General features: G+C 60.8%; 48 protein-coding genes (1 of these 48 running past the window's edge). 25 read left to right on the top strand and 23 right to left on the bottom strand.

Translation table 11 applies throughout. The features are described 5' to 3' along the window. From B058_RS18195 to msrP, 3 genes are all read right to left on the bottom strand, one after another. Window positions 1-221, bottom strand: a 221-nt coding sequence (locus B058_RS18195; RefSeq protein ID WP_211208703.1) for a hypothetical protein, incomplete at its 3' end; no start/stop codon positions are given. Between the two features lie 145 nt (window positions 222-366). Then, entirely contained in the window at window positions 367-984 is a 618-nt protein-coding gene (locus B058_RS0113600) for a protein-methionine-sulfoxide reductase heme-binding subunit MsrQ (protein WP_018509041.1), read from the bottom strand. Beyond that, window positions 984-1,922: a protein-methionine-sulfoxide reductase catalytic subunit MsrP gene (gene msrP, locus B058_RS0113605; RefSeq protein ID WP_018509042.1), complete on the bottom strand. Its 939-nt coding sequence runs from the start codon at window positions 1,920-1,922 to the stop codon at window positions 984-986. Before msrP ends, B058_RS0113600 begins: the two co-directional genes overlap by 1 nt. Window positions 1,923-2,255: 333 nt before the next feature. On the opposite strand from msrP, the gene B058_RS0113610 reads away from it, so the two are divergent. Continuing rightward, window positions 2,256-2,522 carry a hypothetical protein gene (locus B058_RS0113610; RefSeq protein WP_018509043.1) on the top strand — a complete coding sequence of 89 codons (267 nt, stop codon included), beginning with the start codon at window positions 2,256-2,258 and terminating at the stop codon, window positions 2,520-2,522. A 191-nt stretch (window positions 2,523-2,713) separates the two neighbouring features. After that, window positions 2,714-3,094, top strand: coding sequence for a thioredoxin (gene trxA, locus B058_RS0113615; protein WP_018509044.1), 381 nt, complete (start codon window positions 2,714-2,716; stop codon window positions 3,092-3,094). Here trxA and hda read toward each other — a convergent pair. Beyond that, window positions 3,085-3,732 (bottom strand): DnaA regulatory inactivator Hda, encoded by a 648-nt coding sequence (gene hda, locus B058_RS0113620; RefSeq protein WP_018509045.1) that lies wholly within the window; start codon window positions 3,730-3,732, stop codon window positions 3,085-3,087. The genes trxA and hda overlap by 10 nt on opposite strands. 123 nt (window positions 3,733-3,855) lie before the next feature. Between hda and nadA the strand changes: the two genes are divergently transcribed. Further along, on the top strand, window positions 3,856-4,920 hold the full coding sequence (gene nadA, locus B058_RS0113625; RefSeq protein WP_018509046.1) for a quinolinate synthase NadA: 1,065 nt from the start codon (window positions 3,856-3,858) through the stop codon (window positions 4,918-4,920). Window positions 4,921-4,929: 9 nt separating this feature from the next. Next, on the top strand, window positions 4,930-5,865 hold the full coding sequence (locus tag B058_RS0113630; protein ID WP_018509047.1) for a DUF808 domain-containing protein: 936 nt from the start codon (window positions 4,930-4,932) through the stop codon (window positions 5,863-5,865). A gap of 10 nt (window positions 5,866-5,875) precedes the next feature. Here the strand turns inward: B058_RS0113630 and B058_RS0113635 are convergent, their stop codons facing one another. Both B058_RS0113635 and B058_RS0113640 read right to left on the bottom strand, forming a co-directional pair. Beyond that, the gene (locus tag B058_RS0113635) at window positions 5,876-6,727 is read right to left on the bottom strand and encodes a PhnD/SsuA/transferrin family substrate-binding protein (RefSeq protein ID WP_018509048.1); all 852 of its coding nucleotides are present in this window, start codon (window positions 6,725-6,727) and stop codon (window positions 5,876-5,878) included. Then, a complete protein-coding gene (locus B058_RS0113640; protein ID WP_018509049.1) occupies window positions 6,724-8,016 on the bottom strand; it encodes a sensor domain-containing diguanylate cyclase in 1,293 nt (430 codons plus the stop codon). The genes B058_RS0113635 and B058_RS0113640 overlap by 4 nt, the downstream gene beginning before the upstream one ends. Before the next feature lie 210 nt (window positions 8,017-8,226). On the opposite strand from B058_RS0113640, the gene B058_RS0113645 reads away from it, so the two are divergent. From B058_RS0113645 to B058_RS0113655, 3 genes are all read left to right on the top strand, one after another. After that, window positions 8,227-11,997, top strand: coding sequence for a DUF3683 domain-containing protein (locus tag B058_RS0113645; RefSeq protein ID WP_018509050.1), 3,771 nt, complete (start codon window positions 8,227-8,229; stop codon window positions 11,995-11,997). Between the two features lie 130 nt (window positions 11,998-12,127). Continuing rightward, complete coding sequence (locus B058_RS0113650) at window positions 12,128-13,162, top strand: PEP-CTERM sorting domain-containing protein (protein ID WP_018509051.1); 1,035 nt, start codon at window positions 12,128-12,130, stop codon at window positions 13,160-13,162. Between the two features lie 66 nt (window positions 13,163-13,228). Next, entirely contained in the window at window positions 13,229-13,636 is a 408-nt protein-coding gene (locus tag B058_RS0113655) for an HIT family protein (RefSeq protein ID WP_018509052.1), read from the top strand. A gap of 95 nt (window positions 13,637-13,731) precedes the next feature. On the opposite strand, the gene phoR is transcribed toward B058_RS0113655, so the two are convergent. Together phoR and phoB are read right to left on the bottom strand one after the other, a co-directional pair. Beyond that, entirely contained in the window at window positions 13,732-15,084 is a 1,353-nt protein-coding gene (phoR, locus tag B058_RS0113660; RefSeq protein ID WP_026240930.1) for a phosphate regulon sensor histidine kinase PhoR, read from the bottom strand. Window positions 15,085-15,115: 31 nt separating this feature from the next. Next, entirely contained in the window at window positions 15,116-15,808 is a 693-nt protein-coding gene (gene phoB, locus B058_RS0113665; RefSeq protein WP_018509054.1) for a phosphate regulon transcriptional regulator PhoB, read from the bottom strand. A 140-nt stretch (window positions 15,809-15,948) separates the two neighbouring features. Here phoB and ubiE point away from each other — a divergent pair, with 140 nt between their 5' ends. The 5 genes from ubiE to B058_RS17020 all read left to right on the top strand — a co-directional run bounded on the left by ubiE (window position 15,949) and on the right by B058_RS17020 (window position 21,301). Then, a complete protein-coding gene (ubiE, locus tag B058_RS0113670; RefSeq protein ID WP_018509055.1) occupies window positions 15,949-16,683 on the top strand; it encodes a bifunctional demethylmenaquinone methyltransferase/2-methoxy-6-polyprenyl-1,4-benzoquinol methylase UbiE in 735 nt (244 codons plus the stop codon). Further along, window positions 16,680-17,258, top strand: coding sequence for a ubiquinone biosynthesis accessory factor UbiJ (locus tag B058_RS0113675; protein WP_018509056.1), 579 nt, complete (start codon window positions 16,680-16,682; stop codon window positions 17,256-17,258). The genes ubiE and B058_RS0113675 overlap by 4 nt, the downstream gene beginning before the upstream one ends. Next, window positions 17,255-18,781, top strand: coding sequence for a ubiquinone biosynthesis regulatory protein kinase UbiB (gene ubiB, locus B058_RS0113680; protein ID WP_018509057.1), 1,527 nt, complete (start codon window positions 17,255-17,257; stop codon window positions 18,779-18,781). The genes B058_RS0113675 and ubiB overlap by 4 nt, the downstream gene beginning before the upstream one ends. A gap of 9 nt (window positions 18,782-18,790) precedes the next feature. Next, window positions 18,791-20,233 carry a high affinity choline transporter 1 gene (locus tag B058_RS0113685; RefSeq protein ID WP_018509058.1) on the top strand — a complete coding sequence of 481 codons (1,443 nt, stop codon included), beginning with the start codon at window positions 18,791-18,793 and terminating at the stop codon, window positions 20,231-20,233. Between the two features lie 264 nt (window positions 20,234-20,497). Next, window positions 20,498-21,301, top strand: coding sequence for a PEP-CTERM sorting domain-containing protein (locus tag B058_RS17020; RefSeq protein WP_026240931.1), 804 nt, complete (start codon window positions 20,498-20,500; stop codon window positions 21,299-21,301). Window positions 21,302-21,378: 77 nt separating this feature from the next. Here the strand turns inward: B058_RS17020 and cysC are convergent, their stop codons facing one another. From cysC to B058_RS0113740, 10 genes are all read right to left on the bottom strand, one after another. Further along, window positions 21,379-23,007, bottom strand: coding sequence for an adenylyl-sulfate kinase (gene cysC / locus B058_RS0113695; RefSeq protein WP_018509060.1), 1,629 nt, complete (start codon window positions 23,005-23,007; stop codon window positions 21,379-21,381). Between the two features lie 3 nt (window positions 23,008-23,010). After that, window positions 23,011-23,973 carry an acetyltransferase gene (locus B058_RS0113700; protein WP_018509061.1) on the bottom strand — a complete coding sequence of 321 codons (963 nt, stop codon included), beginning with the start codon at window positions 23,971-23,973 and terminating at the stop codon, window positions 23,011-23,013. Further along, entirely contained in the window at window positions 23,960-26,257 is a 2,298-nt protein-coding gene (locus B058_RS0113705) for a VanZ family protein (protein WP_026240933.1), read from the bottom strand. Before B058_RS0113705 ends, B058_RS0113700 begins: the two co-directional genes overlap by 14 nt. Further along, window positions 26,254-27,504: a right-handed parallel beta-helix repeat-containing protein gene (locus B058_RS0113710; protein WP_018509063.1), complete on the bottom strand. Its 1,251-nt coding sequence runs from the start codon at window positions 27,502-27,504 to the stop codon at window positions 26,254-26,256. Before B058_RS0113710 ends, B058_RS0113705 begins: the two co-directional genes overlap by 4 nt. Then, window positions 27,505-28,056: a shikimate kinase gene (locus B058_RS0113715; RefSeq protein WP_026240934.1), complete on the bottom strand. Its 552-nt coding sequence runs from the start codon at window positions 28,054-28,056 to the stop codon at window positions 27,505-27,507. Between the two features lie 115 nt (window positions 28,057-28,171). Next, window positions 28,172-30,355 (bottom strand): type IV pilus secretin PilQ, encoded by a 2,184-nt coding sequence (locus B058_RS0113720; protein ID WP_018509065.1) that lies wholly within the window; start codon window positions 30,353-30,355, stop codon window positions 28,172-28,174. Between the two features lie 30 nt (window positions 30,356-30,385). After that, window positions 30,386-30,883 carry a pilus assembly protein PilP gene (locus B058_RS0113725; RefSeq protein ID WP_018509066.1) on the bottom strand — a complete coding sequence of 166 codons (498 nt, stop codon included), beginning with the start codon at window positions 30,881-30,883 and terminating at the stop codon, window positions 30,386-30,388. Then, a complete protein-coding gene (locus tag B058_RS0113730) occupies window positions 30,880-31,500 on the bottom strand; it encodes a type IV pilus inner membrane component PilO (RefSeq protein ID WP_018509067.1) in 621 nt (206 codons plus the stop codon). The genes B058_RS0113725 and B058_RS0113730 overlap by 4 nt, the downstream gene beginning before the upstream one ends. Continuing rightward, window positions 31,497-32,075, bottom strand: coding sequence for a PilN domain-containing protein (locus B058_RS0113735; protein WP_018509068.1), 579 nt, complete (start codon window positions 32,073-32,075; stop codon window positions 31,497-31,499). The genes B058_RS0113730 and B058_RS0113735 overlap by 4 nt, the downstream gene beginning before the upstream one ends. Then, window positions 32,072-33,160, bottom strand: coding sequence for a pilus assembly protein PilM (locus B058_RS0113740; RefSeq protein ID WP_018509069.1), 1,089 nt, complete (start codon window positions 33,158-33,160; stop codon window positions 32,072-32,074). Before B058_RS0113740 ends, B058_RS0113735 begins: the two co-directional genes overlap by 4 nt. 353 nt (window positions 33,161-33,513) lie before the next feature. Here B058_RS0113740 and B058_RS0113745 point away from each other — a divergent pair, with 353 nt between their 5' ends. From B058_RS0113745 to prsT (B058_RS0113775), 7 genes are all read left to right on the top strand, one after another. Then, a complete protein-coding gene (locus B058_RS0113745; protein WP_018509070.1) occupies window positions 33,514-35,892 on the top strand; it encodes a penicillin-binding protein 1A in 2,379 nt (792 codons plus the stop codon). After that, window positions 35,889-36,464: a hypothetical protein gene (locus B058_RS0113750; RefSeq protein ID WP_018509071.1), complete on the top strand. Its 576-nt coding sequence runs from the start codon at window positions 35,889-35,891 to the stop codon at window positions 36,462-36,464. Before B058_RS0113745 ends, B058_RS0113750 begins: the two co-directional genes overlap by 4 nt. A gap of 73 nt (window positions 36,465-36,537) precedes the next feature. Further along, window positions 36,538-37,932, top strand: coding sequence for a TIGR03013 family XrtA/PEP-CTERM system glycosyltransferase (locus tag B058_RS0113755; protein WP_018509072.1), 1,395 nt, complete (start codon window positions 36,538-36,540; stop codon window positions 37,930-37,932). Window positions 37,933-37,954: 22 nt separating this feature from the next. After that, entirely contained in the window at window positions 37,955-40,039 is a 2,085-nt protein-coding gene (prsK, locus tag B058_RS0113760; RefSeq protein WP_018509073.1) for an XrtA/PEP-CTERM system histidine kinase PrsK, read from the top strand. After that, on the top strand, window positions 40,036-41,388 hold the full coding sequence (gene prsR / locus B058_RS0113765; RefSeq protein ID WP_018509074.1) for a PEP-CTERM-box response regulator transcription factor: 1,353 nt from the start codon (window positions 40,036-40,038) through the stop codon (window positions 41,386-41,388). Before prsK ends, prsR begins: the two co-directional genes overlap by 4 nt. Window positions 41,389-41,434: 46 nt before the next feature. Beyond that, window positions 41,435-44,215, top strand: coding sequence for an XrtA/PEP-CTERM system TPR-repeat protein PrsT (prsT, locus tag B058_RS0113770; protein ID WP_026240936.1), 2,781 nt, complete (start codon window positions 41,435-41,437; stop codon window positions 44,213-44,215). A gap of 7 nt (window positions 44,216-44,222) precedes the next feature. After that, on the top strand, window positions 44,223-47,030 hold the full coding sequence (prsT, locus tag B058_RS0113775; RefSeq protein WP_018509076.1) for an XrtA/PEP-CTERM system TPR-repeat protein PrsT: 2,808 nt from the start codon (window positions 44,223-44,225) through the stop codon (window positions 47,028-47,030). Between the two features lie 457 nt (window positions 47,031-47,487). Here the strand turns inward: prsT (B058_RS0113775) and pepA are convergent, their stop codons facing one another. The 5 genes from pepA to yihA all read right to left on the bottom strand — a co-directional run bounded on the left by pepA (window position 47,488) and on the right by yihA (window position 52,152). Continuing rightward, window positions 47,488-48,315, bottom strand: coding sequence for a flocculation-associated PEP-CTERM protein PepA (gene pepA, locus B058_RS0113780; protein WP_018509077.1), 828 nt, complete (start codon window positions 48,313-48,315; stop codon window positions 47,488-47,490). Window positions 48,316-48,590: 275 nt separating this feature from the next. Then, window positions 48,591-49,472, bottom strand: coding sequence for a ThiF family adenylyltransferase (locus B058_RS0113785; protein ID WP_026240937.1), 882 nt, complete (start codon window positions 49,470-49,472; stop codon window positions 48,591-48,593). After that, entirely contained in the window at window positions 49,469-50,239 is a 771-nt protein-coding gene (locus tag B058_RS0113790) for an N-acyl amino acid synthase FeeM domain-containing protein (protein ID WP_245539315.1), read from the bottom strand. Before B058_RS0113790 ends, B058_RS0113785 begins: the two co-directional genes overlap by 4 nt. An 83-nt stretch (window positions 50,240-50,322) precedes the next feature. Next, on the bottom strand, window positions 50,323-51,327 hold the full coding sequence (gene hemB, locus B058_RS0113795) for a porphobilinogen synthase (protein WP_281166687.1): 1,005 nt from the start codon (window positions 51,325-51,327) through the stop codon (window positions 50,323-50,325). A 138-nt stretch (window positions 51,328-51,465) separates the two neighbouring features. Then, window positions 51,466-52,152, bottom strand: coding sequence for a ribosome biogenesis GTP-binding protein YihA/YsxC (gene yihA / locus B058_RS0113800; RefSeq protein ID WP_018509081.1), 687 nt, complete (start codon window positions 52,150-52,152; stop codon window positions 51,466-51,468). Between the two features lie 57 nt (window positions 52,153-52,209). Between yihA and B058_RS0113805 the strand changes: the two genes are divergently transcribed. From B058_RS0113805 to accB, 6 genes are all read left to right on the top strand, one after another. Beyond that, window positions 52,210-52,836, top strand: coding sequence for a c-type cytochrome (locus B058_RS0113805; protein ID WP_018509082.1), 627 nt, complete (start codon window positions 52,210-52,212; stop codon window positions 52,834-52,836). A gap of 141 nt (window positions 52,837-52,977) precedes the next feature. After that, the gene (locus B058_RS0113810; protein WP_026240939.1) at window positions 52,978-54,990 is read left to right on the top strand and encodes a cytochrome c biogenesis protein ResB; all 2,013 of its coding nucleotides are present in this window, start codon (window positions 52,978-52,980) and stop codon (window positions 54,988-54,990) included. A 16-nt stretch (window positions 54,991-55,006) separates the two neighbouring features. Beyond that, window positions 55,007-56,146, top strand: a complete 1,140-nt coding sequence (ccsB, locus tag B058_RS0113815; protein ID WP_018509084.1) for a c-type cytochrome biogenesis protein CcsB — start codon at window positions 55,007-55,009, stop codon at window positions 56,144-56,146. Between the two features lie 113 nt (window positions 56,147-56,259). Continuing rightward, window positions 56,260-56,787, top strand: a complete 528-nt coding sequence (locus tag B058_RS0113820; RefSeq protein WP_018509085.1) for a TlpA family protein disulfide reductase — start codon at window positions 56,260-56,262, stop codon at window positions 56,785-56,787. A gap of 58 nt (window positions 56,788-56,845) precedes the next feature. Next, on the top strand, window positions 56,846-57,376 hold the full coding sequence (aroQ, locus tag B058_RS17025) for a type II 3-dehydroquinate dehydratase (RefSeq protein WP_018509086.1): 531 nt from the start codon (window positions 56,846-56,848) through the stop codon (window positions 57,374-57,376). After that, window positions 57,345-57,671, top strand: partial view of an acetyl-CoA carboxylase biotin carboxyl carrier protein gene (gene accB, locus B058_RS0113830; protein ID WP_018509087.1) — the 5' portion only. It continues 120 nt past the right edge of the window; 327 of the gene's 447 nt are visible here — the first part of the coding sequence; it begins with the start codon at window positions 57,345-57,347; the stop codon falls past the right edge of the window. Before aroQ ends, accB begins: the two co-directional genes overlap by 32 nt.

Below are 57,671 nucleotides of genomic sequence, written 5' to 3' on the forward strand. Positions count from 1 at the left end.
GCCAAAAAGGCAGCACCGGCTAAAAAAGTCGCCGCCAAAAAACCGGCAGCCAAGCCCGTAGCCAAGAAAGCCGCCGCCAAGCCGGCAGCCAAAAAATCTGCTGCCAAACCGGCAGCCAAAAAAGCGGCACCGGCCAAGAAGCCTGTAGCGAAGAAAGCGGCACCTGCCGCCAAACCCGCGCCGGCTCCTGCGCCTGCCCCCGCACCGGCGGTACCGGTCATCAAGCCTTTCGGGCTCTAACAGGTCGGGCACTGCCCAATCTGAAACGGGGGCGTGTCCCCCGTTTTTTTATTTGAATGCCGCGCGAGTCCGCCCTTGGTTCATGTACGGCCCCTGCCGGCGACTTCTCGCGTCAGGCCTCGTGTCTCATCTAGCCAATACCAGCCGGTTCCGCACTGCATGCAGCGCATTCTGGCCCCATGGCAAGCGCATGGCCAGCAACAGGATCAGCGCCGTACCGAATATCAGGGGTTGCGTCAGGTCTTTCTTCACCAGCCACAGGTAGTGGATCACTCCCAGCGAAGCGATCAGATAGACCAGGCGGTGCAACTGCTGCCAGCGGCGGCCCAGACGACGCATCATGGCGTGGGTCGAGGTGGCGGCGAGCGGGATGAGCAGCGCGCAGGCGGCAAAGCCGACCGTAATGAAGGGGCGTTTGACGATATCCTTTGCGATACCCGCCAGATCGAAGAACTGATCCAGCCATAGATAAGTCATGAAATGCAGCATGGCATAAAAAAAGGCGAACAAGCCCAGCATGCGACGATAGCGGATGAGGTCGGCCCGTCCGGTCAGCCGCCGCAAAGGGGTGACAGACAGCGTCGCCAGCAGCCCGACCAGCGTCCAGGTACCGGTTGAATGAGTGATGAACTCGATCGGATTCGCCCCCAGTTCGTCAGTGAAACCGAGCACGAACAACCGCGCCAGAGGCAGCAGGCAGACGGCAAACAGCCAAAACTTCGGATTGCGCAGGATCGCGCCCATCAGAATAACCTCTGCAGATCCATGCCGCGATACAGTTGCGCAACCTGGGCACCGTAGCCATTGAACATCAGCGTGTCGCGTTTCAGGAATTCGCCGATACGGCGCTCCTTTGCCTGGCTCCAGCGGGGATGGTCGACCTGCGGATTCACATTGGAATAAAAGCCATACTCCTGCGGCGCCGCGCGCATCCATGCCGTCAGCGGCTGTTTCTCGACGAAACGGATCCTGACGATGGACTTGGCGCTCTTGAACCCGTACTTCCACGGCACCACCAGCCGGATCGGCGCACCATTCTGATTGGGCAGCACTTCGCCATAGAGCCCGACAGCCAGTATCGCCAGCGGGTGCATCGCCTCATCCAGCCGCAAGCCTTCGACATACGGCCAGTCCAGCACACCCGAACGCTGCCCCGGCATCTGCCTGGGGTCGTTCAGGCTGACGAATTCGACGTATTTTGCCTTGCCGGTCGGCGCAGCACGGCGAATGAGCTCGCTCAAGGGAAACCCCACCCATGGGATCACCATCGACCACCCCTCCACACAACGCATCCGGTAGATGCGCTCCTCCAATGGCGCCAGTTTCAACAGCGAATCGATGTCGTAAACGCCCGGTTTGCCCACCTCGCCCTCGACCGTCACCGTCCACGGACGCGTTATCAGGCTGCCGGCATTGTCGGCCGGGTCGCTCTTGCCGGTGCCGAATTCATAGAAGTTGTTGTAGGTCGTGACCGCCTTGTAAGGGGTTTTCTCGTCGCCCAGCGTGTAGGCGCTGCTCCGCACACCCGCCAGTCTGGTGCCGGCCTGTACATCGGGGGCGACTCCCAGGGTGGCACTCGCTGCCAACACACCCATGCCCAGCATGAAGCGGCGGCGTTCCCGGTATATTTCGGGCGGCGTGATTTCGGACGGAAGAATATCGCAGGATGGGCGCAGGGGCATGACGGGGTCCTATCAATATAAAAGGGAGCTACTCTGACAGTCGGAACAGGCCGGGCATCCTTACAGTCCATTGCACGGTTGACTCCGTCATGCCGCGTTTGTTTCGCATGGCCCACCCATTCCCGAAAGCCACTGCTCCCTTCCTCCAAGGCACGCCTGGAATGACGAATCGCGTACCGCGCTGACGAAGCTTCGTCAGCGCGGTACCGCCCAGGCTTCATCAAGCCGTCAAACCCCCTTGGTTTAATGCGGTTTCCAGCGCCATCAGACAACACGGGAGATTGGCATGAACCCTGCTGAAGTCCTTGTACAGGAAAGACAGGAGAGATAGAAATGATTGAACTGGAACCCGGCAACGCGCTGGACATCGCCTTGAAGGAAGATGCGCATGGCCGTGACCGTGTCGTCGTGACCCTGGAGGCGCACGGGTGCGAACTCAACCTCACCCCGCATCAAGCCCGGGTGCTGGCCACCGAACTGATCATGGCAGTGAACCGCGCGGAAGTGCGCGGCAATCTGAAGCATAGCCAGAACATGGTGCGGAGCTCGCAGCCCGCCGAGCATAAGCGCAGCCTGTTCAACCAGGCTTTTGCCAAATAGATTCAGGCCAGTCGGCTTCGACTGGACCGGGGCAGAGGGTTGATCAGCCCACCGCCCGATAAGCCGCCTCCGCATTGTCGGAGGTCCACCATCCGTGATAGGGTGGCACTAGGCGCGAAGGTTCGTCCTCGCGCCTTTTTATTTCCAGACCCCTGTCGGGTGTCTTCAATTACAACATTGCGGGAATCAGCATGGCCGTCATCGAACTCACCCAGGACAACTTCGAATCCACCATCAACGGCAATGACGTCGTCGTCGTCGACTTCTGGGCCCCCTGGTGCGGCCCCTGCCGTGGATTTGCCCCGATTTTCGAAGCCGCGTCCGACAAGCACGCCAATATCGTGTTCGCCAAGGTCAATACCGAGGTCGAGCAAGAGCTGGCCGGCTACTTCCAGATCCGCTCCATCCCCACGCTGATGGTGTTTCGCGAGCAGGTCATTCTCTATTCCGAAGCCGGCTCACTGCCCGCCAACGCGCTGGACTCGCTGATCGAACAAGTAATGGGACTGGATATGGCGCAGGTTCACAAGGACATCGCCGAGCAACAAGCACAGAACCAGAGTCAGGCCTGATTCAAAAGCAACTGCCGCAGCAGCGGCAGCGTGATCGGGCGACGCGCCTCAAGGCTGAACCGGTCGAGCGCCTCCAGCATCCGCAGCAGACTCTGCATATCCCGAGCGGTGTGATTCAACAGATAGTCGGCCACTTGGGGTTCGAGCCGAAACCCCAAGGTTTCGGCATGCTGGCTCAAGGCGGCGCGTTTTTCGGCATCGTCCAGGCCATGCAACTGGAATACCAGGCCCCAACCCAGACGAGTCTGTAGTTCCGGCATCACCGGCAGTTCGGCCGGCGCCACATTTCCCGCCGCCAGCCACAGACCGCCCGCTTCACGAACGCGGTTGAACGCGGCGAATCCGGCATGCTGCTGCGCATCGTTCCAGCCCTCCACCTGATCCGCGATCACGGCCTGCGCAGCCTGCTGCCCGCTGAACTCCACCGTCATCCCGTGTGCCCGGCAGGCATGCGCCCAGGCTGCCAGCAGATAGCTCTTGCCGCTGCCTGGCGCGCCCCATATATAGACCATGCGTTCGGCCGCAGTCCCCTCCAGCATGATCTGCAATTGCGCCATCAGCTCGACGTTGCGCCCCACCACGAAACGGGCGAGTTCGGGTTGGGCGGGCGGCCGGATATCCAGGAGCAGTTGCTGCATGGGACGCAAGGATAAGGCATAAGCCCCGGCCTGCTCCAGAAAAACCCGGAGGCTGCCATGTGAAAACGCCGCGCGCGCGCGGCTATACTTGACGCTTCCACTCCTGATGTCCGAGTCGCCCCGATGAGTTCCGTTTTCCCTGTCCCGGTCAAACCCGTGATCCAGCCCCCGCCCATGGTGGAAGAAATCCTTGGCACCGAGGAACGCGACACGCTTAAATCCCGCATCAAGACGCTGATGAAGCAGCAGGATGCGGTGCTGGTCGCACACTACTACACCTCGGCCGACCTGCAGGATCTGGCCGAGGAAACCGGGGGCTGCGTGTCCGACTCGCTGGAAATGGCGCGCTTCGGCCACGCCCATCCGGCAAAAACGCTGATCGTCGCCGGGGTCAAGTTCATGGGCGAAACCGCCAAGATCCTCAACCCGGAAAAGCGCGTCATCATGCCTGACCTGGGGGCCGACTGTTCGCTCGACCTCGCCTGCCCGGCAGACGAATTCGCCGCTTTTTGCGACGCCCATCCCGACCGGATATCGGTCGTCTACGCTAACACCAGCGCAGCCGTGAAAGCGCGCGCCGACTGGGTCGTCACGTCCGGCATCGCTGCCAAGATCGTCAAATACCTGCATCAGCAGGGCCACAAGCTGTTGTGGGCGCCGGACCGCCACCTGGGCGACTACGTGCGGCGTATCAGCGGCGCCGACATGCTGCTGTGGCAGGGCTCGTGCGTCGTGCACGAGGCGTTCAAGGCCGAAGCGTTGAAGCAGTTGCGGGCGGCGCACCCCGACGCCGCGGTGCTGGTGCACCCCGAGTCGCCCGAATCCGTGATTGCGCTGGCCGACGTGGTCGGTTCGACCACCCAGCTGATCGAGGCGGTGCGCACCCTGCCCAACCCGGAATTCATCGTCGCCACCGACAACGGCATCTTCCACAAGATGCACGCCGCCGCCCCGGGCAAGGTCCTCCTGGAAGCGCCGACCGCCGGGGAAGGCGCGACCTGCACCTCGTGTGCGCACTGCCCCTGGATGGCGATGAACGGCCTGCGGAAACTCGCCGACGTCCTGGAAACAGGCGGCAACGAAATCCATATCGAGGAATCCATCCGCGCCCGCGCCCGGCAGTCGATCCAGAAAATGCTGGATTTTGCCGCGGCCGAAAAGGCCGGAACCATCCAGTTGGGCGACTGAGGCGCCCTCATGGCTGGAACCAGTCTGCTTGCCCTCATCGACGACATCGCCACGCTACTTGACGATGTGGCGCTGCTGACCAAGGTCGCCGCCAAGAAAACCACCGGCGTGCTCGGCGACGACTTGGCACTGAATGCGGAGCAGGTATCCGGGGTACGCGCCGAACGCGAGCTTCCGGTCGTGTGGGCAGTATTCAGGGGTTCGCTCAGAAACAAGCTCATCCTGGTGCCGGCAGCGCTCGCCATCAGCGCCCTGGCGCCGTGGGCCATCACCCCGCTCCTGATGCTGGGCGGGGCCTTTCTATGCTACGAAGGCTTCGAGAAGCTGGCGCACAAATTCCTGCACAGCCGCGGCGAGGACGACACGCACAAAACCGAACTCGCACAGGCGCTGGCCAATCCGGCCGTCGACCTGGCCGAGTTCGAGCGCGACAAGATCAAAGGTGCCATACGGACCGATTTCATCCTGTCTGCCGAAATCATCGTCATCACTCTGGGCACCGTGGCCGCCGCGTCGTTCGGCACCCAGGTTGCCGTGCTTGCCGGCATCGCCATCCTGATGACCATCGGGGTATACGGGTTGGTGGCCGGCATCGTCAAGCTCGACGATGCCGGGCTCTACCTCAGCCGACGAAGCGGCAATGGCCTCGCCGGCATGCAGCGCAGCATCGGACGCGGCATTCTGCGCGTCGCACCCTATCTGATGAAAAGTCTTTCCGTGCTCGGTACGGCGGCGATGTTCCTCGTCGGCGGCGGCATCCTGATCCACGGCCTGCCAGGCACGCACGGCCTCATGCCCGCCGTCGCCCAGGCTGCGCACGCCGTACCGGCCTTCGGAAGCGGATTGGCTGCAATTACACCGCTGCTGGTCAATGCGCTGGCCGGTATCGTGGCCGGAGGGATGGTCCTGAGTGGCTTGACGGTTGCCCGGCGCCTGTTCCGGTAACCCGCCCTGCCTATTGATAGGGCTGGATCAGCTTGCGCACCGGATCGTAAGCCTGGTCGTCGACGACAGCGAAGCCATCGTAGACACTGTCGAATGCTTCCAGCGTGGCGCTCCCATCGGGAGAGGTCTTTTTAAGTGCCAACAAGGCATCTCGCAGCTTGTTGCGCACGGCCACAGGCATGCCCGGGTGTACGGCAAAAATATAGGACGGCAGGGGAGGTGTCCTGCCGATCACGACGATGCCCTTGTTCTTGAAATCGTCGGCGACGGAGTCTTTCAGGATGCCGCCGTCAAAATCCCCGGCCAGTACGGCCTTGGCGATATTGTCGTAATGCCTGAGATAGGCGAAGTGCGAGAAGTCCGTCAGTTTCACACCCATCGACTCGACTGACGCCCTTTGCAACAAGGCCTTCTCATCGCCAAAGGCAAAGCGCTTGCCCTTGAGTTCGGCTGGAACGTGGAGGCCTGACCCGGCTTTCACTCCGATGACCAGGGAAAAATACGGGCGCCCCTGGTTGGTGGGCGTAACCAGCGGGACCACTCCGTATTTCTTGCGCGCCTCGATGTAGGCTACCGGCGTGAGATAGGCGATCTGCGTCTGACCCGTGCCCAGGTCTTCCACGGCAGATCCCAGGTTGGGCGATGGCCGGAAGCGGATATTGAGATCGGTGCTTAGTGCTAGATAGTTTGTCAGCGCGCTCATGCGCTTGATCATCTCGACCGGAATGTCCATGGCCACCGAGCCCATGGTTACCTGGCCGCCCGGCGTATGCTGTTTCGGCGCAGCCCAGGCAAAGGGAAGCATCGCACCTATCAGAAGCGTGACCAGTACGGCCTGCGCAGCGACCTGTTTTGGTTTCATGCTGATTCTTTTCCGTGTAAAGGTGGTGCGTCGGCATCGCGATACACGCTGTAGCAGTCCCGTCCGCTGTGCTTCGCCTGGTAAAGGGCCTTGTCGGCCGCATAGTAGAGGGCTTGCGGCGTTTTCATGGAATCGTCGCATTGGGCAATCCCGACGCTCAGGCTGATGCTCAGCCGCTTGTCTTCGTAGTGAAAGCAGTGCGCACGGACACCTGCCAGCAGAATCTCGACGAACATTCCAGCCTGCTCCGCGTTGGTGTGATACAAAACGATGCCGAACTCGTCTCCTCCGAGGCGCGCGGGCAGATCGGACTTACGGACGTGCAAACGCATGAGGGTGCCGATTTCGCGGAGGACCTCATCTCCGGCGCCGTGGCCATGGCTGTCGTTGATCAGCTTGAAATGATCGATGTCGAACAACACCAGGGCGATGTCTTCCGCATAACGTTCGGATTGATGGAACATCCGCGACAGGGTTTCATCGAACTTGCGGCGATTCGGCAATTCGGTCAGCCAGTCGGTCGTGGCCATGGCGCTGAGCAAGTCGAGCGCATGCTCGAGCTCGCGGGTGCGCCCGCCCAACTGGATGTTCTTGTCCCGCAGCTCCTGGTTCGCAAAATCGATCTTGCTTTGCAACTTGTCGTGGTAACTGGCAAGGGACGTGTTCAAAGTATTGAACACCAACACCAGCCGGCCGATCTCGTCGCCGCTTTTGACCTCCAAGTAACGGGCGACGTACGAATCGCCTTTTTCCGTCGCCTCTTCCATGGCCGTCGTCAGCTTGCGGATCGGAGAAACAATGCCGCGTGCGGTAAACAAATAAACGATCAGCCCGAGTATCGCGCCAAAAACGGCTTGTTCGACAAACACACGCCAATAGAGCGCAGCCAGCGCTCGTTCCAGTGCATCGGTCGAAATATTGACAGTCACGGCGCCAATGGTCTGGCCGTTGAATACGACAGGGGCTTCGAAACGCTGGTGGGTCCGAGCATCGTCTACCTCGGACTGGGCCATGATGCGCCCATCCCGGTTGCGGATGATGACGCGGATCACATTGTCTTGCCGGGCAACGTTGGCGGCGAGCATTTCCAGATTGCCATAATCGTACCCGGCTATCAGGGAGGCGGCCCCGGAGGCGGTGGCATTGGCGACGCTTTGACCCGCCTTGCCGATCAGTTCGCTGAGCGAAGTGCGTTCGCTCTGGACGCGAATCACGCCGATGACGGCCGACGTGACCAGTACGCCAACCATGACATAGCCCATGAGCTTGATGCCCAAACCAAACTGCAAGTCAATCTCCTCTATGAGGCCAGGCGACCGAATCTTTTTTCCTTATTCGGTAATCGGCTTGCCCAACGAAAGATGAAGTCCCCGATGTAGGTAAGGATGACGCGGCCCGCCCGCCCCCGGTCTGCCCGAACCCATCCATATCCCGTAAAATACCGGCTTTGAAGCAGATCGATTCGGCTCCGCCCCGGCGATGCCCGAGTCCAATCCAGCATGACCGCACGCCTGCGCGAAATCCCCTACAACTACACCTCGTTTTCAGACCGCGAAATCGTCATCCGCCTGCTCGGCACCGAAGCATGGGGCGTACTCAACACGCTGCGTGGCGAACGCAAGACAGGGCGTTCGGCCCGCATGTTGTTCGAGGTGCTGGGCGATATCTGGGTGGTTCGGCGCAATCCCTATCTGGAAGACGACCTGCTCGACAACCCCAAGCGGCGGCAGATGCTGATCGACGCATTGCGCCATCGCCTGCACGAAATCGAAGTGCGGCGTCAGGGCAACGAGCTGGTGGGACAACTGCTGGCGGCGGCGGAGCGCGCGGTGCGCGAATTCGAGGCCTGGTTCGCCGACACGGCCAGTCTGCGCGCGCGTATCCAGCGCCGTCTGGCCGGCGTGACCCGGCGCGACAACATCGCGTTCGATGGCCTGGCACGCGTCTCGCATGTCACCGACGCGACCGACTGGCGCGTGGAATACCCTTTCGTAGTGTTGACGCCGGACACCGAAGCCGAGATGGCCGGCCTCGTGGCCGGGCTGATCGAGCTGGGCTTGACCATCATTCCGCGCGGCGGCGGCACCGGCTACACCGGCGGCGCGGTGCCGCTCACCGAACACGCCGCGGTCGTCAATACCGAAAAGCTCGAAACGATGAGCGTGGTGGAACTGCAGCATCTGCCCAGCTGCGAATTCGAAGTGCCCACCATTCATTGCGGCGCCGGCGTCGTGACCAAGCGGGTGATGGAAGCGGCCGACGCCGCCGGCCTGGTGTTCGCGGTCGACCCCACGTCGGCCGATGCCTCGACCATTGGCGGCAACGTGTCGATGAACGCGGGTGGCAAGAAGGCCGTGCTGTGGGGGACCGCGCTGGACAATCTGGTGTCGTGGAAGATGGTCACGCCCGACGCAAGCTGGATCGAGGTGAGCCGGCTTAACCACAACCTCGGCAAGATCCACGACGCGCCCTCGGCAACCTTCGAGATCCGCCATTTCGCCGCCGATGGCAAGACGCCGAAAGGCTCACCGGAGATCCTCACCATCCCCGGCAGCCGCTTCCGCAAGACCGGGCTGGGCAAGGACGTCACCGACAAATTCCTCGCCGGCCTGCCCGGCATCCAGAAGGAAGGCTGCGACGGCCTCATCACCTCGGCACGCTTCATCCTGCACCGGCTGCCCGCGCACACCCGCACCGTGTGCCTGGAGTTCTTCGGCACGGCACGCGACGCCACCCCGGCAATCGTCGAAATCAAGGATTACTGCGATGGCCATCCGGATATCCTGCTTGCCGGGCTGGAACACCTCGACGCGCGCTACGTGAAAGCGGTCGGCTACGCGACCAAGGCGCCTCGCGCCACGCGGCCTAACATGGTGCTGCTGATCGACGTGGTGTCGGACAACGAAGTCGCGGTCGGCGAAGCCGCCTCGAAAATCGTCCAGCTCGCCAATGCGCGCGGCGGCGAAGGCTTCATCGCGGTGTCCGCGGAAACACGCAAGAAATTCTGGCTCGACCGCGCCCGCACCGCAGCCATCGCGGCGCATACCAACGCATTCAAGATCAACGAGGACGTGGTGATCCCGCTCCCCCGTCTGGGCGACTACACCGACGGCATCGAACACATCAACATTGAGCTGTCGATCGCCAACAAACTGAAGCTGCTCGACGCCTTGTCCGAGTTCTTCGCGGCGCCACTGCCACTGCTGGAGGACGACGATACCGTCGCCGATCCGGTGCAGGTGGAAGAAAAACAGGTCCAGGCACGCAATCTCATCGCTGCCGTGCATGCCCGCTGGGCAGGCTATCTGGCCGATCTCGATGCGCCGCACGAGAGCGGCACCGTGTTCACCGCCCTGCGCGACAAGCATATTCGCGTGTCATGGAAGCGCGAGGTGAAGCGCGAACTGCATCAGCTCTTCATCGGCCGCGAATACACCAAGGTGCTCGAATCCTGCGACCGCATCCACAAGGCAGTATTGAAAAGCCGCGTGTTCGTGGCATTGCACATGCACGCCGGCGACGGCAACGTGCACACCAACATCCCGGTCAACTCCGACGATTACGCCATGCTGCAGGCGGCCAACGCCGCAGTGGCACGCATCATGGCGCTGGCGACCGATCTCGGCGGGGTGATTTCCGGCGAACACGGTATCGGGTTGACCAAGCTGGAGTTTCTCGACGCTGCGACCATCGCGACCTTTGCCGAATACAAGAAGAAAGTCGATCCCGAGCACCATTTCAATAAAGGCAAGCTGCTGCCCGGCGCAGATCTGCGCAATGCCTACACGCCTTCATTCAGCCTGCTGGAAGCCGAATCGATCATTCTCGAAGCCTCCGAGACCGGAGCCATCGCCGACTCGATCAAGGATTGCCTGCGCTGCGGCAAGTGCAAGCCCGTGTGCAACACCCATATCCCGCGCGCCAATCTTCTGTACAGCCCGCGCAACAAGATCCTCGCCACCTCGTTGCTGATCGAGGCCTTCCTGTACGAGGAACAGACCCGGCGCGGCGTATCCCTGAAGCACTTCGACGAATTTGGCGACGTCGCCGACCACTGCACCATCTGCCACAAGTGCAAGAATCCCTGTCCGGTCGACATCGACTTCGGTGACGTATCGATCGCCATGCGCAACATGCTGCGCAAGCAGGGCAAGAAGAAATTCAATCCCGGCACCTGGGCGTCGATGGCCTTCCTCAACGCGACGGATCCCGCCACCATCAAGGCGCTGAGAAAGCCGCTGATCGAATGGGGCTACGCCAGCCAGCGCCTGGGCAACCAGCTGTTCAAGCGCATGGGCCTGATCCAGGCGCAGACCCAACATCCGCCCGCCACGCTGGGCCGGCCGAAGCTCGTCGCGCAGGTGATCCATCTGGTCAACAAGCCGATGCCGGGCGGGCTGCCGAAGAAGACTTCGCGCGCGCTGCTGGGCCTGGAAGACCCGTCCATCGTCCCCATCCTGCGCAATCCGGCCAAGCTGTCCGACGATTCCGACGCAGTCTTCTATTTTCCCGGCTGCGGTTCGGAACGCCTGTTCTCGCAGGTGGGGCTCGCTACCCAGGCCATGTTGTTCGAGCTCGGCGCCCAGACCGTGCTGCCGCCCGGCTACCTGTGCTGCGGCTATCCGCAGACCGCGGGCGGCCAGGCCGACAAGGGCGAAGCGATCACCGCGGCCAACCGCGTGCTGTTCCACCGCGTCGCCAACACGCTCAATTACCTCGACATCAAGACCGTGCTCGTGTCGTGCGGCACCTGCATGGACCAGCTCCTGAAATACGAATTCGAGAAGATCTTCCCCGGCTGCCGGCTGCTCGACATCCACGAATACCTGATGGAAAAAGGCGTCAAGCTCGACAACGTAAGCGGCGAGAAATACCTCTTCCACGACCCCTGCCACACGCCGATGAAAACCCACGCGCCGATGAAAGTCGCCAACGCGCTATTGGGCGGCGGCGTGCACCTGTCCGATCGCTGCTGCGGCGAATCCGGCACGCTCGCCGTCAGCCGGCCGGACATCTCCACCCAGATCCGCTTCCGCAAGGAAGAGGAAATCCGCGCCGGGGTCGCCGCACTGGCCACCGGCAACCAGCCGGTCAAGCTCCTGACCAGCTGCCCGTCGTGCCTACAAGGACTGGCACGCTACAGCGACGACACGAATACCGAGCCGGATTACATCGTGATCGAACTGGCGAAAAAACTACTGGGCGAGAACTGGATGACGAACTACCTCACCCGCGTCGGGAATGGGGGGATCGAGCGCGTGCTGTTGTAAACCTCCAGTTCGACCGGAAAATCCGGGGCGCGATTGCCCCGGAAAACCCGCCATGCTATCGTCCGGCCTGCGGAGACCAGATATAACAAGCTGTTAAATCAAATACTTGGTCTTAGGGGAGAGGAAAATCATGCACGTCCGTCTGACGACGCTTGCTGCCACACTCATGGTCGGCGTCACACCTGCTTGGGCAACCGATTTGCCCACTTACGAAACCTATTCGGCCGCTGCGGATTTCGGCACGAATCTTGTCGGTAGCGATCCAACGTATACGCAGCTACTGGACACCACGACGACGCTAGGGGCAACTGCGCAAATTAATGGCTCGGGATATACGGCTTCGGCCAGCACGAACATGGGTAGCAACCACGCCTATGCGAGCGCCAGCACCATGCCCGCTAATGTGCTCAGCGCAGGGAGTTTCTCGGGCTGGTACGACCAGGTCACGATCACCGGCGGCAGCGGCACGGGCACTGCGAACTTCACGGTGCAATTGAGTGGTACGGTCGATGTCGGTGCAATGGCGGGCGGACTCAGCTACACGCTGGGAACCAGCAGCGTGCACCCAAGCCAGCTCACCAGTAGTCTTCAGTATTTCAGTATCAACCCATCGCCTTGGCCAATGGATGCGGTCAATCCGATTGCCACTTACTGGCTCGGCGTTTCGCCCTACAACGACACGTCGATTCTTTTCTCCAGCACGCCTTATCCCACTGATCCCGCGAGTGGAGGGATCCCCGCCCTCGGCCCGACTCTTGGAGGCGACGCGGGCATGGGATTCCCTACCCCAGACCTTGTTCTCACTCCCGGTTCGGGACAGAGCGTCAACATCACCCTACATGGCACGCTCAACTTCACCTACGGTGAAGCGTTCTACCTGATTGGCGGCCTGGGTGCATCAGTGATAGGCGATGGATTGCAGTCCTTTTGTTCCTTCCCTATTGGAGATACGTGCACACCGCCAGTCAAGGACGGCACTGGCGCCACCACCCTCGACTTCTCCAACAGCGCGAACCTCGTCAACATCGCGCTGCCCGAGGGCGCAACGGCCAGCTTTGCCTCCGGCAACGCCTACAACGTAACCACCGTGCCCGAGCCCGGCGCATGGTTCATGCTGCTGGCCGGGCTGGGGCTGGTGGGCTGGCGGGCATGCCACCGCTCCTGAGCGGCTACTTGCCAAGCCTGGTCCCGCCCCGCATCATGCGGGGCGTCTTGTTTCAAGGAAGCGCGCATGTCTGATTGTCCCTTATGCGATGCGCCGGGCGGGCGGGTGTTGTGGCAGGATGAGTTCTGCCGCGTGGTGCTGGCCGACGAACCGGATTATCCCGGTTTCCTGCGCGTGATCCTCAACCGCCACGTCCGCGAAATGACGGATCTGGTGCCGGAAGAACGCTCGCGTTTGATGATGTGGGTGTGCAAAACCGAACAGGTCGTCCGCGACGTGATGGGGCCCGACAAGATCAATCTCGCCTCGCTCGGCAACGTGGTGCCGCATCTGCACTGGCACGTAATTCCGCGCTTTGCGGGCGATCCACATTTCCCGAATCCGGTATGGGGGGAGAAGCTGCGGGAAACGTCTCACGTGGTACCCGCCGACCTGGATGCGCAGCTTGCCGCGGCGCTCAACTCACTGGTGTAGTCCCGCCTCAAAACCGCTGAAGCACCAGGAACCACGCTACCACCCGCGAGGGGCAGGCCGTGGTTCTAAAGGCGCTAAAGCGCCAAGAACCACGCTCAGCCGACGGCTTGCCCGCGTTCGGGAAACGGAATGACCGTGCCGCTTTTCTCTGCGCCGGGGAGTTGAAGACGCTGAGCAGGGAAAACGGCCGAGAAGGTGCTGCCCTTGCCGGGCACGGACTGGATCTCCAGGCGCGCACCGTGGCGGGTCAGCACATGCTTGACGATGGCAAGCCCCAGTCCGGTGCCGCCGGTTTCGCGCGAACGGCTGCGGTCCACCCGATAGAAACGTTCGGTCAGGCGGGGAATATGCTCGGCAGCGATGCCTTCGCCGGTATCGATGACTGAAAAAACACCCTCCCCGTTGCGCTCGCGCCAAGCCAGGGTGATTTCGCCGCCTTCCGGGGTGTAGCGCACGGCATTCGACACCAGGTTACCGAGCGCGCTGCGGATTTCCTGCAGGCTGCCTTTCAACCAGGCCTCGCTCTGGCACTGCAGACCGACCCGATGTCGCCCGCGGCTCAGCGATTCCGCCTCGGCCTTCAAGGCCTGCGCCAGTTCGGGTACGTTGACGGGTTCGTCCTTGAGCGTGTGATCGGCGCTTTCCAGCCGCGACAGGGTCAGTAGATCGTCAAGCAGATGCTGCATGCGGCGGGTATGGTCCAGCATCAAGTCAAAATAATGGCGGCTCTCGGCGGCAGGCAGATCGGGGGCATCGGCGAGGGTCTCGACAAAGCCGCCGACCACGGTCAAGGGCGTGCGCAGTTCATGCGAGACATTGGCGATGAAGTCGCGGCGCATCGCATCGACGCGTTCGAGGTCGGTGATGTCGCGGGCGACCATCAGCTTTTGCGACTCGCCGAACGGCACCAGTTGCAGGGACAGGGTGAGCTCGCGATTGACCGGCGATCTGCAGACCAGGCGCCGCGAATAATCGGCAGCGTCGAGAAAGTCCAGGAACTGCGCCTGCCGCAGCAGGTAGCGGATGAACTGGCCGCGGTCGCGCTCACAGTCCAGCCCCATGTAGGTACGGGAAGCGGGATTGCACCACTCGATCTGCTCGCTGCGGTTGAGGATGACCATGCCGTCGGGCACGGCCATCGCGGCGTGTTCGAACTGTTCGAGCGCGGTGGTGAGCTGGCCGCGGCTGGCTTTCTGACGTTTCTGGAGCTTTTGAAGGCGATAGAAAATGTCGCCCCAGGTGCCGGTGGCGTCGGGCGGCTCCACTTCGTCCGGATTTTCCAGCCAGCGCGCCAGGCGGAATTCCTGCCACAGGCGGCGCAACATCACGAAGGCCTGGACGCCGGCCAGGAATCCCAGCGCAGCCACCCATCCGGAACCGGCCCACAAGATCAGCGCCACCAGCAATACGCCGGCCAGCACACTGAGTGGACGCCACCAAAAACCCATGTTCGCCTGCTTGAAAACCGCGATGGGCGGATTATCCCACGTCGGCCGAAAAGCGGTAGCCCGAGCCGCGCACGGTCTGGATCAGTTCGGAATGACCGGACGGCTCCAGCGCCAGGCGCAGGCGGCGGATGTGGACGTCGACCGTACGTTCCTCCACGAACACGTCGTCCCCCCACACCTGGTCGAGCAACTGGGTACGCGAGTAGACACGCTCGGGGTGCGTCATGAAGAAGTGCAGCAGGCGGAATTCGGTCGGCCCCAGTTCCAGCGCCTGGCCCTTGCCCTGCACGCGGTGGCTGGTGGGATCGAGCTTCAGGCCGTTGATCTCCACCGGTTCGTCGGTCATCTGCGGCGCACGGCGGCGCAGCACGGCCTTGATGCGCGACACCAGTTCGCGCGGCGAGAACGGCTTGGTGATGTAATCGTCGGCGCCGGTATCCAGCCCCAGCACCTTGTCGCGCTCTTCTCCGCGCGCAGTCAGCATGATGATGGGAATCGGCTGGTAGCGTTCGTCGCTGCGCAGGCGCTTGCACAGGTCGATGCCCGACATGCCGGGCAGCATCCAGTCGAGCAGGATGACGTCGGGCAAGGTGTTCTTGAGGAATTTCAGGGCATGCTCGGCATCGCCGGCGGCGGTGACCTGATGGCCGGCCTGCGCCAGGTTGAACTTCAGCAGTTCCTGGATTCCAGGTTCGTCTTCGACCAGCAAAATATTGGCAGCCATGGGGTCTCCGGCCTTGTTTTGATGGTGGCCATACTATGACAGCAGTATGACTGATTTATGACACCGGGCGGGCCTGCCCGAATCCGCGCCAGCCTGTGCGCTGGTAGAATCCCTGGCTGACTCCGCTCACCCCCTCTGCCATGGATAAAACCACCCATTTCGGCTACCAGCAGGTCGCCGAATCCGAAAAAGCCGCCAAAGTGGCCGAGGTCTTCCATTCCGTCGCCGCCCAATACGACGTCATGAACGACCTCATGTCGGCCGGCCTGCACCGGCTATGGAAGCGCTTTGCCGTGGCGCAGGCGGGCTTGCGGCCCGGCATGAAGGTGCTCGACGTCGCCGGCGGCACCGCCGACCTCACCCGGCTGTTCCTGAAGGAAGTCGGCGACACCGGCCAAGTGCTGCTCACCGACATCAACTTCTCGATGCTGCGCGAAGGCCGCGACCGCATGCTCAACGAGGGCAGGACGCCACCCGCCATTCAATGCGATGGCGAGCGGCTACCCTTCCCCGACGATTATTTCGACTGCGTATCGGTCGCCTTCGGCCTGCGGAACATGACGCACAAGGATCAGGCGCTGGCCGAGATGAACCGCGTACTGAAACCCGGCGGCCGCCTCCTGGTGCTGGAATTTTCCAAGATATGGAAGCCGCTGGAACCCGCCTACGACCTGTATTCCTTCAAGCTGCTGCCGCTGATGGGCAAGCTGGTCGCCAAGGACGCCGGCAGCTACCAGTACCTGGCCGAATCGATCCGCATGCACCCCGGCCAGAAAGAACTCAAGGCGATGATGGAGACCGCCGGTTTCGCCAAGGTCAGCTATCACAACCTCACTGCCGGTGTCGTCGCACTGCATAAAGGCTTCAAGGTTTGATCGCTGAAAGCCTTTTCGAACGCAGCCTCAACCATCTGTTGCGGCAGTCGCCCGGTACGGCCGAGGCGTTGGTCAGGCACGCCGGTGCGAGCGTGCGCTTCGACCTGGCATTCAAGCAATTCGATTTCCGTATCGCCGACGACGGCTGCTTTTCCGAAGCGGTGGTCGATACCCCCGACGCCGTCATCCGCCCCACCCCCGCGCTCATCGCCCGCCTGCCGTTTTTCGGCCGCGATGCGCTGCGCGACGCCGACTACACCGGCGACCCGGCCCTGCTCGCCACGCTCGACCGCGTCTTCAAGCAACTGGATTGGGATGTCGAGGCCGACCTGGCGCCGTTGGTCGGCGGCATTGCCGCACACAGACTGAACACGATCGGACGCGACGCCCTCGCCGGTATCGCCCGTGCTTTCTCGGCATTGGGCCACAACGCGAGCGAATATCTGGTCGAGGAAGTCGAACTGATGGCGCGGGGCGTCGACGTCACGCGCTTCAACCAGGCGGTCGACGTGTTGGCCGACGACACGGCACGGCTGGATGCCCGGCTGCGGCGGCTGAAAACGCGCGACGCATGAAACTGCTGCGCCTCGCCCGCATTCTCACCATTGGCCTGCGCTACGGGCTGGAAGAGTTCTTTCTCGGCCACGAGCGGGTGCGTCCGCTGCGCTGGCTGGTGCGCGTCACCCTGTTCTGGCGGCCGCTCAACGAACCGCGCGGCGTGCGCCTGCGCCGTGCGCTGGAGGCGCTGGGGCCGATCTTCGTCAAATTCGGCCAGATGCTCTCTACCCGACGCGATCTGGTGCCGCTCGACATTGCCGACGAACTCGCCCAGCTACAGGATCGAGTACCGCCTTTCCCTTCGGCCGAGGCCATTACCGCCCTGGAGGCGACCTATAAAAAACCGCTGGCCGACGTGTTCGCCGAATTCGACGCCACGCCGGTCGCGTCCGCCTCGGTGGCGCAGGTGCATTTCGCCCGCCTGCATGACGGTACCGCCGTCGCGGTGAAGGTACTCCGCCCCGGCATCGCGCCCGTGATCGCGCACGACGTCTCGCTGCTCTATGCCGCCGCCGGCCTGGTGGAGAAACTGTTCGCCGACGGCAAGCGGCTGCGCCCGCGCGAAGTCGTCAGCGAATTCGAGAAACATCTGGGCGATGAGCTCGACCTGATGCGCGAAGCCGCCAACTGCTCGCAGCTACGGCGCAATTTCAAGGATTCGCCGCTGCTGAAGGTGCCCGAGGTGTACTGGGATTACTGCGGTCGCGACGTCATGGTGATGGACCGCATGGACGGCATCCCGGTGAGCCAGATCGGGCGCCTGCGTGAATCCGGCGTCGACATCCCCAAACTCGCCGCCACCGGCGTCGAAATCTTCTTCACCCAGGTGTTTCGCGATGGCTTCTTCCACGCCGACATGCATCCCGGCAATATCCTGGTGCGCCCGGATTCCGAGCAATACATCGCACTGGATTTCGGCATCATGGGCACGCTCACCGAGGTCGACAAGCAGTATCTCGCGCGCAATTTCCTCGCCTTCTTCCGCCGTGATTACAAAGGCGTGGCGCTGGCGCACCTGGAGTCCGGCTGGGTACCTCCCGACACCCGCATCGACGAACTCGAGGCGGCGGTACGCGCGGTGTGCGAGCCGGTATTCGACCGCCCGTTGAAAGACATTTCATTCGGCCGCGTGCTGCTGCAGCTGTTCCAGGCCTCGCGCCGCTTCAATGTGGAAATCCAGCCGCAACTGGTGCTGCTGCAGAAAACCCTGCTCAATATCGAGGGCCTCGGCCGTCAGCTCGACCCCGAACTCGACCTGTGGAAAACCGCCAAGCCCTTCCTGGAACGCTGGATGAACGAGCAGATGGGCTGGCGTGCGCTGGTGAAGAACCTGCAAGCCGAGGCACCGAAGTGGGCGGTGCTGCTGCCGCAACTGCCGCGGCTGGTGCACCACGCTCTGAATGAAAACCGGCTGGCCCAGCTTGAAGCCGGCCTCGCCCTGATGCTGCGGCAACAGCAGACACGCAACCGTTGGCACGGATTCATGGCTGTGCTGATGACCTTCATTACCGCTGGGATACTTATTCTGATTTTCCGCTAGAGACACATCATGCTGATCGGCTTCGTCATCCTCTATCTGGTCATCTCCATCGGCGTCGGCATGTACGCCGCCACGCGCGTTCACACCGCCCGGGACTACGTCGTGGCGGGCCGTCATCTCCCGATCTATATCGTCACGGCCACCGTCTTCGCCACCTGGTTCGGTTCGGAAACCGTCCTCGGCATCCCCGCCACGTTCCTCAACGAAGGCTTGCACGGTATCGTGTCCGATCCCTTCGGCTCTTCGATGTGCCTGATCCTGGTCGGCTTGTTCTTCGCCCGCAACAAGCTCTATCGGATGAATCTCCTCACGCTGACCGACTACTATCGGAAACGCTATGGCCGCAAAGTGGAAGTCATCACAGGCGTGGCCATCATCATTTCCTATCTCGGCTGGGTATCGGCCCAGATGACCGCCCTCGGTCTGGTTTTCAACATCCTGTCCCAGGGCGTCATCACACACACCCAGGGCACCCTCATCGGCGCCGCCATCGTGCTGCTCTACACGCTTTATGGCGGGATGTGGTCGGTGGCGCTGACCGATTTCTTCCAGATGAGCATCATCGTCGTCGGCCTGCTGTACATCCTGTATGTGGCGTCGGACATGGCAGGCGGACTCGGGCATGTGGTCCAGCATGCCGCGCAGAAGGGGCAGTTCAACTTCTGGCCTGAAGCCAACAGCAAGGACATCATCGCCTTCATGGCCGCCTGGATCACCATGATGTTCGGCTCCATCCCTCAGCAGGACGTGTTCCAGCGGGTGATGTCCGCCAAGAGCGAAAATATCGCGGTCGCCGGTTCGATCATGGGTGGCAGCTTTTACTTCTTCTTCGCCTTCGTGCCGCTGACCATCGCCTATTCCGCCACGCTCATCGATCCCGGCCTGGTCTCGGGCCTGCTGGACAAGGATTCGCAGATGATCCTGCCTCAGCTGATCCTCAACCACATGCCCGTCTTCGCCCAGATCATGTTCTTCGGCGCCCTGCTCTCCGCCATCATGAGCACGGCCTCGGGCACCCTGCTGGCGCCCGCCGTCACGTTCTCCGAAAACATCATCAAACCCTATCTGCCACACCACAACGACAAGACCCTGCTCCTGACCATGCGCGTGGTGGTGGTAGGCTTCGCCGCCGTCGTCACGCTGTTTGCCCTGTATTCCAACGCCACCATTTACCAGATGGTGGAAAACGCCTACAAGATCACCCTCGTGGTCGCCTTTGTCCCGCTTGTTTCGGGCCTGTACTGGCCGCGCGCCTGCAAGCAGGGCGCCTACCTTTCCATCGCCCTGGGCCTCGCAGTCTGGCTACCCATGGAAATCTGGCTGCCGGAAGGTACCGCCTTGTTGCCGCCGCAGTTTGCGGGATTTCTCGCGAGCCTGACCGGCATGGTAATCGGCTCGTTCAAGCCGGAGCTTTTCGGGGGCCGCCGCCGCCATCCTCGGCATATGGCATAAGGTCGCCCGCACCAGATGCCCACTATAAACATTCAACAGCCCGTTCCGCGTCGAAAAAGTTTACATATTTAGATTTCCTAGCCATACCGGCATCAGGGAAATGATCATATCAATTTGAAATAAAAGGATTTTATTAAAAAAACTTTCTTTGGCACAAAGAATGCTTTACTCCTTGGCAATTAGATATGCCTCCTGTTTAAGCATATTTAACCTAGTTGCAGCACCATTTTGCGGATCAGTCCACTTCAACCAAGGAGTCACATCATGAAAAAAATAGCTCTGGCCAGCGCCCTCGCCGCTACAGCCTTGTTCGCGGCAGTGAGCGCTAACGCTGCCCCATTGATCGTCAATACTGCGCTGAGCAATATTTCTACTGCTTTTGACAATGTAATCACCGGCACCGGCTCGACAGTTGTTACGTCACAAGTCGTGAACGGTCAAAGCACCTACAACTACATCGACAAGGACGGCAACGCGGCAACTGTCGCTGTTACGCGTACGTCGGGTGGTGCGGCTGCCTTCCCCAGCGGCGGTTATAGCAGCAATGGTATTTCCCTGTCGGGAGATACTTGGGACATCAGCCCTTCTTCCAGCGGCTCTGATCCGATCCCCGGTTTTGGCTCCGGCCTGACCTTCACCTTCAGCTCGCCAGTAAACGCTTTCGGCTTCGAAATCGGCGACTGGGCCACCTGCTGTACGGGTGGCACACGTCCTGCCGCGATTCAGTCAACCTATGGCGTGCCCGCTCAAGGTTCCGGCCTGTGGATTGCCTTCGACGGCGGCGCCGCCACCCTTCCCGCCAATGCATTGACCGCCACTGACAACCCCGGCTATGCAGCAGCACAAAGTTTCACCAACTTCATCGGTGCCATCGATTCGTCCGGCTTCTTCTCGAAGGTCACGTTCTTCGGCGATGGTTTTGGTGAGTTCCTGGTTGCCGGCGGCACCCTGCGTTTTGCCTCGGTTCCCAAAGGCTCGGTTGGTGGGGTCCCCGAACCCGCTTCCCTGGCCCTGCTGGGCATCGGTTTGGCAGGTCTGGCTACCATGCGTCGTCGCAAGGCTGCCTAACCAGCACACTCCCGGCAACAAACAAAACGGCGACCTTAGGGTCGCCGTTTTGTTTGGGTCAGGTGCAACGCGTCGGGTTAACGCAAATATCCCTCATGCTCCAGTTTGAGCAGAATTTGCTGCACCGCTTCATCGATTCCCAGTCCGGTAGTATCAATCGCCAGCTCCGGCTTCTCAGGCACTTCGTAAGGGTCGGACACCCCCGTGAACTCGGGAATCAGACCGGCACGTGCCTTGGCGTACAAGCCTTTGCGGTCGCGCGATTCGCAGGTCTCGATCGGGGTGGCGACGTGGATTTCGATGAAGCCGCCGACCGCCTCGATCATGCTGCGCACATCGCGGCGGGTCTGACGATACGGTGCAATGGGGGCGCAGATGGCGATGCCGCGGTTCTTGGTAATTTCGGACGCGACGAAGCCGATACGACGCACGTTGATATCGCGGTGCGCCTTGGTGAAACCTAATTCGGAGGAAAGATGGCGGCGCACGATATCGCCATCAAGCAGGGTGACGCAACGCCCGCCCATTTCCATCAGGCGTGCCGCCAGCGCGCGCGCCAGGGTGGATTTTCCGGCGCCGGACAGGCCGGTGAAAAACACGGTGAAGCCCTGGCGCTCGCGCGGCGGGCTCTGCCGGTGCAATTCGGCAATCACTTCTGGAAAGCTGTACCAGTCGGGGATTTTCAGCCCGCTCTGCATGCGACGCTGGAATTCCTCGCCACTCAGGGTGAGCAAGCGCGCACCGGCAGGCGCTTCGGGTTCGGGCAAATACTCGGCGCGATCTTCCACGTACACCATGCGCGGATAGGGAATGAGGTGTACCCCGATCTTCCCGGCCAATTCCGTCACGGGCAAGTCGGCGTGCGTATGAACGAGATCTTCACCTCGTCTGCAATCGCCGTCAGACTGATGCTCACCGCCTGCGATCAGCAGGCTGCAGCCGTAGTTGCGCGCAATGATGGCGCGCAGCAGCAGGGCGCGGGCGCTTCCCTCGCGCGGCGGAGCCGGCAACAACGACAACTGGGTCGTGGCCGCCGGGAAGCGTTCGCGGATGGCGAGAAAGCTCCTCACCAGACCGAAATAGGCCGGTGCCTCGGTGATGTCCCCGCCCACCTGGGGATGCAGGAGCAGGTTGGCCTCGTTTTCGATCGCACTTTTCAGACAGAATTCGAATTGCGCGCGATGCATCGGCTGGCGTGCCTGCCAGGACACCACACGGCGCCAGCCGCGCCGCGCAAACAGCACGCGCAATTCGGCCGGGGTGGCACGCAAACCGGAAAAATCAGGATGCGGCGGCAGGGCCGCCCCCTCGATCACCCCGCCCAGATGCCGGATGCCGTCAGTCTCCCATGCATCGCTGACGGTCAATATTGCGAGCATGAAACCTTCACCGTCGCGCAAGGCCACCCGATCTCCCGATTTCAGGTCAGCGGCGGCTTTCTGCTTGCTGGCGAGCGTGACCGGCAGGGGCCAGAACGTGCCATCTTCAAGTTGACTGTCTGTTTCGACGCGCTCGCATTGCGTACGCGTCATGAAGCCAGTGAGCGGTGAGTAGGCGCCGGTCAGCAGCATTTCAAGTTCGCACTGCTGCCGCCAGTCCAGATCGAGTGAAGGCAGGCTCAGGGCTTCCTGCTTGAGGGCCGCACTTTTCGCGGGATCGATCAGGTTGACGAGCGTTCCGCCATAAGGTGCGATCAGTTGATTCACGATTCAGCTCCGGGAAAAGACCGCAAAGAATGTAGCAATAAACCGGCCAACCTCGGCATCAGGCAGATGATTGATGCCGGCCGCTCCTTTGCGCCCGCCGCCAGTGTCGAACTGGCTGCACAGTTCGTCCGCGCCGGACTTGGCAACCAGCGGTGCACGCACGCTGACGACATAACCGCCACCCCGCTTGGCCGTGAGCACGGCATGCGCCTGCGTGGGGGACTCGACTGCCAGTTGGTTGCCGAACACGCCGGAAATCCGCCGCGCCCATTTCTCGGCAGGCAGCATGAAGATGCGCCCGGCAGCACGCGCTTCCGTTGCGTCCAAGGCAACGGCGCGCGTCATGTCCTCCCGGTAGCCGGCCTTCAGCGTTCGATAGGCGGCCGACTCGGCGATGAAAGCGAAGGGATCGGCAAACGGACGCATCTGGCGATACAACTCGGCCGGGTCATAGAACAGATCGTCGAGCGTTTCGCCATAGCCGTTGTAATTGAGGCATTCGCCCAGGGATTGCAGCTGCGCCAACTGTTCGACCGACAGGTTCAGCGGGGCGGCGGCCTGCCGTGCTGCATCGGCAAGGTTGTCGCCAAACGCGGCGGTGACCGCCCACGCCAGATGCCGACCCTGCAAGTACCGGTTCACCAGCAGGCTGGTGCAGACATTGGCGTCGGTATCGATGTGCGGCTCGAAATGGGGATGCGTGGGAATGTCGCCCGGCTGGTGGTGATCGAAGTAGCGCACGACTGCCCCGGCTTCGAGAATCCGGTCCAGCGCTTCACGGTTTTTCGACAGGGCGATGTCGAGCACGGTGATGCGATCGCCTGCGCGGGCCTGGACCCGTTTCAGCAAGCTGATATCGCGCTTGGGTCCGGTCACCAGTTCGGAATCGGCGGGATCAGCGAGGCGCAACTGGTGCAGCGCACAGAGACCGTCGGCGTCGCCGTTGAAAACGTCAATGAGGGGCATGTCGGGTAAGGGCATGAAGCCGTTGAGCGGCGCGAAAGTGCGGCCATTGTATGAAGGCGAGCGTTGCAATGACAAGCACATGCAGCACACTGTAACGTAGCCAGATGACAGGCATCGAGGCGTAATGCTGGCGGTCGGCGCTCAGCAGGAACTGCAGAGCCGAGAATTGCTGGCCATACTTGTCGATTGTGCTGGCGAGTCCGACGTGCAGGAACAAGGCGGCGAGGGGCAACGAAACCAGCACGCCGATCAGACTCAGCATGCGTTGTGCGCCCATTGGAGGCGAAGCGAGCAAGGCAGATGCCAGGAACACAATATAAAGCCAGGCACTCAAGGCCGTAAAAGCCAGCGGCTGCGGCGTAGCCATCAACTCGACAAGGTTGTCAGTGTCCGCCTGTATGACCACACCCCAATAGGCCAGGCCCAAGACCGGAAGCGCCGCCCAGAAATGCAGGGCGCTCAATCGCCGCCCGCGCCAGCGGCGCACGGTTTGCGCAGCCAGATAGATCAACGCACCGGGAATGGCGGCTAGCGCGACCCAGCGCAACCCGAGTTCCCACTGCCCGGGCCAGCCCAACACCGGGCTGCCGGCCAGATCGAAAAGGCTCTCATCCGGCACGGCTGCATCCAGCAATAAAAAAGCGATTGCGCCATACATCAGCAGCCCCAGAGGTAATTGCGCCAGACGGGCCAGGCCGGACACCTGCCGGCGCGCCAGCCACACGGGCCAGACAGCCAGCCAGTAGCACGCCACCGCCAGAAGTAGTGCCGACAGCAAGGCACTATCCTGTCGGAGCAGTTCGCGCACGTTGTACGGCACGAAGGGCGCATGGGCGGCACCCCAGAACAGCAGGCCCATGCCGCCCAGGACAAGCGGCATCTGCCAGCGCATAGGTGTCGCTCGGGGCGCGGCCCGGGATTCTGGCTCCGCGCGCCGTGGCGTGACGGCATGCCGGGGCGCCCGCAAGATGCGGCGTGCCACGCCATAGCCGGCCAGCCCGCCCAGCCAGGCCAGCAGCCAGTCGGTGGTATCGGCGATCTTTTCCGGCAACATCACTTGCCCCAATTCGATGAGCGCAGGCATCCCGACCAGCACCAGCATGGCTACCGCAAACAGCGTGGCCCGCCAGCGCCACGGCTGGCGGGCCACGCCCCATGCCAGCAACCCGCCCAGCGGCGCAAAGAACAGCGTCTTGCGCAACACTTCGGTGATAGCCCGGTATTCGGTGCCGAAGTAATACACCTCGAACGGCACCCGCTGCACAAAATCGAGCCGGTCTTTGATGAACGCGCCGTCGGTACGGAAATCGAAGGGAAACCAGAATACGAACAGCAGCACGATCATCCACCCCGCGGCAAGCGCGAAAGGCAGCCACGTCCCCCACTGCATCGGCGTGCCACCGTGCGCTTCGCGTTTGGCCAGACGCCCGCCGACGGCACTGCCCAGCGCCCCGCCAAGCGAGGCTGTCAGGATGTCGGTCACATCGCTGACACGGGAAAAGACGAACAGCTGCGCGAATTCCAAGCCGGTCGCGGCCGCGAGCGTCATGCCCCATGCACGCCACGTATTGCGTCGTCCGTCGAGCCGCCAGAGCAAGGCCAAAGGCGTCCAGATCAGCGCATCCGTGGCAATTTCATAGACGGCCGTGGCAGGGTCATGCGGCAAATCGCCAAACGGAATCAGCACGACCATGCCGTCCCGCCATTTATGAAAGATCTCGACCAGGCTGATGGTGAGGTCGAGCGGCAGGACGTTGTAAACGACGACGCCTACCAGATAGGTCCAGGCGAGGCGCTCGGCGAGTGCGGCACGGGCATGGTTGCGCTGCCACGACTGCAGCCAGTCGATGAATCGCCTACCTGTCATCCACCATGCCAGCACCCCGATGAAACCGCCCAGCGTTTCGGCGAAGATGTCGTTCTGCGATACCGTGCGCTGCGGGAAAAACAGCTGGGTAAACTCAATGCCGACGCTCAACGCGGTAGCCGCGGGAATCAGCGCCAGCGTGGCGAACAGGTTGTGCAGACGGCCGCTCCCGCCTGTCATGGCGCCCATCCACAGATAGGTCAGCGGAATGAACAGAAGCAGGTTGGCGACCCAGTCGGCACGCGACCCGATCCCGAGCTTGAGAAACGGGATGTCGCCAAACCGGGTCACGGCGACATCCCACGGCAACGCATGAAATTTGAGCGGTACCAGACTGCCATAGATGACAAATACGGTGTAGCCCAGCGCGACCAGCCACAGCAATGCACGCGGAGGGGACTGTGCGCAATCGCTCATGGCCTGCCGGCATCCAGTGTGTGCAGCAACGCAGAAGAAACGCCTGCCCCGGGATACGCCGTCGCCTGCCAGCCCGGATAGGCCACCAGTTCGCGAACCAGATCTTGAGGCAGGCGGTCACCTTGCGGATGCGGTCCCAGCAGGTCCGGCGTCAGGTCCGATACAGCAACGTTCAGTAGATCAGGTCGATAGGCCAAGGCAACGTTGTACGCTGCCTCACCGCCCTGCAAAGGTGTCGCAGCGGCTACTACATTGGCTATCACACGTTGGCGATAGGATGTACCTACGGCATGGTGTACCCGGATGCCCCTACCGGATGCCAACACGGTGTTGGAGAAAATGACCATGTCACGCGGCACCTCATTGTGCGGCTGGATATGGATCGCATCGCCGCCGCCATTGACGAAGACATTGTCGTAGAGCACCACACGTCCCTCCGCCTGCAATAATGCCTCGCTGGGATTGTGCTGGAAGAAATTGCCGTAGACCAGATAGCGGTCCTCGCTGCCCACTCCGGCCAGCGGAAAATGCCCAAGCAGGACGTTGGGACGCGCCTGCGGCCCGGGTAACGCATCCTGCTTGGAAAAGACGTTGTAGCGAATCACCGTGTCGTAGCGACCGGCATGGCCGGCAGGACGGCCGGCCTGATGCTTGATCTGCAGGTTGTAGCCCAGCGTATGCGAAACCCGATTGCCCTCGATCACGCCACTGACGAAAGGATCCGAACCATCGGCGTCGCCAAGGTATAGGCCGGTGCCGACCCGCTCGATACGGTTCCCCCGGATCACCCAGCCGAATGCCGGGCATTTGGTTGAAATGCCCACATTCTGTTGCGATGCGGCATGGTCATGGATGTAGAGATGGTCCAGTGTAATGAAGTCGGCGTAGCGGCTGTGGCCTTCGGCCTTGACCGCATCCACCGGCTGATTACGTCCATCGAGTTCCAGGTGGCGTAATACCAGATGGCGAACGTCGACCAGACTGATCGTATTGGCGCCCGGCCGGCCGAGGAAACGCGGTGGCTCACTAGGCAAGGCCGCCTCGATGACGATAGGCCGGCTGGCTTCGCCGGACAAATTGCGCAAAGGCAAACCCTGCCGGTAATCGCCCGCCTCCAGCAGCAAGCGGTCGCCTGGTTGCAGGCGACGCACATGATCGAGGTAATCCTGCGCATTCGCACGGTAATCCGTTGCGACCGCCGTTCCCGCCAGCAAGCAAAACCACGCTACGCAGACGACGCGCCGCATTCAGTCCGCCGTGTCAGGCAAAGGCAGCCCGCTTTTAAGCAGATCCAGCTTGCCATAGAGCACGCGGATCATGCCTGCCACGCTCTGCCGGCCCGTATCCACCACGATGTCGGCCACTTCACGGTATAGCGGGTCACGTTGCTTGAACAGTTCCCGCAGCCTGGCGAGCGGATTATCGGTTTGCAGCAAAGGGCGGTTGCGGTCGTGCCGCGTACGCTCATACAAATGCTCGGGCATGCCGCGCAAATAAATCACCACTCCGTTTTTCTTCAGATTGTCGCGATTGGCTGCCGACAGAACCGCACCGCCCCCCGTGGCCAGAACAATACCGGACAAGCCCGTCAGTTCGGCGATCGCCGCTTCTTCGCGCTTGCGGAAACCCGCCTCGCCTTCGATCTCGAATATGACCGGAATCTTGACGCCGGTACGCGCCTCGATCTCGTGATCCGAGTCGTAAAAGGGGCATCCATAATGCTTGGCCAGCAACCGCCCCACGGTGGTCTTGCCGGCCCCCATCAACCCGACGAGGTATAGATTGTCTCGCTTGCTCATGGCGCCATTCTAATGGAGCACAGCCCAATGGACAGCAGTGCAAGGGTGAGCGCATGAGAGAAAACCGGACGAAAAAAGCGCGGGGCATGCCCCGCGCTTTGAGGATCAACCGAAATCAGCGTATCGACAGACGATCGTCGAGGATACGCGGCGTAAGGAAAATAATCAGTTCGGTCTTGCTATTCTGCTTGTTCGTAGTCTTGAACAGATTGCCAAATATCGGTACGTCGCCCAGCAGCGGCACCTTTTTCACGCTCGTGCTCTCGTCGCCGTCGAAGATGCCGCCCAGAACCAAGGTCTCGCCGTTGTTCACGCGCACCTGAGTCTTAATCCGCTTCGTGTTGATCGCAGGGTTTCCCTGCACGGACAAAAGGTCGTTCACCGCATCCTTCTGCACCTCGACAGTGAGGATAATCGAGTCGTTGTTGAGAATCTGCGGATCGACCAGCAGGCACAGGAAGGCATCCTTGAACGTTACCGTGGCAGGTGAGCCTAGCGAAGCAGGGGTGATGTACGGAATCTGCGTACCGTTGAGAATTACCGCCGGCTTCTGGTTCGACGTCACCACGCGCGGGTTAGAAATGATCTTGCCGCGGCTGTCGGCTTCCAACGCACGCAACTCCAGGCTCAGCAGGTTGCCATTGGCGAGGTTCAACAGGGACAGCGACAAATCGGCCGCACCTGTTGCGGTTGGCAGATCCTGCCCGCTGCCAATCCCCTCAAGCTGCTGCTTGTCGCCAAAAACATTTCCGACCTTGTTAACCTGCGTGAAGCCCAAACGCGCACCCAGGTCACGGCTCCAGCCATCGGTTGCCACCACGACCCGCGCCTCGATCATGACCTGGCGGGCCGGCACATCCAGACGCGCGAGCAGTTCGCGAACCTCCTGAATCTTGCGCGCCGTATCGGTGATGATGAGCGTATTGGTCTTCAGTTCGTAGGTCGCACGGCCACGCTTGGTAAGTATCTTCTGGTCGCTCCCTCCGGTGCCTTGCTGCGAGGCTTGTGCCGCCGCGCTGGTCAGACCTTGTGCCTGAGCCGAGCAGTTCACAGAGTTGTTGCTTCCAGCAGACCCGGACGAAGTTCCGGACGCACCGTACAGCATCGATTTCGCCTCATCCGCCCGCATGTAGTTGAGCTGGATATATTCGGTGGTCAGGGGCTCCAGGTCTTCAACCGCGTTCTTGGACTCGAACTCCAGTTTCTCTTTGGTCATCAGCTCGTCTTTGGGCGCGATCCAGATCACGTTGCCGTTCTGGCGCTTGTCCAATCCCTTGGTCTGCAGGATGAGGTCGAGCGCCTGATCCCATGGCACATCTTTCAGCCGCAGAGTGAGGTTACCGGTCACGGTGTCGCTGGCGACGATGTTGAGGCCGGTGAAATCGGCGATGACCTGCAGCACCGAGCGCACTTCGACGTTCTGGAAGTTGAGCGAAAGTTTCTCGCCAGTGTATTTCACCTTGCCGTCAGCCGTTTTCTTCTGGGCGTCGTCGCTCTGTTTGACTTCGACGATAAAGCTGTTGTCGGTCTGGTAGGCGGAATATTCCCAGCCGCCCTTGGGCTGGATCACCATGCGCGTGTTGTCGCCCAGGGTATAGGTTTCCACGACCTGCACTGGCGTACCGAAATCCGCCACATCCAGGCGACGTTGCAAGGCCTTGGGCAGGTCGGTGCCGATGAAGTCGACGACGACGCCGTTGGCCTGCTGGCGGATGTTGATCCCTGCCTGTGCATCGGACAGGGTGGTCACGATACGCGCCTCGCCTGCCGCGCCGCGTCGGAAATCGACATCACGAATCGTGTGGCGCGCGCCGTCGGCCGCCGCCTCGGCAAAACGCGGGCTGACATTCACGGGCGCAGCGCTGGCCCCGACATCGCCCAGGGCAATCAGCAGGGATTTGCCGTCCACGCTGGCTTCATACTCAACCGATTTGTTCAGGTTGAGCACCAGACGGGTTCGGGTCCCGGCTTGCACTACATTCACGCTCGACAACGGGCCGAGGTTGGCTTCGACGGTGTTGCGACCAAGCGCATTCCCCGTGTCGGGCAGGTCGAGCGCGATGCGCGGCGGATTGCCGACCGTAAAGCCGGCCGGTGTGGCTACGAGCGCCTTCTTGAGATTGACGCGTACCACAATCTTGCCGCCAGGCAAGGTCGTGGTTTCAACGCTTTGCACAGCATTGCCCGTGGGCGGCGCGTCGGCGGCGCGCACCGCGAACGGCAGCACCAAACCTGTGAATAGGATGAGCCCGAACAGGTGGCGGGTCATTTTCTGGGCAATTTTCGGCAATGCATTCATGTCAGCCTCTTTGAAATTCAGTACTACAAATCATTCCTGCAAATTCAGGGTGCTGGTACGCTCTGACCAATCCCCGGCGCTATCCTGGACAATTTCACGCAGCGTCACTTCGCTATCGCTGATCTGCGTCACGAGGCCGAAATTCTGACCCATGTAATTGCCCTTCTTGATGTGGTAAATCGCATTGTCCGGTGTCTTGATCACCGCCTGGTTTACTCCGTTCTGTGACAACACGCCCACCATTTTCAGCGTCTCAAGCGAGAATGCTTCCAGGGGTTCTTTCGGGCGGGTGAGATCGGGCTGCATCCCGCCGCCGCCGCCGGTAGAGAGCTTTCTCGGCTTGAAGGGATCCGGCAAGTCGAAGGCTGCATAACTGAACGGCTCGTATGCCTTCACCTCAGGCAGCGGATCGATTTTCCCTTGCATGTCCTTGCCGGTTTCGGCGACGAATCGGTGCAGGTCGTCCATGTCGCCGCTGCCGCAGCCGCTCAAACCGGTGATTATCAATACGATGGCCAGGCGCTTCATTTCTTTTGCTCCTTGGCTTTTTGTTTCCGGGCGATGACCTCGTCGTCGTCCAGGTAACGGTAGGTCTTGACGATGGCGTCCATATTCAGCACGCCATCCTTGGCGGGCTCCATGGAAATATCCTGCAGGGTCACGATGCGCGGGAGCTTGGAAACGTCGCTGACGAAGGCGGCAATGTCATGGTAGCCGCCGGTCACTTTGACCTGGATGGGCGTTTCAGCATAGAACTCGGATACGGTCTCGGCTTGGGGCTTAAATAAATCGAACTGCAAGCCGCGCCCCAGGCCTGCCTGGTTGACGTCCGTGATCAGCGCATCCATTTCCTGCTTGTTCGGCAATTGTTTCAACAACGCGCCGAACGCCTGCTCAATGTCGGCCAGCTGCTTTTTGTATGCCTCCAGATTGATGGCCTGATTCTTCTTGGTGGTGAACACGCTGCGCAGCTCGGTTTCCTTCTGCTTCGCGGTATCGAGCGTTTCCATTCCGCCGCGCCAGTCGAACCACCAGCCTGCCAGCACGATCGCCACACACAGGAATGCCAGCGCAACGAGCTTGGTCGGCAGTGGCCAGTCGGCCAGCGTCTTCAGATCGAGTTTATTGAGTTCGTCCAGGGTCATGCCTTGCCCCCCTTGTCATTCGCGCTGTCCGGCTGCTGATGCGTCTGCTTGACGGTCAGCACGAACTCGTTGGCGCGCAGATTGTTCACGGTGGCGGCCTTGATTTCGACCAGCGTGGCCGATTCGAACCAGGGTGAACCGTCGAGATTCCGCATCAACGTGGAAACGCGCGCACTCGACTGGGTATAGCCGCTGATCGTGACGATATCGCCCGCCTGTTTGAAGGACTTGAGATAGAGTCCGTCCGGAAGCAGACGGATCATCTGGTCGAACAAATGGACGACTTCGGTACGGTTGGACTGCAAGGTCTCGACGACCTGTTTGCGTGCCAGCAGTGCCTGCGTCTGTTCGCGGATTTTCTTGATTTCGCCGATCTGGCCGTCGAGCTTGGCGATTTCCTGTTCCAGATAAGCATTGCGGGCTTCCTGGTTGGACTCCCGCGCGGCGATCACGCTATGTCCCAGAACGACAACCAGAACACCCGTCGCAACGGCAATTCCAAGCAGGATATTGAACTGGCGTCGCCGGGCGGCGCGCGCAAGTTCGCGGTGGGGGAGGAGGTTAATGCGGATCATTGTGGGTCAAACCTCCGCATGGCGAGGCCGCAAGCGACGAACAGGGAAGGCGCATCAGCGGTCAATGCCTGGGGCCGGATTTTGGAGCCGACGGCCATGTTGGCAAACGGGTTGACCACCATCGTCGGCGTGCCCGTGCGCTGGGCGACCACTTCGTCGATACCGGGAATCATGGCGCCGCCGCCGGCCAGCAGGATCTGGTCGACCTTGCGATATTGGGTCGAGGTCGTGAAGAGTTGCAGGGCACGGCCGATTTCCATGGCCAGGGTTTCGCTGTAGGGCTGCAGCACTTCCATGTCATAGCTCTCGGGCAGCGTGCCCTTGCGCTTTGCATTTTCGGCCTCTTCGCTGGTCATGCCGTAACGGCGCGAGATCTCGTTGTTGAGCTGATTGCCGCCGAAACCGTGTTCGCGCAGATAGACCGACTCATTGTCGTTGAGGATGTTGATGTGCATGTTCTGTGCACCCACGTCGATGATCGCCACGGTCTGCCCGGCACCGCTATTGGGTAGCAACTGGGCGATCTGTTCGTAGGCGGTCTGCGTGGCATACGATTCGACGTCCATGATCAGCGCCTTCAGACCGGCCGCCTCGACGGCCGCCACGCGATCCTCGACTTTTTCCTTGCGCGCCGCGGCAAGCAGAATCTGCACGTCGTCCGGGCTGCTGGGCGACAGGCCGAGCACCTGGAAATCCAGATTCACCTCATCGAGCGAGAAGGGAATGACCTGATTGGCCTCAGCTTCCACCTGATTCTCCAGGTCGATCCCCTTGAGACTGGCCGGGGCCAGGATCTTCTTGGTGATGACGGCCGACGACGGCAACGCCAGGGCCACATTCTTGATCCGTGTTCCCAGATCCTTCCAGGCGGTCCGCAAAGCATCGGCCACTTGATCGAGATTGGCGATATTGCCGTCTGTCACGGCATCCTTTGGTAAGGGCTCGATGACATAGCGTTCCACCCGCAGCATGCCTTTTCCTGCGTCGGACAACTCCACCAGCTTGACCGCAGTCGTACTGATGTCGAGCCCCAGGATGGGCAGACCCTTGGCAGACAGCCAGTCCAGATTGATATTCAGGTGCAAGAGTTTTCCTTTACACTTCTGTGGGTTGGCGCTTTTTCTTATTATTGTTTTTAGATGCTAGCAACAACACACGGTTTTTAACAGTTTTTTTCTTGCGACAACATTAGAGTTGAACATATGTGTCCAATTTCCAACACCACTAACGCCTATAATCGTCGGAAACTTTAGGCATCACTTGGCAGATTCGAGCAACACCGCCGGAGCATGGGGGTACCCAAGTACACTAGCGCGGCACGTGACGAATCCAAGCGCATAAGAAACAGCGGGTTATCGAGACGGACCCGCCGCCCATCCTTGGGCTCGATATTTGGTACGGTTTTCCAAATGCATGGCGTCTCCAAAGAAGGAACCGGATGTTTTCTAAATGGTGGCATTACGCACTGGCATTGATTGTCAGCCTCGGCGTCGTTGGCACAGCCCTGGCCGGATTGGCTGCAGCCCTGATTTATCCGAATCTGCCGCCGCTCGAAGCACTGACAGACTACAAACCCAAGCTGCCATTGCGCGTCTACACGGCTGACGGCGCCCTGATCGGCGAATTCGGTGAAGAACGTCGGGCTTTTATCGCCATCGACAAAGTTCCGATCTATATGAAGCAGGCGATCATCGCCGCTGAAGACGAGCGCTTCTATGAGCATGGCGGGGTGGATACTCTGGGCGTGCTGCGCGCTGCGGTTTCGAACCTGGTATCCGGCGGCGCCAAGGAAGGCGCCTCGACCATCACCATGCAGGTGGCACGCAACTTCTTCCTGTCGAACGAGAAAACGCTCACCCGCAAGCTGTCCGAAGCCATGCTGGCGATGAAGATCGAGCACAGCCTGTCGAAGGACAAGATCCTTGAGTTGTACCTCAACCAGATTTATCTCGGCCAGCGCGCTTACGGTTTCGAAGCTGCAGCACGTACGTACTTCGGCAAGCCGATGCGCGAATTGTCGCTGGCGGAATTCGCCATGCTTGCAGGCTTGCCGAAAGCACCGTCACGTTACAATCCCGTGGTCAACTTCCCGCGCGCCAAGGCACGTCAGGAATATGTGCTGGGGCGGATGCGTGCACTCAAATTCATTGACCAGCCGACCTGGCAAGCCGCAGTCAAACAGAAACTGGTCATCCGCCAGGCGCGCCAGCAAACGGATGTTTCGGCCGACTACGTCGCCGAAATGGTACGCCAGGCCCTGTTCGAGAAATACGGCGAATCCATCTACAGCTCAGGCTACAAGGCCGTCACCACGCTGCGCCGCGCCCAACAGGCCGCGGCCGACCTCGCGGTATGGCAAGGCATAGCCGACTATGACCAGCGCCACGGCTATCGCGGTCCGGAGAAGGAAATCAGCTTGCCCGCCGATAAGGCCGAGCGCGAAACGGCCATCGCCAGCGCACTGGAAGATCTCGCGCCGGTCAACGACATGCAACCTGCCGTGGTCGTCGGCGTCACCCCCAAACTGATCCGCGCCCGACTGGAAAACGACACAGTGGTCGATATTTCAGGTGCCTCACTCAAATGGGTGGCCAACTGGATGGCAGAAAAGAAAGGTCGGCAGCTCGCCCCCGGGGCGATCGTACGCGTGCAGGCGACGGGCAAACCGCAGCAATGGCGGCTCGCGCAGCTTCCCGAAGTGGAAGCCGCGCTGGTGGCCCTGAACCCGAATGACGGCGCCATCACCGCCTTGGTCGGCGGTTTCGATTTTCACCGCAACAAATTCAATCGCGTGACGCAGGCCTGGCGACAGCCGGGATCGAGCTTCAAGCCGTTCATCTACTCGGCCGCGCTGGAAAAAGGCTATACCCCGGCCACCATGATCGACAACATGCCGTTGACACTCAGCGCCGAAGAGGCCGGCGGCACTGCATGGGAGCCACAGAATTACGACGGCGACACCAGCGGCCCAGTGCGCATGCGCACGGCGCTGACCAAATCGCTCAACCTGGTGTCGGTGCGCATCCTGCAAGGCATCGGTCCGAACTACGCGCGTGACTACATCCGGCGCTTCGGTTTCGATCCCGCCCGCCATCCGCCTTACCTCACCATGGCGCTCGGTGCCGGCAGCGTCACCCCGCTCCAGCTGGCCGCAGCCTACGGCGTCTTCGCCAATGGCGGTTTCAGCGTCAAGCCCTATCTGATCGACAAGGTCTACGACAAGGACGGCCGGCTGCTGATGGAAGCCAAGCCGCAAACGGTGGGGTCGAATGCACCCCGCGTGATCGATCCGCGCAATGCCTGGCTGATGACGAGCATGATGCAGGACGTGGTGCGCTATGGGACAGGTGCACGCGCAGGCCAGCTTGGACGCAGTGACATCGCCGGCAAGACCGGCACGACCAACGATGCACGCGACACCTGGTTCGCCGGTTACACGCCTGGCCTGGTGGCTATCGCCTGGATGGGATACGACCAACCGCGCTCCCTCGGCCGGCACGAAACCGGCGCGCAATCCGCGCTCCCGATCTGGATGGGATTCATGGGCCCGGCGCTGAAAAACATGCCGCAGCAAGGCTGGACCATGCCCAGCGGCATCATCAGCGTGAATATCGATCCGAACACCGGCACGCGTCTGCCCGATACCCTGATAGGCGAATTCCTGGGGCATGTCCTCGGCACAACACCAGGCGGGATGGTCGAACATTTCTACCAGGAATTCCCGCCGCCCGACGCGCCGCCTGCCGGATGGAGCACGGGCACCGAGACGCCAGTGGAGCCCGCCACACCCATGTACGGAACCGGAACGCCACCATGAAACATCAGGATATGCGTCGTCGCATCGCCCATGCAGCGGCACGCATGCTGGCCGAGGACGGCAGCCTCGATTACGGCAGCGCCAAACGCAAGGCAGCGCGTCAGCTTGGCGCGCCCGACAGCGGCAATCTGCCGGACAACCAGCAAATCGAAGAGGCGCTACGCAGCTACCAGGCCATTTACCAGACCGACGAAACCCGGGCGCAACTGACACTGCTGCGACAAACCGCGATCGAATACATGGAGCAACTCGTGGATTTCGACCCGCATCTCACCGGATCGGTACTCAATGGGACAGCCGGCCCGCATGCCGACATCAACCTGCAACTGTTCACCGACCACCAGAAAGACGTCGAATTTCTGCTGATGCGCCTGCCTGCGGCCTATCAAGCCGGCGAATACAGGACCTCGGACACCCCGGGGCGAATTTATCCGCGCTTCATGATCGACGACCCGCGCGCCCGGGTCGACTTGGTCGTCTACCCCGCCGCCGAACTGCGCAACATGAAACGCCTGCAAGCCGATGGCAGCCCCCGTCGCCTGCGCTTGCCACAGGTCAGGACGCTCATTTGATCATTCTCATTGCAGCATGCTCTGGCATGGAAGATGCTCGCTCACCCTCCATGATTCTTATGAGTGAACGGCTGTGATCCGATTTTTCCGGCACTATGTGCCGCTGAATTTATTGCTGCTGGTCTTGATCGAAACGCTGATCCTGGGCGGGTCTATCTACGCCGGGGTAAGCGCCCGCTTCCTTGATGGCAGCATGATTCCGCCTGAGCTCGACCCCCTGTTGCCCAAAGCCCTGACCTTCGCTGTCGTCATGCTGGGGCTGATGACCGCGAGCGGGCTGTACGATCTCGAATGGCAGGGCGGAGTACGTGCCTTGCTGCAGCGCCTGGGCCTGAGTTTCGGACTGGGCCTGGTGACCATGAGCCTGCTGTTCTACTTCTTTCCCGCTTTGCTGGTCGGGCGGGGCGCCTTCCTTCTGTCTTTCGGCCTGGCATTACTGGGTATTCTGCTCAGCCGCGCCCTGTTCATTCGCTGGGCACGCGTTGGCGCGCTCAAGACCCGCGCCCTGGTGATCGACACCGGCAGCCGCGCCGCCCATGTCGAAGCCATGCTGGCCAAGCGTTCCCGCGCCAGCAATGTCCAGGTCATCGGCTATCTGCCGATGGGCGGTAGTCATCATTTCGTCGATCATGCTCGTATTCTCGACACCCAGGAACCCCTTCCCGAACTGGCGCTTCGCCTGCAAATCAGCGAAATCATCCTCGCTGTACGCGACCGCCGCGGCGGCGGCATGCCGGTACAGGACCTGCTCAAATGCAAGCTGTACGGCATACGCATCCTTGAACTGTCCAGCTTCTTCGAACGCGAGAACGGCCATCTGCAACTCGACTCGATGAATGCCAGCTGGATGATCCTGTCCGAGGGATTTCACCAGGGCATGCTGCGTGATACTGCCAAACGCCTGTTCGACCTGCTGGTGAGCGCCGCCATGCTGGTCGTCTGCCTGCCGATCATGGCCCTCACCGCCCTGCTCATCAAGCTGGAAAGCCCGGGGCCAGTGCTCTACCGCCAGGAGCGCGTCGGCCAGGGCTGCCGCAATTTCACCATCCTCAAGTTCCGCAGTATGTGCGTCGATGCCGAGAAAGATGGCAAGCCGCGCTGGGCCGGCCAGAACGACAGCCGCGTGACGCTCACCGGACGTTTCATCCGCCGCACCCGCATCGACGAACTGCCGCAGATATTCAACGTCTTCTTCGGTGACATGAGCTTCGTCGGCCCGCGCCCCGAGCGCCCCTATTTCGTGGCGGACCTGACCCAGAAAATCCCCTATTACGGCGTACGCCACACCGTCAAACCCGGTATCACCGGCTGGGCGCAAGTGCGCTACCCGTACGGCGCGAGCGACGAAGACGCCATGCACAAGCTGCAATACGATCTCTACTACGTCAAGAACCACAGCCTGTTCCTCGATCTCATGATCCTGTTCCAGACCGCGCAAGTCGTGTTGTGGGGAAAGGGCGTGCGCTGAGCGCACGCGCCCGGAACCGACCATGCCCGACACCCTGCTTCTCCTGGCCGCCGTCGGTTATGGGCTGGCAGCGCTCGCCTATCTCGGCCTGTCCGGCCTGATCGTCGCCAGCTGGCGCCGCCGCCCGCAAGGCCGCCAACTGGTGCTCGCAACCGGACTGAGTGCCATCTGGGGCGCATTCTCGGCACTCACGGCCTTAGGTGCCCTGCCCCCCCAGCTCGGCCTGGCGGCCGAAGTGGCGCGCAACGGCGCATGGCTGGCGCTCCTGCTGTATATCCTGCAACTGCGTCTGCCCTCCGACGCCGCCCTGCCTGCGCCGATCCGCCTCATCCGCATCTTGAGCGGGACACTCGTCGGGGTTCTGCTTCTCACCAGCCTCTACCCCTTCATTGCGCCGACCCAGCCGGTGCTGGCGCGCTGGGCGGGCAATCTCGGGCTGGTTCTGCTGACCGTCATGGGCCTGGTGCTCACCGAACAGGTATACCGCAGCACCCGCCCGGAAGACCGCTGGGCGATCAAGTTCCTCTGCCTGGGGCTGGGCGGGCTATTCGTTTACGATTTCTACCTCTACGCCAATGCCGCGTTGTTCAATGCCATGGACGCCCAAGTGTGGGCCGCACGAGGCTATGTGGCCGCCCTGGTGACGCCACTGATTGCGGTGTCCGCCGCCCGCAATCCGGAATGGGCTGCGCCGGTCGGCCTGTCACGCAGCATGGCGTTCCATACCGCCAGCCTGCTGGCCGCAGGCATCTACCTTCTGCTGATGGCCAGCGCAGGCTATTACCTGCGCCTGTTCGGCGGCGAATGGGGCGACGTGGTGCAAACCGTCTTCATCTTCGCCGCTGCCATGCTGCTGGTGCTGCTGATGTTTTCCGGCACCCTGCGCGCCCGCTTGCGCGTGTTCCTGTCCAAGCATTTCTTCAGTTACCGCTACGACTACCGCGAAGAGTGGCTCAACTTCACCCGTACTCTCACCGAAGGCCGGCCCGGCGAGCAGCTCTGCGAACGTGCGGTCGAGGCACTGGCGGGGCTGCTCGAAAGCCCAGGCGGGGCGCTCTGGATGCGCGAGGGCGACGCCGGTTATCAACGCGCCAGCCACTGGAACTGGGCCGATCTCCAGGGAACTGAGCCCGCCGATGCGCCGTTCATTCAATGGCTCTCCAGCAAACAATGGGTAGTGGATCTGGACGAAATGAAAGTACGCCGCGATCTGTACGGTGACCTGAGTACGCCGGCATGGCTCGAACACGCCGACAACGCCTGGCTGGTCGTGCCGCTGATGCTGCACGAGGAGCTGCTCGGATTTGTCGTCTTGAAACACTCATTGGGCAATGTCACGTTCAACTGGGAAGTCAGCGACCTGCTGAAGGTGGCGGCCCGTCAGGCGGCAGCGCATCTGGCCCAGATGCGGGCATCTAATCAGTTGATCGTGGCACGCCAGTTCGAATCGTTCAATCGCACCACGACTTTCGTCATCCACGACCTGAAGAATCTGATCGCCCAACTGTCCCTTCTGCTGGCCAATGCCGAGAAACACAAACACAAGCCTGAGTTCCAGGCCGACATGCTGGATACGGTGGCGAATGCGGTCACCCGCATGAACAAGGTGCTGGCGCAACTGCGCCGGAGCAGCGATGCGACCCAGGCGCAGTCAGTGGCGTTGTCCGACATCCTCAATGAAGCTGTTGCCAGCAAACAGGCATTCAAGCTGCGCCCCATCCTGGAATTACCGCCCGCGTCGTTGCGCGTGCGCGCCGAGCGCGACCGACTCACCCGCGCGATCGGCCACTTGTTGCAAAATGCACTTGAGGCCACGCCGCCGACCGGCCAGGTCACGCTGCGCGGTTTCGAGGAAGCCGGACGGGCAATCATTGAAATCGTCGACACAGGGTGCGGCATGGACGACGAATTCGTCCGCACCCGGCTGTTTCAGCCGTTCGACTCGACCAAGGGAGCCGGCATGGGTATCGGTGCCTACGAATGTCGTGAAACCTTGCGTGCCCTGGGCGGGAACATCGAGGTGGACAGCACGCCTGGCCTCGGCACCCATTTCCGTCTCAGCCTGCCGCTGGACAATCATTCACCTGCTGGAGGAGACGCCGCATGAGCGACGCCAAACAAAAGATACTGCTGGTCGAAGACGATCCCGGACTGCAAAAGCAGCTGAAGTGGAGCCTCGCCGATTACGAACTGGTCATGGCCGCCGACCGCGACGGCGCCATCGCCCAGTTGCGTCGCCACGAGCCCCCGGTCGTGCTGCTCGACCTCGGCCTGCCACCCGACGTCGACGGCGCCACCGAAGGCCTGGCGGCACTGCAGCAGATCCTCTCGCTCGCGCCGTCTACCAAGATCATCGTCGTCACCGGCAACCTCGATCGCAGCAATGCAGTGAAAGCAATCCATCTCGGTGCCTACGACTTTTTCCAGAAACCCTTCGACCCTGACGTGCTGGCCCTGATGATCGCCCGTGCCCTGCATGTCCATACACTGGAAATCGAGAACCGGATGCTCGCCGCCAAACAGCGCGGCTCTGCTCTGCAAGGGCTGATCACCAGCAGCGAGCCCATGCTGAAGATCTGCCGTACCGTGGAAAAAGTCGCGCCCGCCAACGCCACCGTATTGCTGCTGGGTGAATCCGGCACCGGCAAGGAGGTGCTGGCACGTGGCGTCCACGAACTGTCGCCTCGTGCGGGCAAGCGTTTCGTCGCCATCAACTGCGCGGCGATTCCAGACACCCTGCTGGAATCCGAATTATTCGGCTACGAGAAAGGCGCCTTCACCGGCGCGGCCAAGCAGACAATCGGCCGTATCGAATATGCCAACGAAGGCACGCTCTTCCTCGACGAAATCGGCGATCTACCGATGCCCCTGCAGGCCAAGCTGCTGCGCTTCCTGCAGGAACGCGTGATCGAACGCCTGGGTGGCCGCGGCGAAATCCCGGTCGACGTGCGCGTCGTCTGCGCCACTCACCGCGACCTCGCCGGGATGATTCGCGAAGGCAGTTTCCGCGAGGATCTGTACTACCGCCTGTCTGAAATCTCGGTGAAAATCCCGCCCTTGCGCGAGCGTCCCGGCGACGCCGTATTGCTGGCGCAAGCCTTCCTCGAACGCTATGCGCGCGAACAGGGTCGCAACATCCGCGGCTTCACGGCCGACGCGTTGGGAGCACTGGAAGCCCATGCCTGGCCCGGCAATGTGCGCGAGATGGAAAACCTGATCAAACGCGCCACCATCATGGCGGAAGGCAACCAGATCACCGCTGCCGACCTTGGGCTCGACACCGGCCACACCGAGCCTCCTCCTTTCAATCTGCGCCAGGCGCGCGAGAACGCGGAACGTCTCGCCGTCAGCCGCGCCTTGGCGCACAGCGACGGCAGCATCGCCCAGGCTGCCGAACTGCTCGGCATCACCCGTCCCACTCTGTATGACCTCATGGCAAAAATCGGCATGAAATAGCCTTCGCGTACCACGCCGCCTACCCGCACGAATACTGGAGATCTTCATGCCATCCCCCCTTCCCGCTCCCCGGCTACTGCCGGCCCTGTTGCTCGGCGCATGTCTGTTGACAGCCTGCGGCGGGGAAGACAGCGCCACCCTGGTTACCGAAGCCCGGACAAAACTCGCGACCGGCGATTACAAGGCTGCCATGATCCAGCTGAAGAATGCCGTGGTGAAAGACGAGAAAAACGCCGAGGCCCGCTTCGAACTGGGCAAGCTGTATTTCGCCCAACTCGACCTGGCCAGTGCGGAAAAGGAATTCCGTCGCGCACGCGAGGCCGGCTTCCCCGCCGACAAGGTCAATCCCATGATCGCCCGTAGCTTGCTGGGGCAACGCGAATTCCAGCGCGTGTTGGACGAATTGCCGGCTCCAACCGGCGGCGGGTCAGAAACCGCCACACTGCAAGCGCTGCGCGCCACTGCCGAACTCGGACTGGAACATCGGGAGGATGCGCGCAAAACCCTGCAACACGCACAGCAGATCGCACCCGCCAATGCCGAAGTGCAGCTGGCGTTGGCAAAGCTGGCCCTGACGGACGGCGATTCCACCAAGGCCATGCAAAACCTTGACCTCGCACTGCGCATCGATCCCAAACACCTGGACAGTCTGTTGCTGAAAGGCGATCTGCTGCGTGCCACGGGAAAGTCGGCTGAAGCCACAGCGATTTATCAGGAAACGCTGCAGGTCGACCCACGCGACACGAATGCCCGTCTGGCCCTGGCAGGTCTCGCCATCACCGAAAACAGGCTGGACGACGCACGCAAGGAAGTCGACGCGGCCCTTAAAGTGATGCCCAACAGCCTGCTGGCGCGTTATACCCAGGCACTGATCGACTTTCGCGAGAAAAAAACCGAGCGCGCGCGCGACCACCTGGCCGATGTGCTGAAGAGCGCACCGGAATTCGTGCCCGCGCTATTGCTGGGTGGCTCGATCGAATATACGCTCGGCAATCTGCAAACTGCCGAAACGTATCTCAACAAGGTCGTCAAGGCCGCGCCCGGCAACTTGTATGCGCTACGCTTGCTGGCCGCCTCGCAATTGCGTCTGGGACGCCCCAACGACGCAGCGAATACGCTGGCTCCGGCTCTCAGAGCGGCCAACCATGACGCCGGCGTCCTGATCGTCGCCGGTGAAGTCGCTCTGGCAAGAAAAGACTTTGCCCAAGCCTCGGCTTTTTTCGAGCAGGCCGCGCAGCGCAACCCAGACAGTGCCGCCATCCGGACCGAACTCGGCATCTCCCGATTGGCCCAGGGCGACAACCGCGCCATGGCCGACCTGCAAACTGCTTCCAATATGGAAGGCGCCAGCAGCAGGGCCGACACCTTCATCATTCTCAACCAGCTGGAACACAAGCAGTTCGACGCAGCGTTGACCAGCATTGCCGCGCTGGAAAAGAAACAGGGTGCGAACCCCCTGGTCTGGAATTACCGGGGTGCCGCCTATCTCGGCAAGCAGGATACAGTCCACGCACGCGACAGCTTCGAACACGCCCTCAAGCTCGACTCCAAATTCTTCCCCGCTGCGGCCAACCTGGCGCAGCTCGACCTGAAGGACAAGAAACCTGACGCTGCGCGCCAACGTTTCGAAGGCATACTCAAGGCCGATCCTCAACACCTCAATGCCATGCTCGCATTGGCGGATCTGGCCCTGCGTAACCAGGATGAAAAGACTTACATAAACTGGCTGGAGAAAGCCGCCGCAGCGCATCCGCAAGCATTGCAGCCACGCGTGACGCTGGCGAGGTACCTGCTCGCCAAAGGAAACAAGAACAAGGCGCTCGCCGTGGCCCGCGAAGCCGTCAATGCCCAACCCGACAATCCAGCGGCCCTCGATCTTCTCGGCACCACGCAACTCGCGCTTGGGGATACGACCAACGCACTGGGCAGTTTTCGCAAGCTCGCCGAGCGCTTGCCCAGACAGGCAGCTCCATTGATCAAGCTCGCCACCGCCCAGATCGTTGCAAAAGACCTCCCGGGTGCACGCAACACGTTGCTGGATGCATTACGCATCCAGCCCGACTTTCTCGATGCGCAGTTGATGCTGGGCGGCGTCGAAATTCAGAGCGCACGGTTTGATGATGCACTCAAACTCGCCAAGCAGGTGCAACAGCAAAAACCCGCTTCCCCCGCCGGCTTCACGCTCGAGGGCGACACCGCGTTTGCACGCAAGGACTACGCTGCCGCACTTGCCGCGTTCGAGCGTGCGCAAAAACTGGCGCCCTCCGGCGCGTTGTTGATACGTCAACTCCAGGTTTTCAATATCACCCAACGCGCCGAAGCCGGCGAGAAGCGTCTCGCCGACTGGCTGGCCGCCCACCCCCAGGATGCCAGCACGCGTGCCGCCCTGGCAGAAAACCTGCTCAAGCGAAAACAGTATGCAGCCGCAGTCGAGCAATATCTGATGCTGGACAAGAGCAACCCCGGCAACCTGCTCGTGCTGAACAATCTGGCCTGGGCGCTGTCGGAGCTGAACGACAAACGGGCTATGCTCTTTGCCGAACAGGCATTGAAGCTGAAACCCGACAATCCGGATGTGCTCGATACTTATGGATGGCTACAGGTTCGCATGGGCAATGCCGCCAAGGGCCTGGATACATTGAAGAACGCGCAATCCAAGGCGCCCGACGATGCGGATATCCAATGGCATCTGACCTATGCGCTCAACGCAAACGGAGACAAGGCCCGCGCCCGGCAGGAACTCAAGTCACTGCTCGATCGCCGTGTCGGCTTCCAGGGCGATACCGAGGCCCGTGCGCTCTACCAACAACTGACCGTCACCCCCTGAGGTTCTCATGCGCCCCCACTTCCCACGTATCGCCCCGCTCGTCCTTTCGCTCGCGCTGGTATTTTCCTCGGCGGCCTCACTGTCAGGCTGCGACCGCAGTGCCCATCTAAGCGTCGAGGAACACATCGAGCGTGCCAAGGATTTCCAAAGCAAAGGTGATACGCGGGCCAGCATCCTCGAACTGAAAAATGCGGTGCAGAAGGATCCCAACAACGCGCAGGCACGCTGGCTGCTGGGTAACGCCTACCTCGACCTGCGGCTGGGCGGCGAGGCGGAAACCCAGCTCGACAAGGCGGTAAAGCTCGGCATCAACCCGAAAAGCGCACGCATCCCGATCGCCAGGGCGCAGCTTTATCAGGGCAATTTCCAGCAGATCCTCGACACGCTGCCCGCGGTCGATACGGAGGAACCCGGCATCCTGGTTCAGATCCTGGATCTGCGCGGCAATGCCCTCCTGGGTCTCGGCAAGTATCCCGAAGGTTGCCAATTGTTCGACCGCGCGATCCAGTCGGACAAGTCCTTCGCACCCAGCTATCTAGGGCGTGCGCGCTGCGAATACAGTGCGGGCCGCACCGACGCAGCCGTAGCCAGCGCCAAGCAGGCCACCACCCTCGATCCAAGCCGCCTGGAATCCTGGTATCTGCTGGGCGATCTCTATCGCGCCATCAAACAGCCCGACGACGCGCTTGCCGCCTATGACCACGCGCTCACGATAAAGGCCCAGGATTTCGATGCCATTGCTTATAAAGCGATGACCTTGCTGTCCGTCAACCGGGTGAAGGAAGCCGAGGCCGAGATCAAGCGGCTCAGCAGTCTGCGCCCGCAGGCTGTACTGGCCAAATACCTGAAGGCCTATCTGTATTACCAGGAAAAGAAGAACAACGAAGCCATCAATCTGCTACAGGAAGTCCTCAAGGACAACCCTGACAACCCGCAGGCGAACCTGCTCTACGGCACGATCAACTACGCCCTCAAGAACGACGAGATCGCCCTTTCCAGCTTCAACAAGGTGCTCAGTACGACCGAGCTTCCCGAGGCGCGCCTGCTCTTGGCCGCCACCCAGTTGCGCATGGGCGCCAATGCCGATGTGATCAAGACCCTGGAACCGCTGCTCGCGCAGCGAAACAACGCCAAGGCTTACCTCCTTGCCGGCCAGGCGACACTCAATCTAGGGCAAACCGAGCGCGGTATGGCCTATCTGAGCCAGGCAAGCACCATAGACCCGAAAGATACGGTTATCCGCGGAACTCTGGCGCAAAACCAGTTGTTTACTGGCGATCAACAGGGCATTCAGGGACTTGAGTCCGTCATCACAGCCAACCCGGAAGATCCTCAGGCCTACCTACTGCTCGCAACCTCGGAAGTCGGCAAGGCCGACCTCAAGGGTGCACTCGACACCTTGCAGAAAATGGCTGCCGCCCAACCCACCAATCCGCTCCCTGATGTACTGGTGGGCCGTATTCACCTCATGCAGCGCAATCCGGCGGCCGCGCGCCAGGCTTTTGAACATAGCCTGACCCTGGACGCCGGCTTCTTGCCTGCGGCCAGCGCCTTGGCCAATCTGGATATCGAGGAAAAGAAACCCGCCCAGGCAAGCGAACGCTTCAAACGCATCCTGGCGAAATCGCCTGATAACCTTGGCGCACTCATGGGGCAGGCGCGTATTGCCTTGGCCTTGGGAAATCAGGCTGAATTCGTGACGTATCTCAAGAAAGCCATCCAGTCGCATCCGGATGCACTTGAACCCGTGAGCCAGCTGACCCTGCATTACCTGAACCAAACGCGCCAGCCCGAACTGGCCCTTGAGGTGGCGAAGAAAGCCGCCCAGGCCAACAACGGCAACCCGACGTTCCTCGACAACCTGGGTCAGGCTCAACTCGGCGCCGGACACAAGAAGGATGCAATCGACACCTATACCAATGTCACCAATCGGTCGCCCAATTCAGCCGTTGCCTGGTATCGCCTGGCTTGGGCGCAACGGGTTGCCGGCGACATGAATGCCGCCCTGAAATCGCTGCAGAAATCAATTCGTCTTGCGCCCAACTATCTTGATGCGCATATTGCGCTGGCCGGCCTGTATGCCGCACAGGGCCAGCAGGAGAACGCCCTCCAGGAAGCGCGCGCGATCCAGACGCTGAATCCTCAGGCTGCGACCGGATACAATCTGGAGGCCGAGCTTGCCGCACGTTTCAAGAAACCGGATGCGTCCTTGCAAGCCCTGGCACGCGCCTATCAAATCGCACCGTCTTCGGATACTGCGGCCACCTATCATCTGGCCTTGCTACGGGCAGGCAAGTCCAGCCAAGCCGAACAAGTTGCTCAGCAATGGCTCAAGCAACATACCAATGACAATGTTTTCCGCATGTATCTGGCGGGACTCTATCTACAAAAGCAACAAACCAGCCAAGCCATTGCCGAGTACCAGCAAATTGTTAAAGCCACGCCCAATCATGTGATGGCACTCAATAACCTGGCCGCCCTGCTCGAGGAACAGAACAATCCTGCAGCTTTCGGTTACGCGCAGCGCGCTTACGGTCTGCAGCCCGCCAATCCCATCGTGATGGACACATATGGCTGGAGCCTTTTGCAGCAAGGCAAAACCCAGGAGGCAACCCCCTTGTTGAAACAGGCTGCCCAAGCCATGCCGAAAACGCCATCTGTGCAATATCACTGGGCCGCAGCACTGGTCAAATCTGGACAGATCAGCGAAGCTCGAGCTCTGCTGCAGAAGCTTCTGACGTCATCCCAACGCTTTGACGAACGCGATAAGGCAAGCGCCCTCCTCAAAACCATTGAGGTTTCTGGCAACCGCTAAAGGTATCCATCCGCCAAGCAAACGCGATATAAGGGGCCGTCGTCTAGGCCCCTTTCTGATTGGAGGCACAAGGGTGTTACTGTTGCCTCCGCCAAGATGGCGACAGGATCATGTCTCTATTCGAGAAGGCGAGGCACCAACTCGGAATCCGTCTAGTAGAACCTGAACCTACCTCTTACCCGGGCGATTTCCCCATAGGTAGTAGGCACAACAAGCAGGAGCGGCCAGCCAGCCCAGGCTGCAAGCGCCCCTGCCGTTTTGCATTGAAGCAGGCCTAGGCGCCGGCGATTTTCTTGTGCCGCCTTCAGAAGACACCGAAGGGTAGTGGACAATTCGATAAGCACCACGACGGCGGAGCCAAGGCCAATCGGATCTTCAATCCCTCTTTTGTGGCAGCCGCCACAAAAAAAGCCCCAAGGCTCTGCCTTGGGGCTTTTCATGAACGCGTACAGCGAGATCAGGCTGCTTGCTTGCGGCGACGCAGGCTAACACCCAGTCCAACCAGGCCCAGACCCATCAGCGCGATGCTGGTCGGCTCAGGCACACCGAACACCACGTCCAGCGAACCGTTGATAGTCTGCGTACCAGCCACCACGAAGGAGTTCAACTGGCCGGATTCGAACGAAACGTTGTAGAAGGGCACCGGAGCGGTGAAATACTGCGAGCCGAGCGCCGTCAGCAGGAAGCTGGTCGTCGTGCCGAAGCTGCCGCAGTTAATGCCGCCTTGGCAGGTCTGCAAGGTAGGATCCAGCGTACCTTGGCCACCAAACAGGGCACCGGTTGCGATCAGGTAATCAGGATCGCCGGTATTTCCCGTCGTCCATGCGAGATTACCCGTGGCCGGTGCGGTAAAGGTCGTGTTGCTATTGGGATCGATCCAGACGTTCAGGCTGCCACCCGGGTTAAACGTGAAGGTGGTTACACCCGCGCCGCTGGTCGAGTACGAACCGGAGCCCTGCAAGAGGCCATATAGGCCGTACTGTTGCGGGAACAACGAGCCGAGTTGGTTGGAAACGGGGTCCGTTCCGTCATTCTTAACGTACTGGCCAGCCTGCCATTTGATGGAGGTGGCAAACGTGCCCGAAGTGGCGCTCAGCGGGTTGAACGTAACGACTTCCACATAGTTGCCGGTAATTTTGTCGGCCGTGAAAGTGTTCGCCGTGGCGCCGGGCACAGAACCTTCGGTCACCTGAAAATCGTTAAACACAGCAGCCATGGAACCGGCACTTGCGGTGGTCATGGCAGCAATCAAACCTGCTTGTACCAATTTCAAATTGAATTTCATTTCGCGCTCCTTGAGTTGACTTCTGATCTGGGCATTCGCCTTCCTTGCCTTGGCCAACATAAAGCACATGGCATGCCAGTTAAAAAATAAACATATATATCAATACATTATTGAAATGCATCTTGAGCGCAATAGGGTGGAATGTAAAAAAAACCGACATCTGCCAAGCTGGGCAACTGTCAAATTGTCGACACCTTTCTACTAAAGGGGATTTGAGTAGTTTGAAGTATGCCGGACACGTCTGTTCTTGCCCCGCCTTACGACGAGAATCCGGGTCAGGTATGGGCGCGCGACAGGCGCCAGTTGACGTACGCGATCGCTAGCCGCTGGAGCGGATGGGCATTGCCGCCTGGGCGCCAGACGTGCTTCAGCTTGCCGGTGTAGGCGTCGAACTGCATGCTGTGGGGCACAGCACGGATCTTCCCGCGGCCCAGCAGGATCTTCAGGGCCTCGGTACCGGCCATCCCTGCGCACAACTGGCATGCCAAGCCAGTCGACGGGACACGCTGGGCCTTGAAGTCGACGATTTCGGGATAAACCAGATAGCCGCGGTGGAGCAGGGCGGGGGCCAGTCCGACCAGGAAACGGGTCGGCCATTCGTCCTCGGGTGTGCCCTCCAGCCGAAAATAATCGTCGAAACTGGGGCCGTCCGGCAGGAAATTGAGCACGGCCGCGCCCATGCCAAGCGGAACGGCGAAGGTGATAGGGATGCCGCGGGCACGGCAGGCATCGTAGACCAGGCGGCGGGCCGGAAAAACAAAGTAATCCAGGCCATCCACGTACAGGTCGACGCCGTCCAGGAATGCGTCCACATTCTGCGGCTGCACCCCTTCGTCGAATACCTGGATATCCAGTTCGGGATTGATCTCGCGTGCCAGTCCAGCCATGACCCGCGCTTTGGGCTGACCCAGGCTGCCCAGGCTGGCCCCTGCCTGCCGGTTGAAATTCACCAGGGCAAAATCGTCGAGGTCGGCCACGTGGAATTTTCCAATACCCAGGCGGGCCAGCGTCAGCAGATGCACGCCGCCCGCCCCTCCCAGCCCGGCAATGGCAATTTTCTTGCCGCGCAGCAGGGTTTGCTCATGCGGCGTTAACCAGCCGATATTACGACTAAACGCTTCGTGGTAATCGAAGGAGGGCGCGCCAGTCGAGTTCAGGTTTCCTCCCGCAGCAAGCGCCCAAGGATGCCTTCCTGGTCATGTGCTGAGAAAAAATACGGATAGAGGCTACGATCCTTGGCGGCCTTGCCCTTGCCGCCAAGCGTCTCGATCTGTTTCCGCATGTAATCCAGTTCCAGATGCATCAGCAACACCGGGAAATTGACCCGATTGTTCATTTTTTCCTCGCCAATTTGCTTGAAGCCCAGCATCCTTTCGTAGAAAGCCTTGTGGCGGGGCACGATCTCGATGATGGCGTCGGTGCATTCGTGGATCACGCCATAGAGATACGCGATATGGATAAGGCTGGCGAGCAGTTGCTTGGAGCCGATATTCTCGTCGATGGCAAGCTTGCTGAGTTCGCCGACCCGTTTGCCCTGTGCGCGGAGCGCATCGATTTCCGGTTTATAGATTTCGTCGGCCAGCATGCCTTCTTCCGAGTCATAGCCGACCGTGACGGTTCCGACGATTTTTTCCTGGTGAAACGACAGAATCGTGATGCGATTGGGGTATTTTTTCAGTTGCGCCTTGGGGAAGCCGCGCCAGGCATAGCGCTTCTGCACCAGCATGCTGGCATGATTGAACACCTCGTCCTGCTGCGCAAAACGCAGCTTGAAGAGCTTTTCGCCCAGACGTTCTTCCTGGGTTTCCGGCTCGCCTTCTGACAACGGGCTCAGATCCTTGAGGCGGTAGGGCGACTCAAAGCTGATGATGGTTTTGTCAAAATCATCAGCGATGCTCCGGCCGCGCCCGATCAACTTACTCAAACTCAGCGTCACCTTGCGCTCCTGACATATTAGGGAGAAACCGCTCCCCACCTGCTTTCTATCGGCCCCTATGGCACGAAAGTTTAGGTTTCGGCACGCAACCAGCGGGCGGCGTCACGCGCAAAATACGTCAACACGCCATCCGCCCCAGCACGCTTGAAGGCCACCAAGGCCTCCAGCACGCAGGCCCGTTCATCCAGCCACCCATTTTGTACTGCTGCCTTCAACATAGCGTATTCGCCGCTGACCTGATAGGCATAGGTTGGCGCCCCGTACGCATCCTTGACCCGGCGAATGACGTCCAGATACGGCAACCCCGGCTTGACCATGATCATGTCGGCACCTTCCTGCAAATCCATGCCGACCTCCCACAACGCTTCATCGCTGTTGGCCGGATCCATCTGATACGTGGTTTTGTTGCCCTTTCCCAGATTCGCAGCCGATCCGACAGCATCGCGAAACGGTCCATAAAAGCTGGAAGCATATTTGGCAGCATAGGCCAGGATACGGGTATGGATATGCCCCGCCTCTTCGAGCGCGGCGCGGAGTGCCGCAACCCGCCCATCCATCATGTCGGAGGGAGCCACTACGTCAGCGCCCGCCTGGGCATGGGTCACAGCCTGTCGTGCCAGTACGGCCACTGTTTCATCGTTCATGACATAGCCACTGTCATCGAGCAGCCCATCCTGGCCATGGCTGGTATATGGGTCGAGCGCAATATCAGTGATGATGCCCAATTCGGGGAAGCGGTTTTTCAGGGCAACCACAGTCCGCGGCACCAAGCCCTCGGGATTAAACGCTTCTTCCGCCCCCAAGGTCTTCAAGCCGGCATCGATCACCGGAAACAGCGCCAGAGCGGGAATTCCCAATTTCAGGCAGTCCTCGGCTACCGGCATCAATAAATCGAGCGACAGTCGCTCGACACCCGGCATTGAACTCACTGGCTCGCGCTTGTTCTGACCCTCCAGAACAAATACTGGATAGATAAAATCGTTAGGCGTAAGTGTGTGCTCACGCATCAGGCGCCGGGAAAAGTCGTCGCGTCGCATGCGCCGCATCCGGCGAGCTGGGAATTGGCCAAATGGCAGATTCACAAAGATCTCCAAAAAATTTTGTGGGTAGCTGGAACTATTTCAGCCCAAGGTTGCTCTATGAAACAGACGGTCTCGTATCGTCTCCCGCTTCTCCTCCCTGAGCGGGATGCCTTAATCCCCTTAAGGCATTTTTTAGCCCCGATCCCTCCCTTGATCGGGGCTTTTTTGTGGGGCGTCGTCGGACAATGGGTTGGGGGCGGTCGTACCCGGGTGTACCGGTTGCGCATGGCCCAGCCAGTCTTCGATCAAGGCCGCGGCTTCTTCGGCCCCCAAACGGGAGAGACTTGAGAACAGCTGCACAGTGACGCGCGCCTGCGGCATGAGTTCCTGCTTGACACGGCGCAGCGTCAACGCCTTCTCGCTGTTCGAAAGTTTGTCGGCCTTCGACAGCAATATATGTACAGGCTTGCCCGTAGGCGTAAACCAGTCGAGCATCTGCCGGTCCAGCGGCGTAAGCGGGTGGCGCGCGTCCATGATCAACACCATGCCGACCAGTGCCTCGCGCTCCTGCAGATAACGTGATAGCAGGCCTTCCCATTTTGCTTTCACTTCCGGCGGCACTTTCGCATAGCCGTAGCCGGGCAGATCGACCAGATAGGTGTCGGCATCCAATTCGAAAAAATTGATAAGCTGCGTCCGTCCTGGCGTTTTGGACGTGAACGCCAGACGGTTTTTACGCGTTAACAGATTGATCGCACTGGACTTTCCGGCATTCGACCGCCCGGCAAACGCAATCTCGGCGCGACTGTAGGGCAAATCGCGCAGCTGGGCGACCGAGGTATGGAATTGAGCGCGATTGAGCACGGGCTTGGCAGTCATATTAGTTGCCGCTAAACTACCCGTTTTCCCAAGTTTTGCAAGCTTCAGGAGCTTTTGATGAAACTCGTCGTCTCACTGGTTGCCGCACTGGCCGCCACCTCCGCTTTTGCCAACGAACCTGCTGCGGGCCCGGCCAGCAAAGGCGATCCCAAGGCGGCTGAAAGCATCGTCAATCAAGTCTGCGCAGGCTGCCACGCGGCGGACGGCAACAGCACCGTCGCGGCCAATCCCAGGCTGGCCGGCCTGAATGCGGAATACATCGACAAGCAACTCACCAACTTCAAGTCGGGTGAGCGCAAGAATGCGGTGATGGGCGGTATCGTCGCCAGTCTCAGCCCGCAGGACATGCTGAACCTGGCCGCCTACTTCAGCGCCCAGCAGCCCAAGCCGGGTACGTCCAAGGATCAGGAACTGGCGCTGCTCGGCCAGAAGATCTTCCGTGGCGGCGTACAGGGCGCTGGCGTGCCGGCGTGCGCATCCTGCCACGGCCCGCAGGGCAAAGGCGTCCCCGTCCAGTTTCCGCGTCTGGCTGGACAGCACAGCGAATACATTTACGCACAACTGAACAATTTCCGCCTTGAGACGCGCGCCAACGACGGTGCCAAGATGATGCGCACCATCGCGGCGAAGATGACGGATGCTGACATGAAGGCCGTGGCCGCTTATATTCAGGGCTTGCGTTAGAGCGTGGTTGTTGCCGGTTTACCGGCTTTACAAGCACGGCCTACCCCTTGCGGGTAAACTTATCCGACTTATTTGAGTCGATGAAAGGGTGACGCAGGTCACCCTTTTTTTTCTGGTGCCCTAGAGGGTATTGCCGCCCCCATGAATTCCACGTCCCCGTCCTTCGGAAAATCCGTGTTCGAGTTGTTGAGCTCGATGCGTTTCGCGATCAGCCTGCTGTCCATCTTGGCTGTCGCCTCTATTATCGGGACCGTACTGAAGCAGGCCGAGCCCTACAACAACTACATCATCCAGTTCGGGCCGTTCTGGTTCGAGGCCTATGAAAAACTGGGGTTGTACGATGTCTATCACGCAGCCTGGTTTCTGGTCATCCTGACTTTTCTGGTCGTCTCCACCACTGTCTGTATTTACCGTAATGCACCGAATTTCGCACGCGAGATGAAAAGCTTTCGCGAACACGTCAGCGAACAATCGCTGAATGCATTCAAGCACAAGCACGAGGCTGTCACGACGCAAGCGCCCGAAGCCCTCGCCGCCAGCGTGCAGCGCTACCTCGAAGGCCAGGGTTACAAGGTGAAGAACCTGCCGCGCGAGGAAGGCGTATTACTCGCCGCCAAAGCCGGCAGCTGGAACCGCCTCGGCTATTTTCTGGCGCACTCAGCCATCGTGATGATCTGCATCGGCGGCCTGATAGACGGCAACCTGGTATTCAAGGTGCAGCAATTGCTGGGTTACAAGAAAATCGAGACCCGCGATATTCCCCAGAGCCAGGTACCGGCGATTTCGCGTCTGTCGCCGTCCAATCCGTCGTTTCGCGGGAGCGTGCAGATTCCGGAGGGTTCCAGTGCCGACGTGGTGTTCCTGAATGTGGCTGACGGCTATCTGGTGCAGGATCTGCCTTTCACCGTGGCACTCAAGCAATTCCGCATCGAACATTACACGACGGGGCAACCCAAGAATTTCGAGAGCGATCTCGAAATATTCGACCGATCCGGAAAGAAAATCCGCGATGCGACGATCGCCGTCAACCATCCGCTGATCCAGGACGGCATCGCGATCTACCAGGCCAGCTTTGCCGATGGCGGCACGCGTCTGAGCCTCCGCGGCTGGAACCTGTTTGCGCCTGCAGCCTCGCCCTTCCCCATCGACGGCACCGTACACCAGAATGCCACGCTGACCAGCGAGGCCGGCGACTATACGCTGGAGTTCACCGATTTCCGGCCTTTCAATATCGAGAACATGGGCGGCGACGCCGCTGAGACCGGCAGCACCATGAGCGTGCTGGGCGGCAGCCCGATCAGCGACAAGAAGCATCTGCGCAACGTCGGCCCCAGCTTCCAATACAAGCTGCGCGATTCGCGCGGGCAGGCGCATGAGTTCAGCAATTACATGCTGCCGCTGGAACTCGATGGCCGCTGGTACATGATGTCGGGCGTGCGCGACGCACCGAACGAGGCCTTCCGCTACATGCGCATGCCCCTCGACGCGGACGGCAACATCGAGACGTTCATGCGGCTGCGCGGCGCCCTGCTGAATCCAGCATGGCGGCAAGAAATCGCGGCCAATTTTGCCCATCAGGCCCTGCCGCAAAATGCATCGGACCCGCAAATCGAGAGCAAGCTGACCAATAGCGCCGCACAGGTGCTGGCCTTGTTTGCCAAAGGCGGGTTTCAGACCCTGGGCCAGTTCATCGAAGAAAAAGTACCCACCGCCGAGCGCGAAAAAGCGGCGGGGACTTATCTGCGTATTCTTGAACTTTCGGCATACGAGGCACTGAGAATCGCCAATCGCCAGGCCCATCTGCCCGAACCCAAGCCCGATGACGCTACCGGCTGGCTGGTACGCGACACCCTCAATAGTGTCAGCGACATGTTCGTCTACGGCGCGCCGATCTACCTGCAGTTGATGCATTATGACGAGGTCAAGGCGAGCGGCCTGCAGCTTACCCGGTCACCCGGGAAGAACGTGGTCTATTTAGGTTCGTTTTTGCTGACACTCGGCGTATTCTTCATGCTCTTTGTACGCGAACGGCGGGTCTGGCTGCGCATCAAACCTGGCCACGCCCTGCTCGCCATGTCGTCGGCCAAACACACGATAGACTTCGAAAAAGAGTTTACCCAACACGCGCAGGCGCTCGACACGCTTGCCAAGTAATCCGGAGGTCACAATCATGGAACTCGCCCTGCATCAACCCGCCCCGCTCCTGAAGCGCCTGTCGTGGTTCGACTGGCTATTCGCCGTCATCATCGCGTCGAGCGGCCTGTTCGCGCTCTCACGTTTCGGCGAATTCATGGATCCGTACGAAAAGGGCATCCTGCTGGCAGCCATTCCGGCGCTGGCGGTGTTCGGCTGGTTCTGGAAATCGTTCCGTCCGCTCTTCATCATCGTCGGCGCGGTCAGCCTGTTCGCCATCAGCCAGTACCACGACAACCTGGCGCGCATGGATGAAGCCTTCTTCCTCAAGTACCTGATTTCCAGCCAGGCGGCCATCATGTGGATGTGCGCCCTGTTCGGGCTCGCCACCCTGACCTATTGGATAGGTCTGCTGGCGCGTTCCGAGTTCACTATGAAAACGGCTACGGCGATGACGTGGTCTGCCGTCGCACTGGGCTTCATCGGCCTGATGGTGCGCTGGTATGAGTCCTATCTGATCGGCACCGACGTCGGTCACATCCCGGTCTCCAACCTATACGAAGTGTTCGTGCTGTTCTGCCTGATCACCGCGATGCTGTACCTGTATTACGAAGCACGTTACCAGACGCGACAGATGGGTGCCTTCGTGCTGCTGGTGATCTCGGCAGCGGTGGGCTTCATCCTGTGGTACGCCCTGGATCGCGGTGCGCATGAGATCCAGCCGCTGGTCCCGGCGCTCAAATCGTGGTGGATGAAGCTGCACGTCCCGGCCAACTTCATCGGATACGGCTCGTTCTCGATTTCCGCCATGCTGGGCGCCGCCTACCTGCTGGCGCAGCGCGGCATTCTCGCCAGCCGCCTGCCCAAGCTGGAAGTGATCGACGACGTCATGTACAAGTCCATCGCGATCGGTTTCGCCTTCTTCACGATCGCCACCATTCTCGGTGCAATGTGGGCGGCCGAGGCCTGGGGCGGCTATTGGTCGTGGGACCCGAAAGAGACCTGGGCGCTGATCGTGTGGCTCAATTACGCCGCCTGGCTGCATATTCGCCTGGTCAAGGGATTGCGCGGACCGATGCTCGCATGGTGGGCGCTGGGCGGCCTGCTCGTCACAACATTCGCCTTCCTCGGCGTGAACATGTTCCTGTCGGGCCTGCATTCCTACGGCACGCTGTAAACAGCCGGCCTGATGGCCGTGTCTCCCTGCGTCCCCCGGCAGGCCTGGCTGTTTGAATGCCCGGCTCCCATCCCATTTTCGGGGTGGGAAACTTAACGGTGCACCATCACCTTATGCAAAAAAAACTGCTGTATGGCCTTCCCCTGGTCCTGGCTGCGCTGGCGGCGGGAATCTGGCTGGCGCAGGCACGCTATGCGCCCACAACGCCCACTGCGTCCGCGGTCTCCGGGCTGTGGCAGCTCGGTTTTCCGGATGCACAAGGACACCCGCAGCCGCTGTCGCAATGGCGCGGACGAGTCGTCGTCCTGAATTTCTGGGCCAGCTGGTGTGCGCCGTGTCGCGAGGAAATACCGGATTTTGTTTCCCTACGTACTCAATATCGGCCCAAAGGCGTGGAATTTGTCGGTATCGCCATCGATAATTCGGCCAACGTCACGCAATTCCTGCAACGCGTATCGGTCAATTATCCAATCCTAATCGGCGAGGGCGCTGCGCACAATCTGGCCCGGCAACTCGGCAACCCGAGCGGTGCATTGCCGTACACGATCGTGCTTGATCGCGACGGTCACATCGCATTGAGCCACCTGGGCCGGCTGCCGCGCGCAACGCTCGAGCAAGCCCTGGGAAAAATCGGCTCATAGTTGCGATTTAGCGTCAATATCTGGACAATTTACCCTCATTTACGGCAAACTCGCCGCCATGACGACCAAACGAACCAGCCGCACGTCGGCCAAATCGGTCCCCAGTCTGCGCCCACATGTCCTGGTGTTGCATGGCCCCAATCTCAATTTGCTGGGCAGCCGCGAACCCAAACATTACGGCCTCGCCACGCTCGACGACATCAATCGTGCGCTGGTCAATCTGGGAGAAGCCTCCGGGGCGCACGTCGAAACCTTTCAGCACAACCATGAAGGCACTCTGATCGACCGGCTGCATGAGGCCGCCCGTGACCAGGTGGATTTCATCGTCATCAACCCGGCGGCCTACACCCACACCAGCGTCGCGCTGCGCGACGCGCTGGCGGCGACCGCCATTCCGTTTGTCGAAGTTCATCTTTCCAATATTCACGCGCGCGAATCCTTCCGCCACCACTCGTATTTCTCCGACCTCGCCGTTGGCGTGGTGTCCGGTCTGGGCGCGCACGGCTACGAACTGGCGCTGGAATACGCGCTGCGTCACCTCCAAAACAGGACCCCCCATGGATCTCAGAAAACTGAAAAAGCTCATTGACCTGGTCGAAGCCTCGGGCATTGCCGAGCTGGAAATCACCGAAGGCGAAGAAAAAGTCCGCATCGCCAAAAGCATCGCTGGCGCGCCGATGATGATGGCGCACGCCCCGCAAATGATGCAGACGGCGGCTCCGGTCGCGGCACTCCCGGTCGCGGCCCCGGTGGAAGATGCTGTCCCCGAGGGACATGTCGTGCGTTCGCCCATGGTCGGCACCTTCTATCGCGCTCCGGCGCCCGGTTCCAAAAACTTTGCCGAGGTCGGCCAGAACGTGAATGCCGGCGATACGCTATGCATC

This window comes from Thiobacillus thioparus DSM 505 (genome assembly GCF_000373385.1).
Lineage (GTDB): Bacteria > Pseudomonadota > Gammaproteobacteria > Burkholderiales > Thiobacillaceae > Thiobacillus > Thiobacillus thioparus.

Coding starts and splice junctions, on each gene's coding strand:
- trxA (WP_018509044.1), top strand. CDS start 2,714: ATGGCCGTCATCGAACTCACCCAGGACAACTTCGAATCCACCATCAAC.
- B058_RS0113705 (WP_026240933.1), bottom strand. CDS start 26,257: ATGAGCGATTGCGCACAGTCCCCTCCGCGTGCATTGCTGTGGCTGGTC.
- B058_RS0113710 (WP_018509063.1), bottom strand. CDS start 27,504: ATGCGGCGCGTCGTCTGCGTAGCGTGGTTTTGCTTGCTGGCGGGAACG.
- B058_RS0113700 (WP_018509061.1), bottom strand. CDS start 23,973: ATGCCCCTCATTGACGTTTTCAACGGCGACGCCGACGGTCTCTGTGCG.
- nadA (WP_018509046.1), top strand. CDS start 3,856: ATGAGTTCCGTTTTCCCTGTCCCGGTCAAACCCGTGATCCAGCCCCCG.
- hda (WP_018509045.1), bottom strand. CDS start 3,732: ATGCAGCAACTGCTCCTGGATATCCGGCCGCCCGCCCAACCCGAACTC.
- B058_RS0113715 (WP_026240934.1), bottom strand. CDS start 28,056: ATGAGCAAGCGAGACAATCTATACCTCGTCGGGTTGATGGGGGCCGGC.
- B058_RS0113820 (WP_018509085.1), top strand. CDS start 56,260: ATGCAAAAAAAACTGCTGTATGGCCTTCCCCTGGTCCTGGCTGCGCTG.
- B058_RS0113650 (WP_018509051.1), top strand. CDS start 12,128: ATGCACGTCCGTCTGACGACGCTTGCTGCCACACTCATGGTCGGCGTC.
- phoR (WP_026240930.1), bottom strand. CDS start 15,084: ATGGGTTTTTGGTGGCGTCCACTCAGTGTGCTGGCCGGCGTATTGCTG.
- aroQ (WP_018509086.1), top strand. CDS start 56,846: ATGACGACCAAACGAACCAGCCGCACGTCGGCCAAATCGGTCCCCAGT.
- pepA (WP_018509077.1), bottom strand. CDS start 48,315: ATGAAATTCAATTTGAAATTGGTACAAGCAGGTTTGATTGCTGCCATG.
- ccsB (WP_018509084.1), top strand. CDS start 55,007: ATGGAACTCGCCCTGCATCAACCCGCCCCGCTCCTGAAGCGCCTGTCG.
- ubiE (WP_018509055.1), top strand. CDS start 15,949: ATGGATAAAACCACCCATTTCGGCTACCAGCAGGTCGCCGAATCCGAA.
- B058_RS0113735 (WP_018509068.1), bottom strand. CDS start 32,075: ATGATCCGCATTAACCTCCTCCCCCACCGCGAACTTGCGCGCGCCGCC.
- msrP (WP_018509042.1), bottom strand. CDS start 1,922: ATGCCCCTGCGCCCATCCTGCGATATTCTTCCGTCCGAAATCACGCCG.
- yihA (WP_018509081.1), bottom strand. CDS start 52,152: ATGACTGCCAAGCCCGTGCTCAATCGCGCTCAATTCCATACCTCGGTC.
- B058_RS0113645 (WP_018509050.1), top strand. CDS start 8,227: ATGACCGCACGCCTGCGCGAAATCCCCTACAACTACACCTCGTTTTCA.
- B058_RS0113635 (WP_018509048.1), bottom strand. CDS start 6,727: ATGAAACCAAAACAGGTCGCTGCGCAGGCCGTACTGGTCACGCTTCTG.
- B058_RS0113745 (WP_018509070.1), top strand. CDS start 33,514: ATGTTTTCTAAATGGTGGCATTACGCACTGGCATTGATTGTCAGCCTC.
- ubiB (WP_018509057.1), top strand. CDS start 17,255: ATGAAACTGCTGCGCCTCGCCCGCATTCTCACCATTGGCCTGCGCTAC.
- prsT (WP_018509076.1), top strand. CDS start 44,223: ATGCGCCCCCACTTCCCACGTATCGCCCCGCTCGTCCTTTCGCTCGCG.
- prsK (WP_018509073.1), top strand. CDS start 37,955: ATGCCCGACACCCTGCTTCTCCTGGCCGCCGTCGGTTATGGGCTGGCA.
- B058_RS0113630 (WP_018509047.1), top strand. CDS start 4,930: ATGGCTGGAACCAGTCTGCTTGCCCTCATCGACGACATCGCCACGCTA.
- B058_RS0113685 (WP_018509058.1), top strand. CDS start 18,791: ATGCTGATCGGCTTCGTCATCCTCTATCTGGTCATCTCCATCGGCGTC.
- B058_RS0113805 (WP_018509082.1), top strand. CDS start 52,210: ATGAAACTCGTCGTCTCACTGGTTGCCGCACTGGCCGCCACCTCCGCT.
- B058_RS0113610 (WP_018509043.1), top strand. CDS start 2,256: ATGATTGAACTGGAACCCGGCAACGCGCTGGACATCGCCTTGAAGGAA.
- B058_RS0113655 (WP_018509052.1), top strand. CDS start 13,229: ATGTCTGATTGTCCCTTATGCGATGCGCCGGGCGGGCGGGTGTTGTGG.
- prsT (WP_026240936.1), top strand. CDS start 41,435: ATGCCATCCCCCCTTCCCGCTCCCCGGCTACTGCCGGCCCTGTTGCTC.
- prsR (WP_018509074.1), top strand. CDS start 40,036: ATGAGCGACGCCAAACAAAAGATACTGCTGGTCGAAGACGATCCCGGA.
- B058_RS0113810 (WP_026240939.1), top strand. CDS start 52,978: ATGAATTCCACGTCCCCGTCCTTCGGAAAATCCGTGTTCGAGTTGTTG.
- B058_RS0113730 (WP_018509067.1), bottom strand. CDS start 31,500: ATGACCCTGGACGAACTCAATAAACTCGATCTGAAGACGCTGGCCGAC.
- B058_RS0113725 (WP_018509066.1), bottom strand. CDS start 30,883: ATGAAGCGCCTGGCCATCGTATTGATAATCACCGGTTTGAGCGGCTGC.
- B058_RS17020 (WP_026240931.1), top strand. CDS start 20,498: ATGAAAAAAATAGCTCTGGCCAGCGCCCTCGCCGCTACAGCCTTGTTC.
- B058_RS0113720 (WP_018509065.1), bottom strand. CDS start 30,355: ATGAATGCATTGCCGAAAATTGCCCAGAAAATGACCCGCCACCTGTTC.
- B058_RS0113600 (WP_018509041.1), bottom strand. CDS start 984: ATGGGCGCGATCCTGCGCAATCCGAAGTTTTGGCTGTTTGCCGTCTGC.
- B058_RS0113750 (WP_018509071.1), top strand. CDS start 35,889: ATGAAACATCAGGATATGCGTCGTCGCATCGCCCATGCAGCGGCACGC.
- phoB (WP_018509054.1), bottom strand. CDS start 15,808: ATGGCTGCCAATATTTTGCTGGTCGAAGACGAACCTGGAATCCAGGAA.